The organism is Pseudomonas sp. FR229a (genome assembly GCF_030209115.1).
In the GTDB taxonomy this organism is placed as follows: Bacteria; Pseudomonadota; Gammaproteobacteria; order Pseudomonadales; family Pseudomonadaceae; genus Aquipseudomonas; species Aquipseudomonas moraviensis_A.
Map to the genome: position 1 here is coordinate 281,520 of NZ_JARVSP010000021.1, position 43,202 is coordinate 324,721.

The 43,202-nt window shown below is 60.1% G+C and carries 37 protein-coding genes and 1 pseudogene (1 of these 38 only partly in view); 17 read left to right on the forward strand and 21 right to left on the reverse strand.

Annotated features, from left to right (window positions below; translation table 11 throughout):
• A protein-coding gene (pilB, locus tag QRN33_RS17755; RefSeq protein WP_042610478.1) for a type IV-A pilus assembly ATPase PilB crosses the window boundary here: on the reverse strand, positions 1 to 1,108 show its 5' portion. It extends 593 nt beyond the left edge of the window; 1,108 of the gene's 1,701 nt are visible here — the first part of the coding sequence; its start codon is at positions 1,106 to 1,108; the stop codon falls past the left edge of the window.
• A 226-nt stretch (positions 1,109 to 1,334) separates the two neighbouring features.
• Between pilB and QRN33_RS17760 the strand changes: the two genes are divergently transcribed.
• Entirely contained in the window at positions 1,335 to 1,751 is a 417-nt protein-coding gene (locus QRN33_RS17760) for a pilin (protein ID WP_042610477.1), read from the forward strand.
• 296 nt (positions 1,752 to 2,047) lie between these two features.
• Complete coding sequence (locus tag QRN33_RS17765) at positions 2,048 to 2,401, forward strand: BON domain-containing protein (RefSeq protein WP_064364127.1); 354 nt, start codon at positions 2,048 to 2,050, stop codon at positions 2,399 to 2,401.
• Positions 2,402 to 2,666: 265 nt separating this feature from the next.
• On the opposite strand, the gene QRN33_RS17770 is transcribed toward QRN33_RS17765, so the two are convergent.
• From QRN33_RS17770 to dksA, 14 genes are all read right to left on the reverse strand, one after another.
• A complete protein-coding gene (locus tag QRN33_RS17770; protein ID WP_123420001.1) occupies positions 2,667 to 2,966 on the reverse strand; it encodes a DUF2845 domain-containing protein in 300 nt (99 codons plus the stop codon).
• Complete coding sequence (locus QRN33_RS17775) at positions 2,963 to 5,914, reverse strand: DUF748 domain-containing protein (RefSeq protein ID WP_285409446.1); 2,952 nt, start codon at positions 5,912 to 5,914, stop codon at positions 2,963 to 2,965. Before QRN33_RS17775 ends, QRN33_RS17770 begins: the two co-directional genes overlap by 4 nt.
• Positions 5,915 to 6,134: 220 nt before the next feature.
• The gene (locus tag QRN33_RS17780; RefSeq protein WP_252875094.1) at positions 6,135 to 7,151 is read right to left on the reverse strand and encodes a class I SAM-dependent rRNA methyltransferase; all 1,017 of its coding nucleotides are present in this window, start codon (positions 7,149 to 7,151) and stop codon (positions 6,135 to 6,137) included.
• A 135-nt stretch (positions 7,152 to 7,286) separates the two neighbouring features.
• Positions 7,287 to 9,224, reverse strand: coding sequence for an acetate--CoA ligase (gene acs / locus QRN33_RS17785; RefSeq protein WP_227973081.1), 1,938 nt, complete (start codon positions 9,222 to 9,224; stop codon positions 7,287 to 7,289).
• A 200-nt stretch (positions 9,225 to 9,424) separates the two neighbouring features.
• On the reverse strand, positions 9,425 to 11,089 hold the full coding sequence (pgi, locus tag QRN33_RS17790) for a glucose-6-phosphate isomerase (protein WP_042610471.1): 1,665 nt from the start codon (positions 11,087 to 11,089) through the stop codon (positions 9,425 to 9,427).
• Positions 11,090 to 11,458: 369 nt separating this feature from the next.
• Positions 11,459 to 12,319, reverse strand: coding sequence for a pantoate--beta-alanine ligase (gene panC / locus QRN33_RS17795; RefSeq protein ID WP_258639228.1), 861 nt, complete (start codon positions 12,317 to 12,319; stop codon positions 11,459 to 11,461).
• The gene (panB, locus tag QRN33_RS17800; RefSeq protein WP_042610469.1) at positions 12,316 to 13,116 is read right to left on the reverse strand and encodes a 3-methyl-2-oxobutanoate hydroxymethyltransferase; all 801 of its coding nucleotides are present in this window, start codon (positions 13,114 to 13,116) and stop codon (positions 12,316 to 12,318) included. The genes panC and panB overlap by 4 nt, the downstream gene beginning before the upstream one ends.
• Before the next feature lie 398 nt (positions 13,117 to 13,514).
• Positions 13,515 to 14,000 carry a 2-amino-4-hydroxy-6-hydroxymethyldihydropteridine diphosphokinase gene (gene folK / locus QRN33_RS17805; RefSeq protein WP_285409447.1) on the reverse strand — a complete coding sequence of 162 codons (486 nt, stop codon included), beginning with the start codon at positions 13,998 to 14,000 and terminating at the stop codon, positions 13,515 to 13,517.
• A 3-nt stretch (positions 14,001 to 14,003) separates the two neighbouring features.
• On the reverse strand, positions 14,004 to 15,404 hold the full coding sequence (locus QRN33_RS17810) for a polynucleotide adenylyltransferase PcnB (protein WP_285409448.1): 1,401 nt from the start codon (positions 15,402 to 15,404) through the stop codon (positions 14,004 to 14,006).
• 735 nt (positions 15,405 to 16,139) lie between these two features.
• Entirely contained in the window at positions 16,140 to 17,576 is a 1,437-nt protein-coding gene (locus QRN33_RS17815; protein ID WP_285409449.1) for a sigma-54-dependent transcriptional regulator, read from the reverse strand.
• 22 nt (positions 17,577 to 17,598) lie between these two features.
• The gene (locus tag QRN33_RS17820; RefSeq protein WP_161806084.1) at positions 17,599 to 20,553 is read right to left on the reverse strand and encodes a sensor histidine kinase; all 2,955 of its coding nucleotides are present in this window, start codon (positions 20,551 to 20,553) and stop codon (positions 17,599 to 17,601) included.
• The gene (locus tag QRN33_RS17825; RefSeq protein WP_003176118.1) at positions 20,537 to 20,713 is read right to left on the reverse strand and encodes a hypothetical protein; all 177 of its coding nucleotides are present in this window, start codon (positions 20,711 to 20,713) and stop codon (positions 20,537 to 20,539) included. The genes QRN33_RS17820 and QRN33_RS17825 overlap by 17 nt, the downstream gene beginning before the upstream one ends.
• A 77-nt stretch (positions 20,714 to 20,790) precedes the next feature.
• Positions 20,791 to 21,687 carry a tRNA glutamyl-Q(34) synthetase GluQRS gene (gluQRS, locus tag QRN33_RS17830; protein WP_064364134.1) on the reverse strand — a complete coding sequence of 299 codons (897 nt, stop codon included), beginning with the start codon at positions 21,685 to 21,687 and terminating at the stop codon, positions 20,791 to 20,793.
• A gap of 204 nt (positions 21,688 to 21,891) precedes the next feature.
• Positions 21,892 to 22,335: an RNA polymerase-binding protein DksA gene (gene dksA / locus QRN33_RS17835; RefSeq protein WP_042610464.1), complete on the reverse strand. Its 444-nt coding sequence runs from the start codon at positions 22,333 to 22,335 to the stop codon at positions 21,892 to 21,894.
• Between the two features lie 333 nt (positions 22,336 to 22,668).
• Here dksA and QRN33_RS17840 point away from each other — a divergent pair, with 333 nt between their 5' ends.
• On the forward strand, positions 22,669 to 23,838 hold the full coding sequence (locus QRN33_RS17840) for a pyridoxal phosphate-dependent aminotransferase (RefSeq protein ID WP_042610463.1): 1,170 nt from the start codon (positions 22,669 to 22,671) through the stop codon (positions 23,836 to 23,838).
• Positions 23,838 to 24,551, forward strand: coding sequence for a DNA/RNA nuclease SfsA (gene sfsA / locus QRN33_RS17845; protein WP_285409450.1), 714 nt, complete (start codon positions 23,838 to 23,840; stop codon positions 24,549 to 24,551). The genes QRN33_RS17840 and sfsA overlap by 1 nt, the downstream gene beginning before the upstream one ends.
• Here the strand turns inward: sfsA and QRN33_RS17850 are convergent.
• Positions 24,548 to 24,865 carry a Rieske (2Fe-2S) protein gene (locus QRN33_RS17850; protein ID WP_064364136.1) on the reverse strand — a complete coding sequence of 106 codons (318 nt, stop codon included), beginning with the start codon at positions 24,863 to 24,865 and terminating at the stop codon, positions 24,548 to 24,550. The two genes, sfsA and QRN33_RS17850, sit on opposite strands and share 4 nt — an antisense overlap.
• A gap of 164 nt (positions 24,866 to 25,029) precedes the next feature.
• Between QRN33_RS17850 and QRN33_RS17855 the strand changes: the two genes are divergently transcribed.
• From QRN33_RS17855 to QRN33_RS17870, 4 genes are read left to right on the forward strand one after another with little or no spacing between them, the layout of a single operon-like run.
• On the forward strand, positions 25,030 to 25,902 hold the full coding sequence (locus QRN33_RS17855) for a heme/hemin ABC transporter substrate-binding protein (RefSeq protein WP_285409451.1): 873 nt from the start codon (positions 25,030 to 25,032) through the stop codon (positions 25,900 to 25,902).
• Positions 25,903 to 25,952: 50 nt separating this feature from the next.
• On the forward strand, positions 25,953 to 26,936 hold the full coding sequence (locus QRN33_RS17860; RefSeq protein WP_185054087.1) for a FecCD family ABC transporter permease: 984 nt from the start codon (positions 25,953 to 25,955) through the stop codon (positions 26,934 to 26,936).
• Positions 26,936 to 27,703 (forward strand): heme ABC transporter ATP-binding protein, encoded by a 768-nt coding sequence (locus QRN33_RS17865; RefSeq protein WP_285409452.1) that lies wholly within the window; start codon positions 26,936 to 26,938, stop codon positions 27,701 to 27,703. Before QRN33_RS17860 ends, QRN33_RS17865 begins: the two co-directional genes overlap by 1 nt.
• 19 nt (positions 27,704 to 27,722) lie before the next feature.
• On the forward strand, positions 27,723 to 28,571 hold the full coding sequence (locus QRN33_RS17870) for a ChaN family lipoprotein (protein ID WP_064364139.1): 849 nt from the start codon (positions 27,723 to 27,725) through the stop codon (positions 28,569 to 28,571).
• 232 nt (positions 28,572 to 28,803) lie between these two features.
• Here QRN33_RS17870 and QRN33_RS17875 read toward each other — a convergent pair.
• The 4 genes and pseudogenes from QRN33_RS17875 to QRN33_RS17890 all read right to left on the reverse strand — a co-directional run bounded on the left by QRN33_RS17875 (position 28,804) and on the right by QRN33_RS17890 (position 32,166).
• A pseudogene (locus QRN33_RS17875) lies at positions 28,804 to 29,597 on the reverse strand (Crp/Fnr family transcriptional regulator).
• Positions 29,598 to 29,612: 15 nt separating this feature from the next.
• Positions 29,613 to 29,885, reverse strand: a complete 273-nt coding sequence (locus QRN33_RS17880) for a TfoX/Sxy family protein (RefSeq protein ID WP_016773175.1) — start codon at positions 29,883 to 29,885, stop codon at positions 29,613 to 29,615.
• A 288-nt stretch (positions 29,886 to 30,173) separates the two neighbouring features.
• Positions 30,174 to 30,518 carry a pentapeptide repeat-containing protein gene (locus QRN33_RS17885; protein WP_064364141.1) on the reverse strand — a complete coding sequence of 115 codons (345 nt, stop codon included), beginning with the start codon at positions 30,516 to 30,518 and terminating at the stop codon, positions 30,174 to 30,176.
• A 91-nt stretch (positions 30,519 to 30,609) separates the two neighbouring features.
• Positions 30,610 to 32,166 (reverse strand): bifunctional aminoglycoside phosphotransferase/ATP-binding protein, encoded by a 1,557-nt coding sequence (locus QRN33_RS17890; protein ID WP_285409453.1) that lies wholly within the window; start codon positions 32,164 to 32,166, stop codon positions 30,610 to 30,612.
• 116 nt (positions 32,167 to 32,282) lie between these two features.
• Here QRN33_RS17890 and mrcB point away from each other — a divergent pair, with 116 nt between their 5' ends.
• The 3 genes from mrcB to QRN33_RS17905 are packed head-to-tail and all read left to right on the forward strand — an operon-like array spanning position 32,283 to position 35,708.
• Positions 32,283 to 34,607 (forward strand): penicillin-binding protein 1B, encoded by a 2,325-nt coding sequence (gene mrcB, locus QRN33_RS17895; protein ID WP_064364143.1) that lies wholly within the window; start codon positions 32,283 to 32,285, stop codon positions 34,605 to 34,607.
• Positions 34,608 to 34,623: 16 nt separating this feature from the next.
• Positions 34,624 to 35,373: a tetratricopeptide repeat protein gene (locus tag QRN33_RS17900; protein ID WP_285409454.1), complete on the forward strand. Its 750-nt coding sequence runs from the start codon at positions 34,624 to 34,626 to the stop codon at positions 35,371 to 35,373.
• Positions 35,373 to 35,708: a YqcC family protein gene (locus QRN33_RS17905; RefSeq protein WP_285409455.1), complete on the forward strand. Its 336-nt coding sequence runs from the start codon at positions 35,373 to 35,375 to the stop codon at positions 35,706 to 35,708. The genes QRN33_RS17900 and QRN33_RS17905 overlap by 1 nt, the downstream gene beginning before the upstream one ends.
• Positions 35,709 to 35,849: 141 nt before the next feature.
• Here QRN33_RS17905 and QRN33_RS17910 read toward each other — a convergent pair whose 3' ends face one another.
• Positions 35,850 to 36,266: a DUF4124 domain-containing protein gene (locus QRN33_RS17910; protein ID WP_065615684.1), complete on the reverse strand. Its 417-nt coding sequence runs from the start codon at positions 36,264 to 36,266 to the stop codon at positions 35,850 to 35,852.
• 398 nt (positions 36,267 to 36,664) lie between these two features.
• Between QRN33_RS17910 and QRN33_RS17915 the strand changes: the two genes are divergently transcribed.
• The 6 genes from QRN33_RS17915 (at position 36,665) to msrQ (ending at position 42,652) form a co-directional block, all read left to right on the forward strand.
• Entirely contained in the window at positions 36,665 to 38,389 is a 1,725-nt protein-coding gene (locus QRN33_RS17915) for an acetolactate synthase 3 large subunit (RefSeq protein WP_065616944.1), read from the forward strand.
• Positions 38,390 to 38,391: 2 nt separating this feature from the next.
• Positions 38,392 to 38,883: an acetolactate synthase small subunit gene (gene ilvN, locus QRN33_RS17920; RefSeq protein WP_003176102.1), complete on the forward strand. Its 492-nt coding sequence runs from the start codon at positions 38,392 to 38,394 to the stop codon at positions 38,881 to 38,883.
• Positions 38,884 to 38,929: 46 nt separating this feature from the next.
• Positions 38,930 to 39,946, forward strand: a complete 1,017-nt coding sequence (gene ilvC / locus QRN33_RS17925; protein ID WP_003228216.1) for a ketol-acid reductoisomerase — start codon at positions 38,930 to 38,932, stop codon at positions 39,944 to 39,946.
• A gap of 148 nt (positions 39,947 to 40,094) precedes the next feature.
• Positions 40,095 to 40,952, forward strand: a complete 858-nt coding sequence (gene pssA / locus QRN33_RS17930; RefSeq protein WP_016773182.1) for a CDP-diacylglycerol--serine O-phosphatidyltransferase — start codon at positions 40,095 to 40,097, stop codon at positions 40,950 to 40,952.
• 63 nt (positions 40,953 to 41,015) lie between these two features.
• Positions 41,016 to 42,029: a protein-methionine-sulfoxide reductase catalytic subunit MsrP gene (msrP, locus tag QRN33_RS17935; RefSeq protein WP_064364145.1), complete on the forward strand. Its 1,014-nt coding sequence runs from the start codon at positions 41,016 to 41,018 to the stop codon at positions 42,027 to 42,029.
• Positions 42,029 to 42,652 carry a protein-methionine-sulfoxide reductase heme-binding subunit MsrQ gene (msrQ, locus tag QRN33_RS17940; protein WP_285409456.1) on the forward strand — a complete coding sequence of 208 codons (624 nt, stop codon included), beginning with the start codon at positions 42,029 to 42,031 and terminating at the stop codon, positions 42,650 to 42,652. The genes msrP and msrQ overlap by 1 nt, the downstream gene beginning before the upstream one ends.
• Positions 42,653 to 43,202: the final 550 nt, after the last annotated feature.

A 43,202-nucleotide genomic window follows, 5' to 3' on the forward strand; every position in this document is an offset into this window, starting at 1 on the left:
TGACGTTGACCTGGTTGATGCCTTCCATGTTGATTTCCACCGGGTCTTCGGCGGTGGAGATGTTGATGTCGACGGTGTTGAGGATGTTCAGCCCGGTGTACAGCGACACGGTTTTACCGGAACCGGTGGGCCCGGTGACCAGAATCATACCTTGCGGCTGTTTCAGCGCAGCGAGGTACAAGGCTTTTTGTTCGGCCTCGTAACCCAAGGCGTCGATGCCCATTTGCGCACTGGACGGGTCGAGAATCCGGATCACCACTTTTTCGCCCCACAGGGTCGGCAGGGTGTTGACGCGGAAATCGATGGATTTGCTTTTCGACAGGCGCATCTTGATTCGCCCGTCCTGGGGTTTGCGCCGTTCCGAAATATCGAGGCTGGCCATGACCTTCAAACGTGCGGCGATGCGCCCGGCCAACTGGATCGGCGGCTTGGCCACCTCGCGCAGCATGCCGTCGGTGCGCATGCGTACCCGGTAGTTTTTCTCGTAGGGCTCGAAATGCAGGTCGGAAGAGCCGCTCTTGATCGCATCGAGCAGCATCTTGTGCACGAAGCGCACGACTGGAGCATCGTCCGCATCGAGGCCGCCGATAACGTCCTGCTTGTTGTCATCGATGGACTCGACGTCGAGGCCGTCCAGATCGACATCGGCCATTTCTTCCAGGCCCGAAGCATGGCTGTCGAAGAACTTGTCGATGGCGTCGCTGAGCTTGTCGTCCTCGACCAGAATCGCTTCGGTGCTCAGGCCGGTGCTGAACTGGATGTCGCTGATTGCCTGCTGATTGCTCGGGTCGGATAGACCCACGAACAATTTGTTGCCACGTCGCCACAGGGGCAGGGCGCAGTGCTGGCGAACCAGTTTTTCGCTAACCAGGCCCTTGGGCTGGGTCTCTTTGTCGAGGCAATTGAGATCGAGCAGGGCCATGCCGAAATGTTCGGAGGCGATCTCGGCGATCTGCCGGCTGTTGACCAGTTTGTTGTGCACCAGGTAATTGACCAGCGACACACGATTGCGCTGGGCCTGCGCCCAGGATTGCCGGGCGCTTGTTTCCGTGAGCAATTCGGCCTGGACCAATTGCTTGGCCAGACCGCTCAGAGCGATGTCATTCATGGGGATTCCGCACGCTTGCCGTTCATGACTTATAGCCTAGTCAAGTGACAGCGCCAAACACGGCCGGTGCAGGTGACAAAAAGTGTCAGATAGTGCGGTTGCCGGTTGTAGGAAACGGCGTCGGGGAATGCGCGCGCCCAGCAGACGGGGGCAAAAGGGCGTTGGCATGGGCTGTGCTGAGCCTTGTTCAGATCATGAGATTTCGACTCATGCATGGAGCGTGTCTATGAAAAAACAACAAGGCTTTACGTTGATCGAGCTGCTGATCGTTGTGGCGATCATCGGCATTCTGGCGACAATCGCCCTGCCGCAGTATTCGAAATATCAGGCGCGGTCGAAGGTCACCGCCGGCATTGCCGAGGCCTCTGCACTCAAGGTCAACTTTGAAGACGTAATCAATGCAGGGTCGGCTGACCCAAGCATTACCAACGTGAACGCCGGGACAGCAGCCACACAGAATTGTACGTTAGCGGCATCCGGGAAAGTCGCCGATGGGACGGGTACCATTACGTGCACGCTGCTCAATGCTCCCGCGCCTGTTCTGGGCCAAACCATAACGCTGACACGCAGTGCTACCACTGGCTGGACCTGCAAGTTCTCCGGCTCAAAAGAATACACGACCACTAGCTGCCCAGGCGTCTGAAGCGCACCGGCAATATAAAATGCTCCGCTATTGCGGGGCATTTTCTTTTCGCGAGCACTTCACAAAAGCTCCAATAATTTCAGCAGCTTATGAACTTTCCAAAAAACCGCAACTTGCATGCGAAATTGAAGTGAGTCATGCATTTTGCATGAAAATGAAAATCAGCGTTTTTCGTAACTGTTTGTTTTTAAACGATTTTATACGGTCGAAAAAGTTGGCACAGCGTTCGCAATATCTCCGGTAACCCTGCTGACAAGCGTTACAGCAGACTTCCAGTAAAAACAGGAGTTACTCGTATGAAGAAGTTCGCTATCACTGCCGCTGCTACCGCTCTGACCCTGACCATGGCTGGTGGCGCTTTCGCCCAGTCCGCTCAGGCTACCCAAGCGCCAATGGTTCTGGCTGCCGGTGAAGTTACCAAGGCTAAAGAAGCTACTTCCGACACTTGGATCACCACCAAAGTGAAAAGCGATCTGGTTACCGAAAAAGGTATTCCAGGCACCGACATCAAAGTCGAAACCAACAAGGGTGTAGTTTCCCTGTCTTCTGACGTAGCTGTTACCGAAGCTCAGAAAACCACCGCGGTGAACATCACCAAGAAAATCAAAGGCGTTAAAGCAGTTTCTGCTGACGGCCTGAAAGCCGACTAAGGCAAGACTTCTCGCCTGAACCGGGAGAAGACGCGACAGACGGGCCGAGCAATACGTCTGCCGCAACTTTAGAGTTCATGCGAACGGTCACACGGATGTGACCATTACAGGCCCCGGCACTTGTGTCGGGGCCTGTTCTATTCATGGGTCACACAAAGCAAATGTAGGAGTGAGCCTGCTCGCGATAGCGGTCTGTCAGTTGACTAGTCTCGACTGACAAACTGCGATCGCGAGCAGGCTCACTCCTACAGGGATGATGTGTTGATCAGTTACCGCGTTTGCTGGTGATCTGCCGCAGGCGATTGCCTTCAAAGCGCAGGTACTGGTACATGCCGTTGTTCGGCCCGTAGGTCCATTCCTCGACCTGAAACTCTTCGCGGCGATTGGCACTGCGCTTGTAGCCGAGCACATCGCGACTGACCGGCTCACCACATTTTTGCAGCACTTCGCTGGCGCGGTCGCCGAGGCTGATCAATTGGCTGCCGCAGCGCAAAGTGTCCGAAGCTGACGCGTGGACAGCAACACACATCAGAGCGATCACCGCCAGCCAGTTACGCATGATCATTCGGCATCCAGATGCATTTGCGTTACCACGCGGCCATCGCTTTCGGCTTCGCCGAGGTTGGCGTCGATGAAGTACACCCGGTCATCCTCGAGCTTGCCCTTGTCGACCAGGTAATCCTTGATGGTGCTGGCGCGATCCTGGCCCAACTGTCGCAGCAGCACGTCGCTGCCACTCCAGAACGCGATCACGCCCTGGCGCATTTTCGCCGTGCGTTCTTCCTTGCCCAGATCCTTCCATTCTGCTGGCGGCTGGGTTTTCAGGCGGGTGCGGTAGATGCCTTCGAGCAACGCGCCTTTCTCGCTTTCCGGCACCTGCAGCAGCGAGGCCTGGGCCGGGACTTTATCGCCACGGCGCTGGAGCATCTTGTAGTAGTTGTACTGGTATTCGCGTTCCAGACGCTGCTCGGCGAGCAACGGCCCGTCGCTGCTTTTCGCGGCAGTGCCTTCGATTTCCAGGCGCAGCGCCGGACGCTCCTTGAGCGCTTGCGACAGTTTCACCAGCGCCGCTTCGGCGTCTTTGCTCAAGTCGCTGGAGCCCGGCGCGAAGGATACGGTGCCGAGGTCTTCGGAGCCGCCACCACTGACCAGCCCACCGATCATCTTGAACGGCGCGGCGGCGGCTTTGACGATGAGGTTGCGCAGGGTCTGCCAGACGATCGGCATCACGCTGAACTGCGGATTGTTCAGGTCGCCGGTCACCGGCAATTCGATGGAGATCTTGCCGTCGACGTCCTTGAGCAGGGCGATCGCCAGTTTCAGCGGCAGACTCACCGCATCGGGGCTGTCGACTTTCTCGCCCAGTTGCAGTTGCTCGACCACGACCTTGTTCTCGGCCTTCAACTGACCCTTGGTGATCAGGTAATGCAGGTCAAGATTCAGCCGGCCCTTGCGGATACGGTACCCGGCGAACTTGCCGGAGTAGGGCGTCAGGGTCGTCAGTTCGACGCGTTTGAAACTGGTGGCGATGTCGAGGCTGGCCATCGGGTCGAACGGATTGACCGCACCCTTGATCGTCACCGGCGCATAACGGTCGACCTTGCCTTTGATGTCGACGCTGGCCGGTTTTGCCTGACGACTGTCGATGGTGCCGATCTGGCCGTTGAGCTGCTGCACGGCGGTAGCGAAATTCGGGGTCAGGCTGAAGTCGGCGAAGTTGGCCGAGCCGTCGTTGATCGCAATCGCGCCAATGTGAATGCCCAGCGGTTTGTCCTTGCTGGCCGGTTTGCTTCCGGCCGGTTTTGCACCGCTGTCCGCCGGTTGCGGAATCAGCAAGTCGTCGACGTTGGTGGTGCGGTCGTCGTTGATCATGAAGCGCACATACGGCTGCAACAGGTTGACCTTGTCGATCGACAGGCTGTCGCCGTGCTGATAGTTGATGCCGTCGACTACCACTTGCTGCCATTTCAGGAAGTCGCGGGTCTTGAGCGTATCGAGGGTGTGCAACTGATCGATCTGTGCGCGGCCGGTGACGCTGAGGGCCAGCGGTTCGGTGCTTTTCAGGTCGACCTTGAGATCACTGCCAAGCATGCCGCTGCGCAGTTCCAGACGAATGAACGGGTTGATGTAGGATTGCGCGACCCGCAGGTCGACATCCTGGGTTTTCACGTTGAGCTGCGCATTCACCGGGGCCAGATTGACCGTACCGTCGGCGCTGATCCTGCCTTGCTTGCCCAGGCCGCTGTCGAGCCTGAGCTTGAAAGGCGAGCCGTTGAGGCTGTCGAAATCCTGCAGGTCGACGTTCAGTGGGGTGATGTCCAGCGCCACCGCCGGCTGTGCTGAACGGTCGGCGAGATGGACCGTGTAGTTGCGCAGTTGCACATCCTTGACCAGCACCTGCCATGGCTTGCTCGGTGCAGTCGATTCAGCCTTCGGCGAGTCGGCGGCCGCTGGTGCATCAGCCGGTTCGGCAGCGGCTTTGGCAGCCGGTTTCGACGGTTGGCTGGCGAACAGTTTCTGCCAGTCCAGTTGGCCATCGGCTTCCAGCGCCGCCCAGGTTTCCAGCTTGTTGCTGCGGATCTTGCCGACCACCACTTGCTGCTTGGCCAGGTCCAGCGAGGTTTCGCTGACGTCGAGACGTTCGAGCCTGGCCAGTGGGCGTCCATCCGGGGCCTTGATGGCGAACGGCGCGATGCTCACCGCGACGTTGTTCAGCAGCAGTTCGGTTTGTTTCGACAGGTTGAGTTTGTAGTCGGTGCTGAGGCTGACTACGCCGTTTTCCAGTACCAGCGGCACGGCGTCGCGGACGTAGGGCCAGAAGGATTTCATCTGGCCATCGGTGACTTTCAGGGTGCCTTCGGAGGTGAACGGGATCAGGCTGAAGTTGCCCGTCCAGTCGATCCGCCCGCCAGCGGGGCCGATCGCGATAAGGGTCATGTCGGCGCTGTCTTCGGGCAGGGTGCTGAGGTTTTTCAGCTCGAAACTGAGGTCGTCGTAGAGGAATTCGATCGGCTCGCTGGGGCGTGCGTCCTCGAAATGCACGACGCCGCCGGCCAGTTTGATGTTGTCGATGCGCAGCGGAAATGGCTTGGCGTCGGGATCGGCGGGTGTCGGCTCACTCGGCGGCACGTTGAACAGGCCCAGCAGGTTGAGCTTGCCGTCCTTGGCGAAGAGGATTTCGCTCTTGGGTTTGTCCAGTTCGATGTCCGACAGGTGCAGCGCTTTGGTCCACAGGCTGTCGATTTGCAGGTTGGCGTAGAGACGATCAAAGCCGACCTGTTCCTTGCCCGGCTCGCCGATGACCAGGCCCCACAGGGTGACCTCAAGGCTGAACGGGTTGAGTTCGATACGCTGCAAATGCGCTGGCAGCGTCGCGTAGTTCGCCAGTTGCTGGTTGGCCACACGCAAGGCAATGCCCGGCAGGATCAGAAACCCCAGCAGGCTGTAGAGGGCCAGGGCTGTCAGCAGTGCGCCAATCGCGCGAATCAATCCTTTGGGCATGTGCGGCTTCATCTGTCTGAATCGGAGTGCCTTGGAGTATGGCACGCGATTCTGGTTCCGAAGTGCTTGATGTGGGACAGGATTGTTCAGAAATTTCTGTAGGAACAGATCCCCATTGTAGGAGTGAGCCTGCTCGCGATAGCGGAGTGTCAGTCTGCAATTCTGGTAACTGACAGACCGCTATCGCGAGCAGGCTCACTCCTACAACGGGCGCGGCGTCGTCAAAAAGCAATCACAGCTGCAAGATCAGCGTCTTCAATGGTGGCTGCTGATCACGCGAGGGGAAGTCGGCGCCCGGGGTCATCACGCTCCATTCACGCACTGGGCGGCCGGCTTTTTCGGCGCAGCGCAGCACTTGTTCGCGCCAGTCGTCCATGCTGACTTTCGCCAGGTTGTTGCAGCAGATCAGCACGCCGTCATCGGCGGTAGTAAGCAGCGCGGGTTTGAGCAGGCTTTGATAATCGCGCAGCAGGTCGACGGTGCCGAATGCGCTTTTCGCCCACGCCGGCGGGTCGAGCAGCACCAGATCGTATTGGCGCTGTTCGAGGCGCTGATAGCTCGGCAACTTCTGCCCGCGCCGCTGGCTGATCGGCAGGCCAGCAAGCTGACGGATCGCCGGGAAGTAATCGGACTGAATGAATTGCATCTCCGGCAGTTGCGGGTTGAGCAAACCGTTCTCGCGACCGACCGCCAGATTGCCCTCGGCGAAATCGAGGTTGCACACCTCGAGCGCACCGCCGGCCGCAGCACTGAGGCCAACGCCACAGGTATAGGCGAACAGGTTGAGCACGCTTTTGCCTTGCGCGTGATCCTTGACCCAACCGCGCGTATTGCGCAGGTCGAGGAACAGCAGCGGGTCCTGCCCGGCATGACGCCCGCGCACGCGGTAGTTCAGGCCCCATTCATGGCCGACCAGATCGGCCAGTGCGGCGTCATCGGCTTTATAGACACTGTCCTCGCGATCAATCCGCGAATTGCCACGGGAGCGGTCGTTGTAGACCAGCAGGGTGTCGAAGCCCAGCGTCTGGTTGACCATGGCGTGCAGTTGCAGCAGGTCGTCACGCTCCAGCGTCTGATGAAAACTCTGCACCAGCAGTTGCGGGCCGTAGCGGTCGATGGTCAGGCCGCCGGCGCCTTCCTGGCTGCCATGGAACAGCCGATAGCAATCGGTGCCCTGGCTGTGCAGCACAGCGAGCAGGTCCTGGCGTTGATCGAGGGCGGCGCGCAGCGCCTGATTCAAGGAAGACATGCGGGCGCCTTGCTGAAAAAACGCGAAGCTTAGCAGTCGGGGAGCTTCAAGCGGCAAGTTTCTAGCTGCAAGCTAAAAGCGAAAAGCTGCGCGGACCGCTTTAGCTTGCAGCTTGTAGCTAGAAACTTGCAGCTCTCAAGTATTGAGCCGCTTGTCAACGAGGTCCTGCACCACACTCGGGTCAGCCAGCGTCGAGGTGTCGCCCAGACTGTCGAGCTCGTTGCAGGCAATCTTGCGCAGGATCCGCCGCATGATCTTGCCCGAGCGGGTTTTCGGCAGCGCCGGTGCCCATTGGATCAGGTCCGGTTTGGCGAAGCTGCCGATCTCCTTGCTGACATGCGCCAGCAAGTCTTTCTTCAGCTCTTCGTTGGCCTCGGTGCCGTTCATTGGCGTGACAAACGCGTAGATGCCCTGGCCTTTGACGTCGTGTGGATAACCGACCACCGCAGCCTCGGCGATGCTGTCGTGCAGCACCAGTGCGCTTTCCACCTCGGCGGTACCGATACGGTGGCCGGAAACGTTGATCACGTCGTCGATGCGCCCGGTGATCCAGTAATCGCCATCCTCATCGCGGCGGGCGCCGTCGCCGGTGAAGTAATAGCCGGGGTAGGGCTTGAAGTAGGTGTCGATCATCCGCTGTGGATCGCCGTAGACGCTGCGAATCTGCGCCGGCCAGCTCGATTTGATCGCCAGCACGCCGCTGCCGGCGCCGTGGATTTCCTTGCCGTGTTCATCAAGCAATACCGGCTGCACGCCGAACATCGGTTGCGTCGCGCAGCCGGGTTTGATCCGTTGGGCGCTGACCAGCGGGCTGAGCATGATGCCGCCGGTTTCGGTCTGCCACCAGGTGTCGACGATCGGGCAGCGCTGTTCACCGACAACGTTGAAATACCAGTCCCACGCTTCCGGGTTGATCGGCTCACCGACGCTGCCGAGCAATCTCAGGCTTGCGCGCGAAGTTTCCTTCAACGGCCCGGCGCCTTCGCGCATCAGCGCGCGCAGGGCGGTCGGTGCGGTGTAGAAGATGTTGACCTTGTGTTTGTCGATGACCTGCCAGAAACGCGAACTGCTCGGGTAGCTCGGCACGCCTTCGAACATGAGTGTGGTCGCACCGTTGGCCAGCGGCCCGTAGACGATATAACTGTGGCCGGTGACCCAGCCGACGTCGGCGGTGCACCAGAACACTTCACCGTCGCGGTAATCGAGCACGTACTTGAAGGTCATCGCCGCTTGCAGCAAATAGCCGCCAGTGGTGTGCAGCACGCCTTTGGGTTTACCGGTGCTGCCGGAGGTGTAGAGGATGAACAACGGGTCTTCGGCGTCCATCGGTTCCGGCGGGCAATCGTCGTCGACTTCGCGTATGGCCTGGTGATACCAGAGGTCGCGGCCCTCGAGCCAATCGACCTCGCCCTGAGTGCGCTGAACAACCACAACGGTGCTGACGTTCGGGCAACTTTGCAGGGCTTTGTCGACGTTGTTTTTCAGTGGCACGAAGCGCCCGCCGCGTACGCCTTCATCAGCAGTGATGACGGTGCGGCAGTCGGCGTCGAGGATACGGTCGCGCAGGGAATCCGGCGAGAATCCGCCGAACACCACCGAATGAATCGCGCCGATCCGCGCACAGGCGAGCATGGCGTAGGCGGCTTCGGGGATCATCGGCATGTAGATGCACACCCGATCGCCTTTCTTCACGCCACGGCTTTTCAGCACGTTGGCCAGGCGGCAGACGTGGTGATGGAGTTTCTTGTAAGTGATCTGCGCCGATTCGGCAGGGTCGTCGCCTTCCCAGAGCAGGGCGGTCTGTTCGCCACGTTGTGCGAGGTGACGGTCGATGCAGTTGTAGCTGACGTTGAGCTTGCCGCCGGCGAACCAGGCCGCTTCACCGGTTTTCAGGTCATAGCGCTGAACGGTCTGCCACGGCGTGCTCCAGTCGAGAAAACGCGTGGCCTGCTCGGCCCAGAATGCGCTGGGGTGTTCAATCGACTCGCGGTACAGCCGCCGGTAGTCTTCCTGGCTCAACTGAGCAGCCTGGCGCACGGCATCGGCTTCGGGGAACGTGCTGATATCGAACATGACGGTTCCTTATTCTTGTAGTGCGACAGGAATAAAGATGCGCCGAGCGCTGCGCAGGTTCAAGTCATGCGCCAAAACAACTGTGGGAGCGAGCCTGCTCGCGAAGGCGGAGTATCAGTCAACAAAGGTGTTGAATGAAAAACCGCTTTCGCGAGCAGGCTCGCTCCCACAGGGGAACAGCGTTAGACCGAAGGCCGTTTTTAGCCGCGATGACGCCCGCGGAAGTAGTTGATCAGGCCCTGAGTCGAGGCATCGTCAGCCACGGTCTCGTCGCTGCCGACCAGACGGTTATAGACGCCTTTGCCCAATTCCTTGCCCAGCTCCACACCCCACTGGTCGAAGGCATTGATGCCCCAGACCACGCTTTGCACGAACACTTTGTGCTCATACATGGCAACCAGTGCGCCGAGGCGGCGCGGGCTGATGCGTTCGACCACCAGGGTGTTGCTCGGACGGTTGCCCGGGATCACCTTGTGTGGCGCCAGTTTGTGCACTTCGTCTTCGCTCATGCCTTTGTCGCGCAGTTCGGCTTCGGCTTCCGGCAACGTCTTGCCGAGCATCAGCGCCTGGCTCTGCGACAGGCAGTTGGCGTACAGCCACTGGTGATGGTCGGAAACCGGGTTGAAGCTGACGATCGGCACAATGAAGTCGGCCGGGATCAATTGGGTGCCCTGATGCAGCAACTGGTGGTAAGCATGCTGGCCGTTGCAGCCGACGCCGCCCCAGATCACCGGGCCGGTATCGGTCGACACCGAGGTGCCGTCCTGGCGCACGCTCTTGCCGTTGGACTCCATGTCCAACTGTTGCAGGTGCTTGGTGATATTGCGCAGGTAGTGGTCGTACGGCAGGATCGCGTGGCTTTGCGCGCCCCAGAAGTTGCCGTACCACACGCCGAGCAGAGCCAGCAGCACCGGCATGTTCTGTTCGAACGGCGCGGTCTGGAAATGCTGGTCCATGGTGTAGGCACCGGACAGCAGTTCCTTGAAGTTGGACATGCCGATGGCCAGGGCGATCGGCAAACCGATGGCCGACCACAGCGAGTAACGACCGCCGACCCAGTCCCACATCGGGAAGATGTTTTCTTCGCGGATACCGAAGGCCACGGCCGCGGCGTTGTTGCTCGATACGGCGATGAAGTGGCGATACAGCTCGGCTTCGGAGCCGCCCTGCGCCAGGTACCAGGCGCGTGCAGCCTGAGCATTCTTCAGGGTTTCGAGGGTGTTGAAGGACTTTGACGACACGATGAACAGCGTGGTCTCGGCGCGCAGTTTCTGCGTCAGCTCGTGAAATTCACTGCCGTCGATGTTCGCCAGATAATGGCAACGCACACCTTTCTGCGCGTAGGACAGCAGCGCTTCGGACACCAGTTCAGGGCCGAGGAACGAACCACCGATGCCGATGTTGACCACGTCGGTGATCGGCTTTTCGGTGTAACCGCGCCACAGGCCGTCGTGGATTCGCCCGACCAGATCAGTGATCTGGTTCAGCACCTTGTGCACTTCCGGCATCACGTTGACACCGTTGACCGACAACTTGTCGCCGACCGGGCGGCGCAGGGCGGTGTGCAGCGCCGGGCGGCCTTCGGAGGCGTTGACGATTTCGCCGTCGAACAGCGCTTGGATCGCGCCCTTCAGATCGACTTCATTGGCCAGACCCACCAGCAGGTTGCGGGTCTCGGCGTTGATCAAATTCTTCGAATAGTCGAGAAACAGGCCGCAGCTGCTGAGGGTGAATTGATTGAAACGCTGCGGATCGGCGTTGAAGGCTTCGCGCATGCTGAAATCCTGCATGGCTTGGCGGTGATCTTTCAACGCTTGCCAGGCGGGCAGAGCGGTAACGTCGTGAGGAGTGCGGTAGTACGCCATCGCTGCGGTTTTCCTTTTTACTTGAACGGCCTTTTGAACACGGTACAGATCAGCCATGCCCTTTTAGCGCATGGGATCAACTGCGTCGACACGATATCCGGACACAGGGCGAATACAGTAAACCTCGCGCCGCGTTCTGTCTTGACTTTGTCTGACCAGATCCCTGTACTTTTTTAACATCCGAACGGGAATCTGGCCGACAAACGGAGGTGCCCGGCCGAGGGGGAAGGGCCTGAAGCAATCTTTCCAGCGCCAAAAAAACCTGTAGGAGTGAGCCTGCTCGCGATAGCGGTCTGTCAGTCAAAGCGTTGTTGACTGATTTACCGCTATCGCGAGCAGGCTCGCTCCCACAGGGAAATCCGTTGCTGCTTAAATCGGGCTATCGAGATTCAGGTGCAGGTTGTCGATCAACCGTGTCGTACCCAGGAACGCCGCCGCCAGAATCACCAGATCGCGATCCTGCGCCGTCGCCGGACGCAAGGTCAGGCCATGGCGGATTTCCAGATAATCCGGGCGCAGACCGGCCGCTTCCAGCACCTGCAACTGCGCAGCGAGCAGCGCCGGGTAATCACGCTGACCTTGCTTGATCGCTTCGGCAATGTTGCTCAGCACGCGGTACACCACCGGCGCCACGGCGCGCTGCTCTTCACTGAGAAAACCGTTGCGCGACGACAGCGCCAGACCGTCCGCTGCACGCACGGTCGGCTCGCCGATGATCTGGATCGGCATGTTCAGGTCGTGCACCAGCGCGCGGATCACCGCCAGTTGCTGGTAATCCTTCTGGCCGAAAATCGCCAGATCCGGCTGGACCATGTTGAACAGCTTGCTGACCACCGTCGCCACGCCTTCGAAGTGCCCCGGACGGCTGGCACCACACAGGCCTTCGGAGAGTTGCGGCACGCTGACCCGGGTTTGGCCGGCCATGCCGTCGGGGTACATCTCTTCAACCGTTGGCGCGAACAGCAGGTCGCAACCGGCTTCGAGGAGCTTTTGCTGATCGGCGGCGAGGGTGCGCGGGTATTTGTCGAGGTCTTCGCCGGCGCCGAATTGCAGCGGATTGACGAAAACACTCGCGACCACGAAGTCCACTCGCTGAGTGGCTTTAGTGATCAGCGCGACGTGGCCGCTGTGCAGGTTGCCCATGGTCGGCACGAAGCCGATGCGCTTGCCTTCACTGCGCGCGCGGGCGACGGCGGCGCGCAGTTCGCGTACGGTTTTGACGGTGTTCATGCAGAGAATCCGTGTTCGATGCCGGGGAACGTAGTGGCTTTGACTTCGCTGACGTAAGCCTTCAGCGCGGCCTGGATGCTGTCCTGACCTTGCATGAAGTTCTTGACGAATTTGGGTACGCGGCCGGTGATCGACAGGCCAAGCATGTCGTGCAATACCAGCACCTGACCGTCGGTGGCGTTGCCGGCGCCGATGCCGATCACCGGAATGCCCACGGCCTGGCTGATTTCCGCCGCCAGCTCGCTCGGCACGCACTCGAGCAGCAGCATCGACGCACCGGCCTGCTCCAGCGCGATCGCATCGGCCCGCATCTGCCGCGCCTGGTTCTCGTTGCGCCCCTGCACTTTATAGCCACCGAGGATGTTCACCGCCTGCGGGGTCAGGCCCATGTGCGCGCACACCGGCACACCGCGCTCGGCGAGCAGACGGATCGACTCCGCCAGCCACAGCTGACCTTCGACCTTGATCATGTGCGCGCCGGCCTGCATCAGCATGGCGCTGTTGATCATGGTCTGCTCAAGGGTGGCGTTGGCCATGAACGGCAGGTCGGCAAGGATCAGGGCATCGCCGTTGCCACGCTTGACGCTGGCGACATGGTAGGCCATTTCCGCCGTGGTCACTGGCAGGGTGCTGTCATGACCTTGCAGGACCATGCCGAGGGAGTCGCCGACCAGCAGCACTTCGACACCGGCCTCGTTGCAGGCGTGGGCGAAGGTCGCGTCATAGCAGGTCAGCATGGTGATCTTTTCACCTTTCTGCTTGAGGCTCTGGAGCGTGGTCAGGGTGATGGCTGGCATGTAAAAAATCCTCGTTCAGGCGCTCTGGAAACTGCTGCGAGTCACGCGCGTGATTCTTCATCTACTCAGGCGCACGGTCTTGTGTCGTGCTTTAAGAGGCCTGGATTGCGCCCGTTCATGCCGGGTTGGCGGCAGCGGGACGCCTATAGTCGTGATGAGCCAAGCGGAAGTCAATTGCGTGTGTTACCGCATTGTTACGCGGGCGGTGTTACCGGCGTTACTGATGCGATTCAGCGGCGCGGCGGGCCTGAATTGGGGAATTCTTGTCTGACAAAATCCTGGATGTGAAATAAACCAATGTGGGAGCGAGCCTGCTCGCGAAGGCGGCAGATCAGTCAACACAGTGTTGAATGACGCACCGCTTTCGCGAGCAGGCTCGCTCCCACAGGGGATTGCAATCAATCTGTCTGGAGGCGTTCAAGGCCGACGAACGGGCAGGCGGCCAGCAGGTCTGTCAGCGTGCGGCCATCGGCGAGAAGCAGATCCTGCGGCGCCAGTTCAGCGAGGGGATAGAGCACAAAGGCGCGCTCCTGAATCTGGTAATGCGGGACTTTCAGCCGTGGCTCATCGATCAGTCGATCACCGAACAGCAGAATATCCAGATCCAGCGCGCGTGGCCCCCAGCGCTCCAGGCGTTCGCGGCCCTGAGCGTTTTCGATGGCTTGCAAGGCGTTGAGCAGATCGATCGGTGCGAGCGAGCTGTCGAGGGCGGCGACGGCGTTGGTGTAACGCGGCTGGCCCGGCAACAGTGAATCGCTTTGATAAAAGGCCGAAACGCCGGCAAGGCTTGTCTGCGGCAATTGCCCCAGCGCCGCAATGGCGCTGCGCAATTGGTCGGCCGGGTCAGCGAGGTTGCTGCCCAGGCCAATGTAGATGCGTTCCATGGCTTACTCGCCCGTCGCGCTCGAAGCCCCGGCGCGCTTGCGCTTGGAACCGCCGCTGCGGCGACGCTTGCGCGGTGCGCCACTGGCGTCGTCGCCCTTGCCGCTGATGTCGCGGATCATGTCGCGGCGCTCGCTGTCGTTGGCGTCCTGATAATCGGTCCACCATTCGCCGAGGCCGTCGGTCTCCTCACCGGCGCTTTCACGCAGCAGGAGGAAATCGTAACCGGCGCGGAACCGCGGGTTGTCCAGCAACAGATCGGCACGTTTGCCGCTGCGCCGTGGCAGACGTTCCTGCATGTCCCAGATTTCGCGGATTGGCATGGTGAAGCGCTTCGGAATCGCGATGCGCTGGCACTGTTCGGCAATCAGCTCGTGAGCGGCTTCCTGCATCGCCGGAATCGGCGGCATGCCACGTTCCTGCAGACGCAACACGCGCGCCGGCAATGCCGGCCACAACAGGGCGGCAAAAAGGAACGCCGGGGTCACCGGTTTGTTCTGCTTGATGCGCAGGTCGGTGTTGCTCAGCGCTTCGCTGATCAGCGTGTGGGTGTATTCCGGGTTGTATTCCAGCGCCTCGGCGCTGGCCGGGAACAGCGGGGCGAACAGTTGCAGATCGACCAGCATTTCAAAGGTGATCGCGCCGTGGCCGGACAGGAACAGCTTGAGCACTTCTTCAAACAGCCGCGCCGATGGAATCTCGCGCAGCATCGGTGCCAGTTCGCGGATCGGCTGCACGGTGTGCTTCTCGATGCCGAAATTGAGCTTGGCGGCGAAACGCACGGCCCGCAGCATGCGCACCGGATCTTCCTGATAGCGCTGCTTGGGATCGCCGATCAGACGGATCAGGTGATTGCGGATGTCGTGTACACCGTTGGCGTAGTCGAGGATGCGCTCGCTGACCGGATCGTAATACAGGGCGTTGATGGTGAAGTCGCGGCGTTGCGCGTCTTCTTCCAGAGTGCCGTAGACGTTGTCGCGCAGAATCCGCCCGCTCTCGTTGCGCGAAGACTGATTGCTGTCTTCGTCGTCTTCGTTGACCGGGTGGTTGGCGCGGAAGGTCGCGACCTCAATGATTTCGCGACCGAAGTGGATGTGCACCAGTTTGAACCGGCGGCCGATGATCCGCGCATTGCGGAACTCGGCGCGGACCTGCTCGGGGGTGGCGCTGGTGGCGACGTCGAAATCCTTGGGCGTGATGCCCAGCAGCATGTCACGCACGCAACCGCCGACCAGATAAGCCTGGTAACCGGCACCTTGCAGGCGTTCGACGATGTTCACCGCATAGCGGCTGAACTGCGTTTTCTGCAGCGAATGTTGGCCGCTGTTGAGCACTTCAGGGGTGCTGCGGATGTGTTGCGTACGACGCACGGGAGTTCGGAATGACTGGAACAGCTTCTTCAGCATGGGATGCACTGTTTGAAGGAATGTTCGGCCATACCAAAAGAATGACCGCATGATGGGCGCAGATTCTAGCATTTAGTCGGGGGATGGTGTAGGAGACAGCAGATTCGGGCTGAAAGCCGCAAGCTGCAAGGGCCGAGCGAGGAAAATGGGGGGGATTTCACCAAGGGTGAGAAACTACAAGGGGAGCCGAAGCTCCCCAAGAAGTAGTTGCGTGCTCTTTTTATTATTGATTCGGGCTTCTTGTTTTTATTGAGTGCCCTCGCCACGAAGTGTTTCCTTCGTGACCCTCCCAATCGGGAGCCAAGAGCAAACGGATTGCTTTGGTCGCTGAATTGCAGTGATCTTTCGATCCAACCAGTACAGGCTCTGTCTTAGGACAGTTTTTGTTGTTCTCGGCCTGGTCGTGGGGCAAGCCCCAAATACAACGCCTCTCCAAAAGAATCAGTTAGCTGCGCCTCTCGCCGTCTTGTTTTTATTGTGCGTGAGTCGATTCGTCTTATTTTTATTGTCTTGTGCATTGCTTGTTATTGTTCTTGTACCAAACATATAGCAGGGTGCGTGCCAACTTTTGCCAAACCCTGCAAAACAAGGGGTTAGGTCGATATAACCATTTTGCAGGGGCGAAAAAAAGCCGGGGTTTCGTTACCGATAACCCCGGCTTCTGTTACGTGAATCGACTGCGGTAACAGTTTTTTCACATTGTCATGCGTTACCCGCACACGCGGTGGGTAACGCTCAGCTCTCGCTGGCGACCCCGGTCTTGCGCCGTGGAATGCCCAGACGCTGGCGGCGTTCCCACAGACATTTACGGCTGACGCCCAGTTTGCGTGCCAGCTCGGTCTCGGTCATGTGGTCCTGATGCTCGAGGACGAAGTGCTGGAAATAGTCTTCCAGCGACAGATCCTCGGTCGGCTCATGGCTGCTGTTGCTGGCGTTACCGCCGGTTTGCGGCGGCAGACCGATGAACTCGTCGTCTTCCAGATCGCTCAGCTCGATGTCGATGCCAAGCAGGTCGGCCGAGATCTCCGGGCTTTCGCTGAGAATCACCGCGCGCTCGACGGCGTTCTCCAGCTCGCGCACGTTGCCCGGCCAGGAATAGTGCCGGATCGCCTGTTCGGCATCGGCGGCAAATTTCAGGTCGGTGCGATTGATCCGTGCGCTCTGGCGAGCGAGGAAGGCATTGGCGATTTCGTTGACGTCGGCGCCACGCTCGCGTAGCGGCGGCAGCTTCAGGGCAATCACGTGCAGACGGTAATAAAGGTCTTCACGGAACTGGCCGATTTTCGCCAGGCTCTTGAGATCGCGGTGGGTTGCAGCGATCAGGCGCACATCGACTTTCTGCGACTGCACCGAACCGACCCGGCGAATTTCGCCTTCCTGCAAGACCCGCAGCAGGCGAGCCTGGGCTTCCAGTGGCAGTTCGCCGATCTCATCGAGGAACAAGGCACCGCCGTCCGCCGCTTCGACCAGACCGGCGCGACCGGCGCTGGCACCGGTGAATGCGCCTTTCTCGTGCCCGAACAGTTCGGACTCGATCAGGCTTTCCGGAATCGCCGCGCAGTTCACCGAGATCATCGGCGCCTTGGCGCGTTTCGACAGATTGTGCAGGGCGCGGGCCACCAGCTCCTTACCGGTGCCGGACTCGCCCTGGATCAGGACGTTGGAATCGGTTGGCGCGACCTTGCGGATCTTGCTGTAAAGGTCCTGCATCGGGGGGCACGAACCGATGATGCCGATTTCGCCGTTGCTGTTATCCACCGAGGCTTTGCCGTTGCCAGCGGCAGGCTTGCTCGCCGTGGCTTCGCCGGCAGCGGGCGCTGATTGGCGATCACGCAGGATCCGCGCAACCGCCTGGAGCATTTCATCGTGGTCGAACGGTTTGGCGATGTAATCGACCGCGCCCATTTTCATCGAGTCGACCGCCGAGCGCAGGCTGGCGTAACTGGTCATGATCAGCACCGGCGTGCCCTGGCCGAGCTTGATCAGCTCGGTGCCCGGGGCGCCCGGCAGGCGCAGGTCGCTGACGATCAGATCGAACGTAGGAATGGTGAAGCGTTCTTGTGCTTCCTGCACTGATCCGGCTTCGCTGACCTGGTACTGGTTGCGTTCCAGCAGGCGGCGCAAGGCGGAGCGGATAATGGTTTCGTCTTCGACGATCAAAATGTGCGGCATTGATTCGATACTCTCGACGGTCTCAGTTCACAGCGGACGTCGCTTCGACATGACGCGGTAAGGTCACCCGGATACGGGTGCCGCGCTGGCTTTGTACATCAGCCGGGCTGTCGATGGTGATTTGTCCATAATGCTCTTCAACGATGGAATAGACCAGTGCAAGGCCCAGACCGGTGCCTTCACCCGGATCCTTGGTGGTGAAGAAAGGTTCGAACAATCGGTCCATGATGCTCGACGGAATACCACTGCCTTCGTCTTCGACGATCAGATCGACCGTGTGTTCGCCGGCTTCGCTCTTGACCCGTACGGCACTGTGCGGCGGCGAGGCGTCACGGGCGTTCGAGAGCAGATTGATCAGCACCTGGGCAAGCCGTTGCGGGTCGCCTTCGACCCAATGGTCGGGATCGCACAGGTTGTAGAACTGCACTTCGAAATTGCGCCGGTTCAGCGCCAGCAGGCCGATGGCATCCTGCGCGACTTCCGCCAGACACACCGGTTCGTCGCTGTGCTGATGGCTGCCGGCATGGGCGAAGCTCATCAGCGACTGGACGATGCGCGAGACGCGTTTGGTCTGCTCGAGAATCTGCCCGCTGATTTCCGTCAGCTCGCCGTCGTCTTCGCGCTCTTCACGCAGGTTTTGCGCCAGACAGGCAATGCCGGTGATCGGGTTGCCGATTTCGTGAGCCACACCCGCCGCGAGTCGACCGATGCTGGCCAGACGTTCGGAGTGCACCAGTTTGTCTTCGAGCATCTGCGTTTCGGTCAAATCCTCGACGAGTAACACCAGGCCACTGTTGCCCGGTGCCAACGGCTCGTCGATCGCCGCTTTGTGCAGGTTCAGCCAGCGGGTCTGGCCATCGAGGGCCAGATGCTGTTTGTGCAAATGCTCGTCGGGCAGATTGATGAAGCCTTGCAGCAACTCTTTCCACGGGTTGGCGATGGTGCTCAGGCGCGAACCGACCACACGCTGCGCGGCGATGCCGGTCAGCTCTTCCATGGCTTTGTTCCACATCAGGATCTCCTGATCCTTGGCCAGCGAGCAGACGCCCATCGGCAGCTCCTGCAAGGTCTGCCGGTGGTAGCGGCGCAGGGCGTCGAGTTCGGCCGCCAGGCCGGTAAGGCGCGAATGGTAATCCTCCAGGCGGCTTTCGATGAAGTGAATGTCTTCGGTGACGTAGTTTTCGCCGCCGGCCTTATAGGGCAGGAAGGTTTCCACCATGTCCTGCGCGACGCTCGGGCCCATCAGGCCGGACAGGTTGGCCTCGATGCGGTCGCGCAAACGGCGCAAAGCGTAAGGGCGGCGTTCGTCGAAGGGCAGATACAGATCGCGCAGCGCTTGCTCGACTTCTTTCTGCGCCGCCTTGGCACCCAGCGGCTTGGCCAGTTGCGTGGCGAACTCCTGCGGCGAGGCGGCGTGCAGTTCGCGGCGTTGCGGGCGGCGCACGTTGTCCACCGCACAGGCTTCGGCGGCGCTGGCTTCTTCCGGGCTGGCGTTGGTGAACAGCGAAATCAAAGTGAACATCAGCACGTTGGCGGCGAGCGAGGCAATGGCTGCCATGTGCCAACTGGTGTCGTCGAGCACGTAGATCATGTTCAGCAGCGGAATGTAGAAACCCTGCAGATTGCCGACCAGCGGCAGCAGCATGGTCACCACCCAGACCGTGATCCCCGCCAGCAGACCGGCAATGAAGCCGCGGCGGTTGGCGGTCGGCCAGTACAGCACCGAGAGCACCCCAGGCAGAAATTGCAGGGTCGCAACAAAAGCGACGATGCCGAGGTTGGCCAGATCCTGCTCGACGCCCAGCATCAGGTAGAAACCGAAACCGGCCATGATGATCGCCACGATCAGCGCCCGACGGGTCCATTTCAGCCAGCGGTAGATATTGCCCTCGGCCGGCGGTTGATAGAGCGGCAGCACCAGATGATTCAGCGCCATGCCCGACAAGGCCAGGGTGGTGACGATGATCAGGCCACTGGCGGCGGACAGACCACCGACATAGGCAAGCAAGGCCAGCGGTTTGCTGTTGGCGGCAATGCCGATGCCGAGGGTGAAGTATTCCGGGTCGGTGGTGGCGCCCAGTTTCAGGCCGGCCCAGAGAATCAGCGGCACGGCGAGGCTCATCAACAGCAGAAACAGCGGCAGGCCCCAACTGGCACTGACCAGCGAGCGTGGATTGAGGTTCTCGGTAAATGTCATGTGATACATGTGCGGCATCACGATCGCCGAGGCGAAGAACACCAACAGCAGCGTGCGCCACGGGCCTTCCTGCAACGGCGTGTGCAGGGCAGCGAGGGCGGTCTGGTTCTGCAGCAGCCACAGTTCAAGCTGTTGTGGGCCGTCGAACACGCCATACAGCGCATACAGGCCAACGCCGCCGAGGGCGATCAGTTTGATGATCGACTCAAAGGCAATCGCGAACACCAGCCCTTCGTGTTTCTCGCGGGTGGCGATATGCCGGGAACCGAAGAAAATCGTGAACAGAATGATCAGCGCACAGAACGCCAGCGCCACGCGGCTTTGCACGCGTTCGCCGGTGAGAATGCCGATGGAGTCGGCCACTGCCTGAATCTGCAGGGCCAGCAGCGGCAGCACGCCGATCAGCATGAAGATCGTGGTCAGCGCGCCGGCCCAGGTGCTGCGAAAGCGGAAGGCGAACAGGTCGGCCAGCGATGACAGTTGGTAGGTGCGGGTGATTTTCAGGATCGGATAAAGCAGCACCGGCGCCAGCAGAAACGCGCCGGACACGCCGAGATAGCTGGACAGAAAGCCGTAACCGTACTGATAGGCCAGCCCCACCGTGCCATAGAACGCCCAGGCACTGGCGTAAACCCCCAGCGACAGGGTGTAGGTCAGCGGGTGGCGAATGATCGCGCGCGGGATCATGCCCCGTTCGCTGACCCAGGCCACGCCGAACAGTGCCGCGAGGTACGCGGCGCTGATCAGGATCATCTGGGTCAGGCTAAAGCTCATCGGCATCTTTTTGGCTCTGCAGGATGAAGGTCACGACAATCAGGATCAGCCAGAGCAGATAAGGGCGATACCAGGCGCCCGTCGCGTCGATCCACCAATCCATGATGGCGGGGGAGAACAGGTAGATCCCGACGACCAGAAGCAGGACCAAGCGATAGATGTACATCCCGGCCTCTCTTTGTTATGCGCGTGCCCGAAAACGTGCGGCGATGGTAACGGATGGGCGCGCGACTGCAAGTGTCGTCATTGCAGTTGCGCTTCGGGCAGGGTCAGTGTGCGCGGGATCCTGTCGGCATCCCAGTGTGCGCTGCCCCAGACAAGCAGTTCGCGCGGCGACGCGTGGGCCAGCTCAGTGCCAGGGTTCTGCCCCAATGCACGCAAGGCTCGCAGCAGTAACGGCGTGGCTTGATCGGCTTCAAGCGGTGGCGAGCGGTAGGACTTGCCGAGTTTGTTGCCGTCCGGCTGAGTGATCAATGGCAGGTGCAGATAGCGCGGCTGTTTCAGGCCGAGCAGTTCTTGCAGGTACAACTGGCGCGGCGTCGAATCGAGCAGATCGGCGCCGCGCACGATATCGGTGATGCCCTGCCAGGCGTCATCGAGCACCACCGCGAGTTGATAGGCATAGAGACCGTCTCGACGACGGATGACGAAGTCGCCAACGTCGCGGCCCAGATGCTGACGGTATTCGCCCTGTACGCGGTCAATAAAGTGGTATTCCAGCTCCGGCACGCGCAGGCGGATCGCCGCGTCGTGCTGAGCATGCCCGGCGTTGCGACAGAACCCAGGATAAATGCCGTGGTAGGGCTCCAGCTGTTTGCGCGAGCAGGTGCAGGCGTACGCCAGACCGTGATTGAACAGGCTGTCGAGCACCTCGGCGTAGGCCGCGTGCCGATCGCTCTGGCGGACCATTTCGCCGTCCCATTCGAAACCGTAACTTTCCAGCGCCTTGAGAATCGCCGCTTGCGCACCGGGCTCTTCGCGCGGCGGATCGAGATCTTCCATGCGCACCAGCCAGCGCCCACCGACCGAGCGGGCGTCGAGGTAGGACGCCAACGCAGCGACCAGCGAGCCGAAGTGCAGGTGGCCACTGGGGGTGGGGGCGAAGCGGCCGATGTAGGCGGGGGACGTTTTGGCGGTCATGGAAACGAAACTACTTTTCAGGCTATACGCAGGTCAACCTGTAGGAGTGAGCCTGCTCGCGATAGCGGTGTGACATTCAACCAAGATATTGACTGACCCATCGCTATCGCGAGCAGGCTCACTCCTACAAAAAGCAACGGCAGAAGCAAAAGGCACAAACAAAAACGGAGCGTTCGCACGCTCCGTTTTTCGTTCAGGTCGAGATTACTTGCCGACCTGCTTTTCCTTGATTTCCGCCAGGGTCTTGCAGTCGATGCACAGATCGGCGGTCGGACGGGCTTCGAGGCGCTTGACGCCGATCTCGATGCCGCAGGACTCGCACCAGCCGTACTCTTCGTCTTCGATCAGTTGCAGCGTCTTGTCGATTTTCTTGATCAGCTTGCGCTCGCGATCGCGGGCGCGCAGTTCGAGGGCGAACTCTTCTTCCTGGCTGGCACGGTCGGCCGGGTCAGGGAAGTTGGCCGCTTCGTCTTTCATGTGATCAACCGTACGGTCGACTTCCTGCATCAAGTCCAGTTTCCACTTGTTCAGGATCTTGGTGAAGTGCGCGCGCATCGGAGCGCCCATGTACTCTTCACCCGCCTTCGAAACGTAAGGTTCGAAGCCGCTGATCGTCGCTTGCTGCTGTTGCTTTGCTTGGGTGGACATGAAATAGACCGCCTCTACTCTTGTAATCCATTGCGCAGGATTGCTCCATCACCGACACCTGCCGGCCCTGCGGCTGCAAGCGGGCGAACTTACCAGATCAAATCAGCCTGCGCTACTCCCGGATGTCGAGCCCCCGGCGGGTGGCGCTTGCAGATGTTTGGCAAGCCGTGTCTGTGGGAATGGAGACCTGTTCAATCACTGATTTTAGTCAATCCTGGAGCGTACGTTCAGATCGTTACAGTCCAGCGTTCTTGAGGCTGTGACCTTCACGGGTTCTCGCTCGTTCCGGCAGACAGGTAGAATCGTCTCTTTTTTCCTGTCGAAGGCAATCCGATGGCCACCTACAGTGCGCGCAGTCGTGCGATCGAACCGTTCCATGTGATGGCGCTGCTGGCGCGGGCCAATGAATTGCAGGCTGAAGGGCACGACGTGATCCATCTGGAAATCGGCGAGCCGGACTTCACCACCGCCGAGCCGATCATTCGCGCCGGCCAAGCCGCGTTGACCGCGGGCAAGACCCGTTACACCGCCGCCCGTGGCATTCCCGAGCTGCGCGAGGCGATTGCCGGGTTTTACCAGTCGCGATACGGCCTGAACATCGACCCGCGGCGCATTCTGATCACGCCGGGCGGCTCTGGCGCGCTGCTGCTGGCCAGTGCCTTGTTGGTCGATCCGGGTAAACACTGGCTGCTGGCAGACCCGGGCTACCCGTGCAACCGGCATTTCCTGCGGCTGGTCGAAGGCGCAGCGCAACTGGTGCCGGTCGGGCCGGAGGTGCGTTATCAACTGACCCCGGATCTGGTCGAGCGGCACTGGGACCACGACAGCGTCGGCGCCTTGGTCGCTTCGCCGGCCAATCCGACCGGGACGCTGCTGACCCGCGATGAGCTGGCCGGGTTATCCACAGCGATCAAGGCCAGACACGGGCATCTGGTGGTGGACGAGATCTACCATGGCCTGACCTACGGCACCGATGCCGCCAGTGTGCTGGAAGTCGATGACAGCGCTTTTGTCCTCAACAGTTTCTCCAAGTATTTCGGCATGACCGGATGGCGCCTGGGCTGGCTGGTGGCGCCCGAGGCGGCGGTCGGTGAACTGGAAAAACTTGCGCAGAACCTCTACATCAGCGCGCCGAGCATGGCGCAGTACGCGGCGCTGGCGTGTTTCGAACCGGCGACGATCGCGATTCTCGAAGAGCGCCGCGGCGAATTCGCCCGCCGTCGCGACTTCCTCCTGCCAGCGCTGCGCGAGCTCGGCTTCAACATTGCCGTTGAGCCGGAGGGCGCGTTCTATCTGTACGCCGATATCAGCCGTTTCGGCGGCGATGCCTTCGCGTTCTGCCGGCATTTCCTCGAAACCGAGCATGTGGCCTTCACGCCCGGGCTGGATTTCGGTCGTTATCAGGCCGGCCATCACGTGCGCTTCGCTTACACACAAAACCTCACACGCTTGCAGGAAGCCGTGGAGCGCATCGCGCGCGGTTTGAAGAGCTGGCAAGGCTGATGCGCTTTTATCCTGCTCTGGAAGAAGCGCGGCTGATTCGTCGCTACAAGCGTTTTCTCGCCGATATCGAGACCGTTAACGGCGAGTTGCTGACCATTCACTGCCCGAATACCGGTTCGATGCTCAACTGCCAGGTGGAGGGCGGGCAGGTCTGGTTCAGTCGCTCCAACGACCCCAAACGCAAATTGCCCGGGACCTGGGAAATCGGTGAGACCCCGCAGGGCCGGCTGTTTTGCGTGAACACCGGGCGCGCCAACGGTTTGGTCGAAGAGGCCTTGCAGGCTGGCGTGATCAGCGAATTGAATGGCTTTACCGCGTTGAAGCGTGAAGTCGCCTATGGGCAGGAAAAAAGCCGCATCGACTTCCGCCTCGAATACCCCAGCGGCCCGGCGTACGTCGAAGTGAAAAGCGTCACGTTGGGCTTCGACGGTACGGCTGTGGCGGCGTTTCCCGATGCGGTGACCCAGCGCGGCGCCAAGCATCTGCGTGAGCTGGCGCATCTGACGCGCGACGGCATTCGGGCGGTGCAATTGTACTGTGTAAACCTCACCGGCATCGATGCCGTGCGCCCGGCCGAGGAGATCGATTGGGCTTACGCCGAGGCGCTGCGTGAGGCGGTCGCCTGCGGTGTCGAGGTGCTGGCCTACGGCGTGCGCCTCGACCATGAAGGGATGGTCATCGACCGTCGACTCGACGTCTTGCTCAACGGTTAAACATCGACCCACACGCCCTGTGTATCTTCCCGGCATTCAATCGCCGTCAGTGATTGCCCGGCGCACGGGCCGGCAACGCATTCGCCGTCCTCGATCAGAAACAGTGCGCCGTGGGTGGCGCACTGGATCAGGCTGTTGCTGGGGTCGAGAAACCGGTCGGGCTGCCATTCCAGGCCGACGCCCCGGTGCGGGCAGCGATTGAGATAGACGTAGGCCTGTCCACCGCGACGCACGGCGAACAGCTTTTTGCCGTCGATTTCGAAACCGCGACTGCCGGCTTCGGCCAGATCACTGCCGGCGCAGAGAAACTTCATGGCTATCCTCTAGTGTCCGCTCGTGTCTGGATATGTCCGAGCTTGACGTTCAAATGCAAACAATTATCAAATGGCGGCCTTCTCCCAAAGGGAGTCTGGCTGTTGTCGAGGATACTTGGCTCGCTGCGCCGATGCCCGGGAAACCTTGTTCAAGGAAGCTGTATATGCGCCTGAAAACCCGCGTTGCCATGCTGTGCGTCGGCCTTTTTCTCAGCCATCAGACGATCGCGGCGGATTTACCGCAACGCTGGGTCAGTGCCGGCGGGGCACTGTCGGAATGGGTCAGTGCGTTGGGCGGCGAGTCGAAGCTGGTGGGAGTCGATACCACCAGTCAGCATCCGCAATCGTTGCAAACGCTGCCGAGCATTGGCTATCAGCGCAGCCTGTCGGCGGAAGGCATCTTGAGCCTGCGCCCGGACATTCTCATCGGCACTGAAGAGATGGGGCCGCCACCGGTTCTGGCGCAAGTCAAAGCGGCCAAGGTGAAAGTCGAGTTGTTCTCGGCGCAGCCGGATCTGCCGACGCTGGAAAAGAATGTCACTCATCTCGGCCAGTTGCTCGGCGCGCAAGCGAAGGCGGCGCGGTTGCTGCAGACTTATCAACAGCAACTCCAGGCGCAGGCTGCCCGCGTTGCCCAAGTGCAGACCACACAGAAAGCCCCAGGCGTCCTGCTATTGCTCGGGCACGCCGGTGGCAAGCCGTTGATCGCTGGCAAAGACACCGCCGCCGATTGGCTGCTGCAACAGGCTGGCGGACACAACCTTGCAACGCATACCGGCTACAAACCGTTTTCCGTGGAATCCCTCGCCAGCCTCGATCCGCAAGTGCTGGTGTTCGCCGACCGTGCGCTGACCGGCGAAGCGGCTAAAGCTGCGTTGTTCAAGGAAAACCCGATTCTCAATTCCAGCCGTGCGGCCAAGGCCGGACGCGTGATGGAGCTGGACCCGACGCTGCTGGTGGGTGGGCTTGGGCCGCGTCTGCCGGCCGCTTTGCAAACCCTGACTGACGGTTTCTACCCGGCCAAGGACGGCCAATGACCACACTGGTCAAACCCCGTGGCTTGTTTATCGGCCTGACATTGCTGTGTCTGCTGGCGATCTGGCTGTCGCTTGCGCTGGGGCCGGTGAGCCTGCCGCTGGTGGATACCTTGCGCGCTGCACTGCGTCTTATTGGTTTGCCGTTGGCGCCGGAAGGGCTGGAGCAGGCCGAGCTGATTCTCGGCCAGATTCGCCTGCCGCGAACCTTGCTCGGGTTGGCGGTCGGCGGCGTGCTGGCGCTGTCCGGGGTAGCGATGCAGGGTTTGTTTCGTAACCCGCTGGCCGATCCGGGGTTGGTCGGGGTGTCCAGTGGCGCGGCACTCGGCGCGGCGATTGCGATTGTCGGCGGCTCGTTCTTCGGCGGCTTGCCGGAGTGGTTCGGCCCTTACCTGTTATCGGTGTGCGCGTTTCTCGGCGGGCTCGGGGTCACGGCGCTGGTCTATCGGCTGGGCCGGCGCAACGGTCAGACTCACGTTGCAACAATGTTACTGGCGGGTATCGCGCTTACGGCGCTGGCCGGTTCGGCGGTGGGACTGTTCACTTATCTGGCCGATGACGCCACGCTGCGCACCCTGACATTCTGGAACCTGGGCAGCCTCAACGGCGCCAGCTATGCGCGGCTATGGCCTTTGCTGATCATTACCATCGGCGTGGCGCTATGGCTGCCGCGTCGGGCCAAGGCATTGAATGCCTTGTTGCTGGGTGAGTCCGAGGCCGGGCATCTGGGCATCGATGTCGAACGGCTCAAGCGCGAACTGGTGTTCTGCACCGCGCTGGGTGTCGGCGCGGCGGTGGCGGCGGCAGGCATGATCGGCTTCGTCGGGCTGGTCGTGCCGCATCTGGTGCGCCTGCTGGCCGGTCCCGATCATAAGGTGCTGCTGCCAGCCTCGGTCCTGGCGGGTGCGAGCCTGTTGTTGCTTGCCGATCTGGTGGCGCGCCTGGCGCTGGCGCCGGCGGAGTTGCCGATCGGCATTGTTACCGCGTTTATCGGCGCGCCGTTCTTCCTTTACCTGCTGCTGCGAGGGCGTGCCTGATGTTGTCTGCGCACAATCTGCATGTTCGCCGTGGCCGCAAGGCTGTGCTCAGCGGCGTTACGCTGCAACTCGAACCCGGTGAAGTGCTTGGCGTGCTGGGGCCGAACGGCGCCGGCAAAAGCACATTACTCGGCGCCCTGTGCGGAGAATTGCTCGCCAGTGACGGCAACGTTTCGCTCGACGAGCAGGCGTTGAGTCACTGGAGCGGCACGCAGCGGGCACAACGACTGGCGGTGCTGCCGCAGGTTTCGACACTGGACTTTGCCTTCGCCGTTGAAGAGGTCGTCGGCATGGGCCGTTTGCCCTACCTGACCGGGCGCAGGCGTGATGACGAAATTGTCGCGGCGGCGCTGGCCGCTGCCGATGCCGGGCACCTGAGCGGGCGCAGTTATCTGGCATTGTCCGGTGGCGAGCGTCAACGTGTGCATCTGGCGCGGGTGCTGGCGCAACTCTGGCCAGGGCAGGTCGGGCAAAGCTTGTTGCTCGACGAACCGACCTCGATGCTCGATCCGCTGCATCAGCACACCACCCTGCAAGCGGTACGCGAGTTTGCCAAGCGTGGCGCGGCGGTGCTGGTGATCCTGCATGATCTGAATCTGGCGGCGCGCTATTGTGACCGGGTGTTGTTGCTGGAAGAGGGGCGTCCGGTCGCGCTGGACACTCCGCAGCGGGTGCTGCGCCCGGATACGCTAAAAGCGGTGTTCGGCCTGGAGGTTTTGGTGCAACCGCACCCGGAGCGTGGGCATCCGCTGATCATCGCCCGCTGATCAATCATCGAGGTGTCGCATGCGTGGATTGTGGTTGTGGGCGCTGGTGTTGCTGGCAGGCTGTCAGCACGTGGTGGCTCCGCCGGTGAGCGGTGAAATCCGCGATCTGCGCAGCGGCGAGATGCTCACCGCGCAGCAACTGCTGACCCGCCTCGCTGAACCTGAGCGCTTGATCATGGGTGAGCAGCACGACAATGCCGATCACCATGCCGCACAGTTGTGGCTGTTGCAGTCGCTCGGCGGGGAACGTGCGCAAGGCAGCCTGCTGCTGGAAATGCTCACGCCGAATCAACAAGCGAAAGTCGATGCGCTGCGCCAGTCGAAATCTGTTCCGGCAGATCTTCCTGCTGCGTTGGCCTGGCAGGATGGCTGGGACTGGAATCTTTACGGGCCTATCGTGCGCTTCGCCCTGACGCAGCCCTATCCGCTGCTGGCGGCTAATCTCGACGACAGCGACATCCGTGCGTTTTATCGAAATCCACCTGCTCTCGACGGCCGACGCAGTAATGCGCCGGCGGTGAAAAACACCCTGCTTGGACAAGTCAGTGAATCTCACTGCGGCTTGTTGCCCGAATCACAGATGCCGGCGATGTTGGCGATTCAGCAACAGCGTGATCGACGTATGGCCGAGGGAATGCTGACGGCACCGACCCCTTCGATCCTGCTGGCCGGCGCCTGGCATGCGCGCAAGGATGTTGGCGTGCCGCTGCATTTGCTGGATCTCGGCGCTGGCAAGCCACCGATCGTATTGATGCTCGCCGAGCAGGGCGATGCGGTCACGGCAGCGATGGCCGACTATGTCTGGTACACGCCGGCGACGCCGAAGCCCGATTACTGCGAGCAGATGCGCCAGCAATTCGGCAAATGACTTTTCTGCGGGCAAAAAAAGACCCGGTAAAAACCGGGTCAAATAACCGTGATTAGCCTGATGAGGAGATAATCTGAGAGTCCGAACCAAGGGCTTTTCAGAATATCGACTGATCTCGCGATCAGTTGTGATAATCATAGCGATTCTCATTACCGCGTCAACCGCTGTTTTTGCAAATCTGTAATTAAGTTTTTCGAGCGGCCGTGAGGCTCCATAAACAAAGGGCTTCGCGCTAGGTGCGATGCGTCGTCAATTGAGTGATCTGTCGATTCATTGGCCGATCCGTCGAGCCATCCCTTCGATCAGGCTGTGAGCGATCTTTGGATTGCTGCGGGTCATGCTCAAAAATTGATCACCGGGAATCAGCATCACTGTGCTTGGTTCGCGCGTCACCACCGTGGCATTGCGCGGCTCGCCAGTGAACAACGCCATGGCGCCGAAAATCTCGTCCTTGGGCACCTCGCCGACCTTGTGTCCGTCGACGAAAGCCTCGGCGTGCCCGTCGATGATCACGAAGACATGATCCGCTGCATCGCCCTGGTGAATCAGCACGGCGCCGGCTTCAAAGCGTTTGAAGCCGTTGGTGCTGCGAAACTCGCGCGGTTTCAGCTCCGCCACCGCGTGGGCGAGCAGCGCCATTTGCCCGAGCAGATAGCTCAGCAGTTGCTCCGCTCGATCAGGGTCGGCATACAAATGCTGCAGCACTTCAGCGCGCCGATAAGGCAGCAGCCGCACAGTCCCCTCGCTGCGCAAGCGGCAGTCGCTCCATTGCTCGCCACGTTGCAGACCGAGCAGATCACCTTCCTGCCAGTAGAACAGCGCACGGCCGGCGATGCAGCCATGTACCACGCCCTCGCTCAGCAGAAACAACTGATCGCCAGCCACCTGTGCAAGCAGGTCATGTGTTGCCTGCAGCTCAATAACCGGCGCGCATGGCGACAGCTCCTGCAGCCATTGCCCGGGAAGATTCTGTAAACGATTGATCAGTGCGTCGGCGGGCGCCGATGGTTCCCCCAGCAAATACATGGCGTCAGCGCCTGCTCAGTTTTTGTGGCGCGCAGAAATGGCTTCGAGCTGCTTGTTCAAGGCGTCCTTGCGCTCGGCGGGAATGTCGTTCCAGTGCACGTCCATCAACGCGCCCTCGATCGCATACAACAACACCTTCGACGCGCGAAACCCGCGGGTGCGTACGGCGCGATAGGCATCCACCGCACCGAGGCGACGCAAATCCGAGGCGCTGTGGATGCCCACGGCATGCAGCCATTGCGCCGATGTCTTGCCAAGATTTTTCAGGTGTTGCAGTTCATCATTCATCAAGCCTCCTTGCGACGGCCGAATGGTGCGTGGGCAAGCTTCTCAGGAGTGTAGCCATCAGTAGGAAAAGCGTGGTTGTTTGGTCGGATTCGACGCAAAAGCTTCTAAGAAAGGCGGGTGAAAGACCTGCGAATGCAGGAGGAGGGGAGTAATGCATACAACTGTAGGAGTGAGCCTGCTCGCGATGGCGGTGTAGCAGCCGACATCCATTTTGAATATCAGTCAGCTATCGCGAGCAGGCCCACTCCTACATGGAGAGGATGTTGTGTCAGGGGCTGCCGATGAATATCAGCGAGTGCGATACCGCAACCGCGTGCCGAAATTCATCGACATCAGGATCTCGTCAGCACTCAGCTCCGGCGGAAAATACGCCCCGGAAATCTGCGCATGGGCCAGGCTGGCGCCTTCGAGCGAAGCCTTGCGAAAGTCGATGCCGCGCAGATCGGCGGAGCGGAAGTACGCATCGCGGAAATCCACGTTATCGGCGTTCAGTTCACGCAGGTCCAGACCACGGAAGTCGCCGCCGACCATGTCGATCAGGCCATCCTGTGGACGTTCGTTGTTGAAGCCTGCGACATCATCTTTGTGCAGCAGGGCGTAAAGCGGAGTGTCGAGCAGTTTCGGCTGGCTCATGTCAGATCACCTGTTGGTTTTATGACGCCAGTATAGTGCCACTATTTGACGGCCGTGAAGCGAGCGAGGGCTTCACGGCCGAAATAGTTTTTTACAGACCTGGCAGGCGCTGACGGATCTGCGCGACCACGGTGTCCAGCGTCCCGGATTCATTGGTCTGCACGCGTTTGCTGCGCAGGATTTCTTCCGGCGTCAGCGCTTCGCGGTTGGCCTGCTGCGCCTTGATGACTGCGAGGGTGGCGTCGGACGGATCCTTTTTATCGGCCTGACGCACCGCCAGCCAGCTTTCGATCACGGCTTGCGGGGCGTTGCAGTCGAGGATCAGGAATGGCGTACCGGTGGCTTCGGCGATCTTCGCTGCGTTGTCGCGCTGCTCACGTTTGAGATAGGTCGCGTCAATCACTACCGGGAAACCGGCGTGCAAGATGACCTCGGCGATCTCATGCAGGCGCGCGTAAGTCGCGGCGCTGGCGTCGGCGCTGTAAATGCCTGCCTGCACATCGTTGGCAACGGTCTGCTCACCGAACAGGCGCTTGCGCTCGACATCCGAACGCAGGCGAATCGCGCCCAGCGCTTCCACCAGGCGCATGGCCACGTGGCTTTTACCGACGGCGGAAACACCGTGGGTGATGGCCATGAAGCGCGAAGGAATGGTGCTGTAGCTTTCGGCCAGGTTGGCGTAGTTGCGGTACTGGCGCAGGGTGGTGGCGCGCTGCACGGCAGTCGCATCCGCGGGCATGCTGAACAGCGCCACTTTGGCGCGCACTAGAGCGCGGTAGGCTTTATAGAAGTTCAGCACTTCCGGGCCCTGATAGTCACCGGTCAGTTCCAGGTATTGGCTGATCAGGCGACGCGCCAGCGATTTCAAGCCGCGGTCTTCCAGGTCCATCGCGAGGAAGCCGGTATCGGCCCAGACGTCAGTGAAACGGAATGGCTCGTTGAATTCGATGCAGTCGAAGATCACCACACTGCCGTCGATGACTGTGGCGTTGCCCAAGTGAATATCACCGTGGCATTCGCGGGTGAAACCTTGCGCCTTACGCTGGGCGAACAACGGCTTGAGGCGTTCGAAGCTGCTTTCGGCCCAGGCTTTCAGTGCTTCAAGTTGCAGCAGGTCGTTCTTGTCGCTGAGGAATGGCAGGATCTGCTCGAAGTTTTGCGCGACCGGCGCCATCACGCTGTCCGGTGTGCCGGCGTCGTGTTCGGCCGGGACTTTCGGGGCATTGAGATGGAAATGGGCAATCTGCTCAGCCAGGGCATCGATGTGCTGAGTGGTCAGTTCGCCATTGGCTTGCAGCGTGCTGAGCAACCCGCTCTGCGGGAACTGGCGCATTTTCAGCACATATTCGATGGCCGGGCCGTCGCCACCGAGTTGCGGGGCTTCGATGCTGCCGGTGACTGGCAACACGTCCAGATACAAATCAGCGGTCAGACGCTGGTTGAGGCGCAGCTCTTCCGCGCAGAAATGTGCGCGTGCGTCGAGACTGGTGAAGTCGAGAAAACCGAAATTCACCGGTTTCTTCACTTTATAGGCAAAGGGGCCGGTGAGAATCACCCACGAGATGTGGGTTTCGATGACCTGAAATCCTTCGACGGGATGCGGGTAGAGGGCCGGGTTTTGCAGGGCAGCGATCAGGGACTGGCTCACGGGCGATCCTTCAGAGGCGGGGGAATTCGAGGCGGCCATTATGGCTGCTTGCCCGCCTGACGCAAACCTCCGCGCGTGCCTGTTGAGGATCGATAAAGTGCGTATAATCCGCCGCCATGACTCGATCCCGATCCCCCCGTACCAAGAAAAAACCACCAGCCAAGGGCCTCAGCCCATGGTTGAGCTGGGCCATTAAACTCAGTCTGGTCGGCCTTGTGGTGCTGGCCGGCTTCGCCGTTTACCTCGATGCCGTGGTGCAGGAGAAATTCTCCGGCAAGCGCTGGACCATCCCGGCCAAGGTGTATGCGCGCCCGCTCGAGCTGTTCGTCGGACAGAAGCTCAGCAAGGACGATTTCCTCACCGAACTCGATGCCCTGGGCTATCGCCGCGAAGCCGTGAGCAATGGTCCCGGTGCCGCCGCCGTCAGCGGCAATACGGTCGACCTGAACACCCGTGGCTTCCAGTTTTATGAGGGGCTGGAAAAACCGCAGCCGGTGCGCGTGCGTTTCTCCGGCGATTACGTCGCCGAGCTGTCCGCGACCAACGGTTCGAAGCTGTCGGTGGTGCGCCTCGAACCGCTGATGATCGGCGGCATTTACCCGAAAAATCTTGAAGACCGCATCCTGATCAAGCTCGATCAGGTGCCGCCGTACCTGCTGGAAACCCTGATCGCCGTCGAAGACCGCGATTTCTATAGCCATTGGGGCGTGTCGCCGAAATCGATCGCGCGCGCGGTGTGGATCAACACCTCCGGCGGCAAGATGACCCAGGGCGGCAGTACGCTGACGCAGCAGTTGGTGAAGAACTTCTACCTGACCAGCGAACGCAGCCTGACCCGCAAGCTCACCGAAGCGATGATGGCGTTGCTGCTCGAACTGCATTACAACAAGCAGGAAATCCTTGAGGCCTACCTCAACGAAGTTTTTGTCGGCCAGGACGGTCAGCGGGCGGTGCACGGTTTCGGTCTGGCCAGCCAGTTCTTCTTCGGCCAGCCATTGTCCGAGCTGAAACTGCATCAGGTGGCCTTGCTGGTAGGCATGGTCAAGGGGCCGTCCTACTACAACCCGCGGCGTAACCCGGAGCGTGCGCTGGAGCGGCGTAATCTGGTCCTCGATGTGCTGGCGCAGCAAGGCGTGGCAACTGCCGAACAGGTCGAAGCAGCGAAGAAAATGCCACTGGGTGTAACCACCCGCGGCAAGCTCGCCGACAGCTCGTTCCCGGGTTTTATCGACTTGGTCAAACGTCAGTTGCGCGAAGACTATCGCGACGAAGACTTGACCGAAGAAGGCCTGCGCATCTTCACCAGTTTCGATCCGATCCTGCAGATGAAAGCCGAAGCCTCGGTTAACGACACGTTCAAGCGTCTGGCCGGGCGCAAGGGCTCCGATGATGTGGAAGCGGCGATGGTCGTGACCAACCCGGAAACCGGCGAAGTCCAGGCAATGATCGGCAGCCGTCAGGCCAGTTACGCCGGTTTCAACCGCGCACTCGATGCGGTACGTCCGATCGGCTCGCTGATCAAACCGGCGGTGTACCTCACCGCGCTGGAGAAACCGAGCCAGTACACGCTGACCAGTTGGCTGTCGGACGATCCGTTGTCGGTCAAAGGCGCCAACGGTCAGGTGTGGAAGCCGCAAAACTACGATCGCCGCTCCCACGGCACGGTGTTCCTCTATCAGGGTCTGGCGCATTCCTACAACCTCTCGACCTCGCGTCTGGGCCTGGAAGTCGGCGTGCCGAACGTGCTCAAGACCCTCGGTCGTCTGGGCGTCACCCGTGAATTCCCGGCGTTCCCGTCGATGCTGCTCGGTGCCGGCGGCATGACGCCGATCGAAGTGGCGACCATGTATCAGACGCTGGCCAACGGTGGTTTCAACACGCCGATGCGCGGTATTCGCAGCGTGCTGACCGCCGAGGGCGAGCCGCTCAAGCGTTATCCGTTCCAGATCGAACAGCGTTTCGATCCGGCTTCCATCTACCTGATCCAGAACGCCATGCAGCGGGTGATGCGTGAAGGTACCGGCAGTTCGGTTTATAACGTGCTGCCCAAGACCCTGACGCTGGCGGGCAAGACCGGTACCAGTAACGATTCGCGCGACAGCTGGTTTGCCGGTTTCAGTCAGGATCTGCTGGCGGTGGTCTGGCTCGGTCGCGATGACAACGGCAAGACGCCGTTCACCGGTGCCACCGGTGCGCTGCAGGTCTGGACCAGTTTCATGCGCAAGGCCGATCCGCTGCCGCTGGACATGCCGCAGCCGGACAATGTCGTACAGGCCTGGGTCGATTCGCGCACCGGCCAGGGTTCCGATGCCAACTGCCCCGGTGCGGTGCAGATGCCGTATATTCGCGGCAGCGAGCCGCCACCCGGCGCCGCGTGTGCAAGCGAAACACCTGCCTCGCCGGAGTCGGTGATGGACTGGGTCAAGGGCTGGATGAATTAAGCAAAGAGGGTTTCAAGTGAACAAGTGGTTGATTCCAGCGGTGACCGCCGTGGCTTTGCTCAGCGGCTGCTCCACCGTACAGCGTGGTTCGATTCCCGTGGTGGATTCGGGCACAGCCGTGTCCAACAGTGAACGCATCGGCGCCAATGGCGGTTTCCGCCAGACCACGGTCAAGCGCCCGGCGCAGGGCCAGACTCAGGCGATTCCGCAGGGCGATACCGGCGTGGTGGTGATGGTGCCGGGCGGCGGTGCTGCGGTGTCGACACCGATCAGCTCTTCGCCGATCGTCCCGGGCCCGGCCTCGGGCGGTATCACATCGGGGCCGTATAACCCGTCGGCGGTTGAGTCGGCACCGATCAATTCCGGCGGCTACAGCATGCCTTCCTCGCCAAGTGGCATTCCTTCGGCCAGCAGTGGCGGCGGCCTGTCGGCGGATGAGCAACTGGACGGCCCGGTGCTTGCCTTGCTGACTACCGCGCAACAACAGCAGGCCGGCGGCGACCTTAACGGTGCCTCTTCCAGCCTGGAGCGGGCGCAACGTGTCGCCCCGCGAGAGCCGCAAGTACTGTACCGTTTGGCGCAGGTGCGCATGGCCCAGGGCGATGCGCCGCAAGCCGAGCAGTTCGCCCGTCGCGCGCTGACCATGGCCAATGGTCGTCCGGATCTGCAGGCCAGCCTGTGGGAAATCATCGCTCAGTCTCGTGAGAAACAAGGCGATGCCGCCGGCGCTGCTCAGGCCCGTCAGAAGGCCAAGGTTTCCCTGTGATGGACGCGCGCTTCCCGAAAATCGCCGATCATCTGTTGCTGATCGAGCGAGAACTGCGCGCTTTGGGCTGGTGGGATGAGGTCGAGCCGTCGGTCGAAGCCCTGAGCAGTGTCGAGCCTTTTTCGGTCGACACACTGGACTTCGAGCAGTGGCTGCAATGGATCTTCCTGCCGCGCATGAAGATGATCCTCGAACAGGACCTGTCGCTGCCGAACGCCTCGGGCATTCAGGAAATGGCGGAAATGGTCTTCGCCCAGCGCAACCTTGGCGGCAAGGATCGTCAGTTGCAGGTGCTGCTCAAAGAGTTCGACCTGCTGATCACCGCTTCGCGCTGAGTACGGTTGTGTAGGAGCTGCCGAAGGCTGCGATCTTTTGATTTTGCTGTTGAAGTGCAAGATCAAAAGATCGCAGCCTCGTTCCACTCGTCAGCTCCTACACAGCTCCTACACAGCTCTGACACAGATCCGGCAGAGTGCCTACGAACAGTTCTCGGCAATCTGCTTCTGCGCTTCGACGATGCGCTCCTGACGCTGCGCGTCGTCGAGCCGCCGCACATCCCCCTCGACTTCCTCACGCAAGCGCGGATTGTTCTGCAATTGCGCGAGATTCGTGCGTGCCTGCTCGCAGAACGCCTTGAGTTGCGCCTGCTGCTCGGCGACCTGTTTCTTCACCTTGGTATCGATCGCCTTCTGATCGCCGAGCACGCCACCCCCCGGCATCGGCGCAGCTTTCGGCGTGGGCGAGGAGGGCGTCTGTACGGTCGTCGACGGTTGGCCCTGCGGCGGCTGTGCATCGAAATGCGTGACACCCTGGGCATCGACCCATTTGTAGATTTGAGCGGCCGAGCACCATGGGCTGAGGCCGATCAGCAGAGTGAGGAGGAGCGTTCGCATGCTGATTCCTTGGTAAAAATGCGCAATTGACGCTAACAGAGTAGCGCTTTTCAGGTTTTTTCTTGCGTTCTCATGTGCTTACCCACAATTAACCCAACAGACGACTTGACTTGCAGAGGGCGAAACAGAAGAATCCAAAGTCCGCTGTAGAGGGACTGCCAGAAGCAGACCCACTCGGTAGATCATGAGGCGCACATCCGCGCCGACCTGTTACACCCGCAACGCGTTACCTCGCGCTGGGTGGGAAAGGCCCGCAACACTTGGGACGATCCCAATACTTGCTCAGTCAGTGCTGACGTAGTCGGCGACCACCGTCGCTCATGCTCTGCCGAGAAGTAAACCTATTAAGACCCGCCCCTTTTTGTGGACGGTATTCTGGCGTTTTAGAGGTGAACAACGTGGAGCTTTTATCTGGCGGTGAGATGCTCGTCCGCTTTTTGCGTGACGAAGGCGTCAAATATATCTACGGGTACCCGGGTGGTGCTCTCCTGCATGTTTACGATGCCCTGTTCAAAGAACCGGAAGTGACCCACATCCTGGTTCGTCACGAACAAGCGGCGACCCATATGGCTGACGGCTACGCCCGTGCCACCGGGAAAGCCGGCGTGGTATTGGTGACATCCGGTCCAGGCGCCACAAACGCCATCACCGGTATCGCCACCGCCTATATGGACTCGATTCCGATGGTGATCATTTCCGGTCAGGTGCCAAGCACCATGGTCGGCACCGACGCGTTCCAGGAAACCGACATGATCGGCATCTCCCGGCCGATCGTGAAGCACAGCTTCATGATCAAGCACGCCTCGGAAATCCCGGAAGTCATGAAGAAGGCGTTCTACCTGGCGCAATCCGGTCGTCCGGGTCCGGTCGTGGTCGACATCCCGAAAGACATGACCAACCCGGCCGAGAAGTTCGAATACGTTTTCCCGAAAAAAGCCAAGCTGCGTTCCTACAGCCCAGCCGTTCGCGGTCACTCCGGGCAGATACGCAAAGCAGCGGAAATGTTGTTGGCAGCCAAGCGCCCAGTGCTGTATTCCGGCGGCGGCGTCATCCTCGGCAACGGCTCCGCGCAGCTGACCGAGCTGGCAAAAATGCTCAACCTGCCGGTAACCAATACCTTGATGGGCCTGGGCGCTTTCCCTGGCACTGACCGTCAGTTCATCGGCATGCTCGGCATGCACGGCAGCTACACCGCGAACCTGGCGATGCACCATGCCGACGTGATCCTCGCGGTCGGCGCACGCTTCGACGATCGGGTGATCAACGGCCCGGCCAAGTTTTGCCCGAACGCCAAGATCATCCACATCGACATCGACCCAGCGTCGATCTCCAAGACCATCAAGGCCGACGTGCCGATCGTTGGTCCGGTCGAGAGCGTCCTGACCGAAATGGTCGCGATCCTCAAGGAAATCGGCGAGACCCCGAACAAGGAGTCCGTGGCCAGTTGGTGGAAGCAGGTCGATGAATGGCGCGGCGATCGCGGCCTGTTCCCTTATGAAAAGGGCGACGGCAGCCAGATCAAGCCGCAGACCGTGATCGAAACCCTCTGCGAAGTGACCAAGGGCGATGCCTTTGTGACCTCCGACGTGGGTCAGCACCAGATGTTCGCTGCGCAGTACTACACGTTCAACAAGCCTAACCGCTGGATCAACTCCGGTGGTCTGGGCACGATGGGCTTCGGGCTGCCGGCGGCGATGGGCATCAAACTGAGCTTTCCGGACGACGATGTGGCCTGCGTCACCGGCGAGGGCAGTATCCAGATGAACATCCAGGAGCTGTCGACCTGCCTGCAGTACGGCTTGCCGGTGAAAATCGTCATCCTCAACAACGGTGTGCTTGGCATGGTTCGCCAGTGGCAGGACATGAGCTACGGCAGCCGTCACTCGCACTCCTACATGGAATCGCTGCCTGACTTCATCAAGCTGGCTGAGGCCTATGGCCACGTTGGCGTACGCATCACCGAATCGAAAGATTTGAAGTCGAAGATGGCTGAAGCGTTTGCCATGAAGGATCGCCTGGTGATCATCGATGTTGCAGTCGACACCAGCGAGCACGTCTACCCGATGCAGATCAAAGACGGCTCCATGCGCGATATGTGGCTGAGCAAGACGGAGCGTACTTAATCATGCGGCACATTATTTCCCTGCTTCTGGAAAACGAACCCGGCGCTCTGTCTCGCGTAGTCGGCCTGTTCTCGCAGCGCAACTACAACATCGAAAGCCTGACCGTGGCCCCGACCGAAGACCCGACCCTGTCGCGTCTGACGCTGACCACCGTGGGCCACGATGAAGTGATCGAGCAGATCACCAAAAACCTGAACAAGCTGATCGAAGTGGTCAAGCTGGTGGACCTGTCGGAAAGCGCTCACATCGAGCGCGAACTGATGCTGGTCAAGGTCAAGGCCACTGGCGCCCAGCGCGCCGAGATCAAACGCACCACCGATATCTACCGTGGGCAGATCGTTGATGTCAGCGCCAGCGTGTATACCGTTCAGTTGACCGGTACCAGCGACAAGCTCGACAGCTTCATTCAGTCCATCGGCACCGCATCGATTCTGGAAACCGTCCGCAGCGGCGTGACCGGCATTGCTCGCGGCGACAAAGTACTCAGCATCTAAACCAAATTAGCGCATGGCCTGAATGGCCGGATATAAGGGGAAATTCATGAAAGTTTTCTACGATAAAGACTGCGACCTGTCGATCATCCAGGGCAAGAAAGTTGCCATCATCGGTTACGGCTCCCAGGGTCACGCTCAAGCGTGCAACCTGAAAGACTCCGGTGTCGACGTTACCGTCGGTCTGCGTAAAGGTTCGGCCACCGTTGCCAAAGCCGAAGCTCACGGCCTGAAAGTAACCGACGTTGCTTCCGCCGTAGCTGCTGCCGACCTGGTCATGATTCTGACCCCGGACGAATTCCAGTCCTCGCTGTACAAGAACGAAATCGAGCCAAACATCAAGAAAGGCGCCACCCTGGCCTTCTCCCACGGCTTCGCAATTCACTACAACCAGGTTGTTCCGCGTGCCGACCTCGACGTGATCATGATTGCACCGAAAGCCCCGGGCCACACCGTACGTTCCGAGTTCGTCAAAGGCGGCGGTATCCCTGACCTGATCGCGATCTACCAGGACGCCTCGGGCAACGCCAAAAACGTTGCACTGTCCTACGCCGCTGGCGTCGGTGGCGGTCGTACCGGCATCATCGAAACCACCTTCAAGGACGAGACCGAAACCGACCTGTTCGGTGAACAAGCCGTTCTGTGTGGCGGTACCGTTGAACTGGTAAAAGCCGGTTTCGAAACCCTGGTTGAAGCTGGCTACGCGCCGGAAATGGCCTACTTCGAGTGCCTGCACGAACTGAAGCTGATCGTTGACCTCATGTACGAAGGCGGTATCGCCAACATGAACTACTCGATCTCCAACAACGCCGAGTACGGCGAGTACGTAACCGGCCCGGAAGTGATCAACGCCGAATCCCGTCAGGCCATGCGCAACGCCCTGAAACGTATTCAGGACGGCGAATACGCCAAAATGTTCATCAGCGAAGGCGCAACCGGCTACCCTTCGATGACCGCCAAGCGTCGTAACAACGCCGCTCACGGTATCGAAATCATCGGCGAGCAACTGCGCTCCATGATGCCGTGGATCGGTGCCAACAAGATCGTCGACAAAGCCAAGAACTGAGTCGTCGTCCCTTGTACGAAAAACGCGGCCTCGGCCGCGTTTTTTCGTTTGGGCCGGTGCTTCTGGTATAAAGCTGCATCGTTTGTGGCCGAACTGTCGTCCTCAAGCTTCTGTCGAATTTTTTCCAAACCGTTGCAAGGTAATGTCCATGAGCGAACGTCCCGAAGAGCCGAACAAGGCTTCCGACGCCGAAAGCCTGCTGCCCATCGATGAACACATCGAAGAAGGGCACGACGCTGAAGGTCGCAAAGTCCGGCATCGTGGTATCTATCTGCTGCCGAACCTGTTCACCACTGCCAACCTGTTCGCAGGCTTCTACTCCATCATCAACTCGATGAGCGCCCAGGCCGCCCTGAGTGCCGGTGACTCGGTGAATGCGAGCAAGTACTTCGCTTTCGCTGCGATCGCGATTTTCGTCGCGATGGTGCTGGACGGCCTTGATGGCCGCGTGGCGCGCATGACCAATACGCAAAGTGCCTTCGGCGCCGAGTACGACTCGCTGTCGGACATGGTCGCATTCGGTGTCGCGCCGGCATTGCTGGCCTTCGGTTGGGCATTGGGCGACATGGGCAAGGTTGGCTGGATGGTCGCCTTCATCTATGTGGCGGGCGCAGCATTGCGTCTGGCGCGTTTCAACACTCAGGTCGGCACGGCGGATAAACGCTACTTCATCGGTCTGGCCAGCCCAGCGGCGGCAGGCGTCGTGGCGGGCATTGTCTGGGCGTTCAGCGATTACGGCATCCAGGGTTCGAAGATGTCGTTCCTGGTCGCGCTGATGGTTGCGGCCGCCGGCATGCTGATGGTCAGCAACATCAAGTACAACAGCTTCAAGGAGCTGGATCTGAAAGGTCGCGTGCCGTTCGTGGCGATCCTGGCGGTGGTGCTGGTATTCGCTGTTGTGTTCAGCGATCCGCCGCGCATTCTGCTGCTGGTGTTCCTCGCTTACGCGGCGTCCGGCCCGGTGCAGTACCTGTTGCGTCTTCGTCGTCACAAAAACGCCGAGTGATGTAATTTCGCGCATACTCCGCAGTCTATGGGTGCACCTGTCCTCCAAAGCTGCGGAGTTGTCATGTTGATCAAGATCCCCAAAGCATCCGACTGCCATGAGTCGGATGTCACGCCTGAAGCCATTTATCTTTCCCGTCGCCAATTGCTCGGTGCTACCGCTGCCGGTATTGCCGTAAGCAGCCTGCCGCGCTGGGCGAGTGCCGCTGATGCCCCTCGCTACTCTGATGTCGAATCCGGCAAGGCGCCGGCCTGGTTTGCCGAAAAGCTTCCTTCTACTCAGTGGGGGGCGGTCGACGTCAAGGACGAGGCGATCACGCCTTATAAAGACGCCACGCACTACAACAATTTCTATGAGTTCGGTACCGGCAAGGGCGATCCGGCTTCGAATGCTGGCGACCTGAAAACCGAACCCTGGAGCGTAGTGATAGACGGGGAGGTGGGTAAGCCGGGGCGCTACGCACTGGAAGACTTCATGAAACCGTATCAACTGGAGGAACGTATCTATCGACTGCGCTGCGTCGAGGCGTGGTCGATGGTCATACCCTGGATCGGCTTTCCCATTTCGGCCCTGCTCAAACAGGTCGAGCCTACCTCCAAAGCGAAGTACATCCGCTTCGAAACCCTGCAGGATCCCAAGAGCATGCCCGGCCAGCGTTCCGGTTTTGCCCTGATCGATTGGCCATATGTCGAAGGCTTGCGTCTGGACGAGGCGATGAATCCTTTGGCGATCCTCGCGGTGGGCATGTATGGCCGCGAACTGCCGAATCAGAACGGCGCCCCGTTGCGTCTGGTGGTGCCATGGAAGTACGGCTTCAAAAGCGTGAAATCCATTGTGCGCATCAGTCTGGTCAGCGAGCAGCCGAAGACCACTTGGCAAAGCATCGCAGCCGACGAGTATGGCTTCTATGCGAATGTGAACCCTACGGTCGACCATCCGCGCTGGACCCAGGCACGCGAGCGGCGTTTACCGAACAGTCTGTTCAAACCGAATGTGCGCGATACGCAGATGTTCAACGGCTACTCGGATGAAGTCGCTTCTTTATATACAGGGCTCGATCTGCGGAAGAACTACTGATGCGCTATCCGTTCTGGCGAGTGGGCGTTTTCATTGCTGCGGCCATCTGGCCGTTGCTGTGGTTCTATCAGGCGTTCGCCGATCTGCTCGGGCCTGATCCGGGTAAGGTGCTGGTCGATCGGCTTGGGCTTGGCACGCTGGTGTTGCTGTTGATCACGCTGAGCATGACACCGCTGCAAAAGCTGAGCGGCTGGGCGGGGTGGATTGCGGTTCGCCGGCAACTGGGGCTTTGGTGTTTTGCCTATGTGACGCTGCATCTTTTCAGCTACATGGCGTTTATCCTCGGATTCGACTGGTCTCAGCTGGGCGTGGAGCTGCGCAAGCGGCCGTACATTATTGTCGGTGCACTGGGCTTTCTCGGCTTGCTGATATTGGCGGTGACGTCGAATCGCTATAGTCAGCGTCGGTTGGGTGCTCGCTGGAAGAAGCTGCATCGTCTGGTTTACGTGATTCTCGGGCTCGGTTTGCTGCATATGCTGTGGATCGTGCGGGCTGATCTGGAGGAGTGGACGATTTATGCCTTTATAGGCGCGGCGCTTTTGCTGCTTCGTCTGCCGCCGGTGACCAGACGAACCCCGCGTTTATGGGGCAAAAAGCAGAATCTGCAAGAAAAGCGAAATTAACGGTTGACGGCAGATTCCAGAGGTCTATAATTCGCCCCACTTCCGGCGCAGTCGAAACGGAAAACTCCTTGAGATTCAATGAGTTACGAAGTTTTCGACAGCGGCTCGCTTCAGATCATCGAAGCCTGGAAGAAGTTGAAAGAGCAGTGATGTTTGGCTCTTTTAACGGTTCGATCTTCTCGGTCGAAAGCGGAGAAAAAGAGGTGTTGACAGCAGCGATTAACGCTGTAGAATTCGCCTCCCGCTAACGAGAGATCGGAAGCGCAAGTGGTTGAAGTTGTTGAAGAATTCTTCGAAAACTTCTGAAAATAATCACTTGACAGCAAATGAGGCTGCTGTAGAATGCGCGCCTCGGTTGAGACGAAAGATCTTAACCAACCGCTCTTTAACAACTGAATCAAGCAATTCGTGTGGGTGCTTGTGCAGTCAGACTGATAGTCAACAAGATTATCAGCATCACAAGCTACTCCGCGAGAAATCAAAGATGTAGCCAATGATTGCTGAGCCAAGTTTAGGGTTTCTTAAAAACCCAAAGATGTTTGAACTGAAG

Excerpts from the sequence above, each read along its gene's own strand:
- QRN33_RS17880 (WP_016773175.1), bottom strand. The coding sequence starts at position 29,885 with ATGAATGATGAACTGCAACACCTGAAAAATCTTGGCAAGACATCGGCG.
- QRN33_RS17885 (WP_064364141.1), bottom strand. The coding sequence starts at position 30,518 with ATGAGCCAGCCGAAACTGCTCGACACTCCGCTTTACGCCCTGCTGCAC.
- panB (WP_042610469.1), bottom strand. The coding sequence starts at position 13,116 with ATGCCAGCCATCACCCTGACCACGCTCCAGAGCCTCAAGCAGAAAGGT.
- pssA (WP_016773182.1), top strand. The coding sequence starts at position 40,095 with ATGAGCGAACGTCCCGAAGAGCCGAACAAGGCTTCCGACGCCGAAAGC.
- QRN33_RS17855 (WP_285409451.1), top strand. The coding sequence starts at position 25,030 with ATGCGCCTGAAAACCCGCGTTGCCATGCTGTGCGTCGGCCTTTTTCTC.
- QRN33_RS17770 (WP_123420001.1), bottom strand. The coding sequence starts at position 2,966 with ATGATCATGCGTAACTGGCTGGCGGTGATCGCTCTGATGTGTGTTGCT.
- pgi (WP_042610471.1), bottom strand. The coding sequence starts at position 11,089 with ATGGCGTACTACCGCACTCCTCACGACGTTACCGCTCTGCCCGCCTGG.
- sfsA (WP_285409450.1), top strand. The coding sequence starts at position 23,838 with ATGCGCTTTTATCCTGCTCTGGAAGAAGCGCGGCTGATTCGTCGCTAC.
- panC (WP_258639228.1), bottom strand. The coding sequence starts at position 12,319 with ATGAACACCGTCAAAACCGTACGCGAACTGCGCGCCGCCGTCGCCCGC.
- QRN33_RS17870 (WP_064364139.1), top strand. The coding sequence starts at position 27,723 with ATGCGTGGATTGTGGTTGTGGGCGCTGGTGTTGCTGGCAGGCTGTCAG.
- msrP (WP_064364145.1), top strand. The coding sequence starts at position 41,016 with ATGTTGATCAAGATCCCCAAAGCATCCGACTGCCATGAGTCGGATGTC.
- QRN33_RS17760 (WP_042610477.1), top strand. The coding sequence starts at position 1,335 with ATGAAAAAACAACAAGGCTTTACGTTGATCGAGCTGCTGATCGTTGTG.
- QRN33_RS17840 (WP_042610463.1), top strand. The coding sequence starts at position 22,669 with ATGGCCACCTACAGTGCGCGCAGTCGTGCGATCGAACCGTTCCATGTG.
- dksA (WP_042610464.1), bottom strand. The coding sequence starts at position 22,335 with ATGTCCACCCAAGCAAAGCAACAGCAGCAAGCGACGATCAGCGGCTTC.
- gluQRS (WP_064364134.1), bottom strand. The coding sequence starts at position 21,687 with ATGACCGCCAAAACGTCCCCCGCCTACATCGGCCGCTTCGCCCCCACC.
- QRN33_RS17810 (WP_285409448.1), bottom strand. The coding sequence starts at position 15,404 with ATGCTGAAGAAGCTGTTCCAGTCATTCCGAACTCCCGTGCGTCGTACG.
- QRN33_RS17815 (WP_285409449.1), bottom strand. The coding sequence starts at position 17,576 with ATGCCGCACATTTTGATCGTCGAAGACGAAACCATTATCCGCTCCGCC.
- QRN33_RS17905 (WP_285409455.1), top strand. The coding sequence starts at position 35,373 with ATGGACGCGCGCTTCCCGAAAATCGCCGATCATCTGTTGCTGATCGAG.
- QRN33_RS17780 (WP_252875094.1), bottom strand. The coding sequence starts at position 7,151 with ATGTCTTCCTTGAATCAGGCGCTGCGCGCCGCCCTCGATCAACGCCAG.
- acs (WP_227973081.1), bottom strand. The coding sequence starts at position 9,224 with ATGTTCGATATCAGCACGTTCCCCGAAGCCGATGCCGTGCGCCAGGCT.
- ilvC (WP_003228216.1), top strand. The coding sequence starts at position 38,930 with ATGAAAGTTTTCTACGATAAAGACTGCGACCTGTCGATCATCCAGGGC.
- QRN33_RS17765 (WP_064364127.1), top strand. The coding sequence starts at position 2,048 with ATGAAGAAGTTCGCTATCACTGCCGCTGCTACCGCTCTGACCCTGACC.
- QRN33_RS17825 (WP_003176118.1), bottom strand. The coding sequence starts at position 20,713 with ATGTACATCTATCGCTTGGTCCTGCTTCTGGTCGTCGGGATCTACCTG.
- mrcB (WP_064364143.1), top strand. The coding sequence starts at position 32,283 with ATGACTCGATCCCGATCCCCCCGTACCAAGAAAAAACCACCAGCCAAG.
- folK (WP_285409447.1), bottom strand. The coding sequence starts at position 14,000 with ATGGAACGCATCTACATTGGCCTGGGCAGCAACCTCGCTGACCCGGCC.
- msrQ (WP_285409456.1), top strand. The coding sequence starts at position 42,029 with ATGCGCTATCCGTTCTGGCGAGTGGGCGTTTTCATTGCTGCGGCCATC.
- QRN33_RS17820 (WP_161806084.1), bottom strand. The coding sequence starts at position 20,553 with ATGCCGATGAGCTTTAGCCTGACCCAGATGATCCTGATCAGCGCCGCG.
- QRN33_RS17910 (WP_065615684.1), bottom strand. The coding sequence starts at position 36,266 with ATGCGAACGCTCCTCCTCACTCTGCTGATCGGCCTCAGCCCATGGTGC.
- QRN33_RS17775 (WP_285409446.1), bottom strand. The coding sequence starts at position 5,914 with ATGAAGCCGCACATGCCCAAAGGATTGATTCGCGCGATTGGCGCACTG.
- QRN33_RS17865 (WP_285409452.1), top strand. The coding sequence starts at position 26,936 with ATGTTGTCTGCGCACAATCTGCATGTTCGCCGTGGCCGCAAGGCTGTG.
- ilvN (WP_003176102.1), top strand. The coding sequence starts at position 38,392 with ATGCGGCACATTATTTCCCTGCTTCTGGAAAACGAACCCGGCGCTCTG.
- QRN33_RS17850 (WP_064364136.1), bottom strand. The coding sequence starts at position 24,865 with ATGAAGTTTCTCTGCGCCGGCAGTGATCTGGCCGAAGCCGGCAGTCGC.